This is a genomic window from Albirhodobacter sp. R86504, assembly GCF_042466415.1.
Classification (GTDB): Bacteria; Pseudomonadota; Alphaproteobacteria; order Rhodobacterales; family Rhodobacteraceae; genus Albirhodobacter.
This window is the reverse complement of the sequence record NZ_JAXHCH010000002.1, coordinates 626867-684537: the sequence shown is the minus strand read 5'-3', so window position 1 is coordinate 684537 and position 57671 is coordinate 626867. Positions and strand designations below refer to the sequence as shown.

The window sequence follows — 57671 nt, the reverse complement described above, 5'->3', positions numbered from 1 at the left end:
GCAAGATCGCCTCCAGCGTCGTGTTGTCGCGCAGCAGATCCGCGAGAGAAATCGAATCAAGCGCCGCGTAAAAAGCTTCCTGCGCATCAGCCAGCGCGCCGCGCAGACGACACCCCGCATAGAGCGGACAGGTATTGAGCTTTTCATCGAAACATTCGACGAACGGCACGCCAGATTCGAACTTGCGCAAGACTTCACCGACCTTGATGGACTCCATCGGACGCCCCAGACGCATCCCGCCCGTGCGACCACGTTGCGTATCCAAAAATCCCATCTGCGCGAGATTGTTGACCACCTGCGCGAGGTGGTTTTCTGAAACATTGCACGCCACCGCAATATCGGACTTCCGGACGAGAGAGGTGTTGTTCACACCGCAAAACATCAGGGTTCTCATCGCGAGATTACTACGGGTGGTTAAACGCATTGTGGCTCCTTAAACTCATACAGACTTGAAAACTTACGGCGTAAATCACAACACGCTGGCGCGAAGACGTCGCGAGCGGGCGTGACACTCGATGCCGCGTCCCCCTCGCGCCTTCACACGCTTGAAAACTCTTTACCGAACACGGGTAAACTCCCCCTTCACACACACCAGAACAGGGACGCGTCACAGACGTTTCGACCGCTCCTCACTCGTGCCTCAACCGAGGCAGGCCGTATCGACCTTACGCGGGTCAAACACGACCCAAACCATAAACTCCGCGATGAATGCGGCATAAAGCACCGTTTTCATTCGCAACTTGTGTTTTATATAACTGTCACATGCCTTAAACGTAGTCCGCAAAAGGATAAGGTTACGCATCGGTAAGGCGCAAAAGGATAGTGGCCGCTGCCGCCCTAGCCTTTCGGATATGGCGTCGATCAAAAGGTGCCAAATTCTTACAATTCACTTTCCATTTTTTGCATGTGTAAACGGCGCAGCTCACAGCGTCGCCGCCGCAGAGGCCCTGCGGCGGTGCGTCGCACACCGCGTATCTTTGGCGGTTTCGGGGGGCTGTTGCGACCCTCACCTCTTGACCTGATAAAAAAACTCAGGTTTATCGGGCGCCACAAGCCTTCAAGTTTAAATCTCAGTCAGGACGAAACAACATGCCCTCGACCCCCTCCAACACCTTCTTGGCAAAAGCTTCCACCTCGCGTGCTGCGCTGATCGGCGCCGCGATGATCGCGGGAACCGTCGCCCTGCCCGAAGCCGTCCTCGCGCAGGAAGTGAATGTCTATTCGCATCGCCAGCCCGAATTGGTGCAACCGCTGTTTGATGCGTTCACCGCGAAAACCGGCATCGATGTGAATGTGGCTTTCGTGGATAAGGGCATGGTCGAACGGCTGGTCGCAGAGGGCGCGCGCTCGCCTGCTGATCTCGTGATGACGGTGGATATCGCGCGTCTGGCGCAGATCGTGGACGCGGGGGTGACGCAGCCGATCACCGATCCAGTGGTCTTGGAAGCCGTGCCTGCCGAACTGCGCGCGCCCGATGGCCAGTGGATCGGCTTAACCTCGCGCGCCCGCATCGTTTACGCCTCGAAAGAGCGCGTCGCACAGGGCGACGTTACCACTTATGAAGATCTGGCCGATCCCAAGTGGAAGGGCCGCATCTGCACGCGCCCCTTCACCGACGATTACAACGTCGCGCTGACGGCCGCTTATCTCGCGCATCATGACGAGGACGCGACGAAAGCCTGGCTCGAAGGGATCAAGGCCAATCTCGCGCGCAAGCCTGACGGCAACGACCGCTCGCAGGTTAAGTCGATCTGGGCGGGCGAATGCGATATTTCGCTGGGCAACACCTATTACATGGGCCAGATGCTCGCCGATCCGGAGCAAATTGAGTGGGCGAATTCCGTCAACCTGACCTTCCCCGTGTTTGAGGGCGACGGCACGCATGTGAACGTCTCGGGCGTTGCGATGACGCAAGCCGCCCCCAACAAAGAAGAAGCGATTCAGTTGATCGAGTTCCTCGTCTCCGCCGAGGCGCAGGAAATCTACGCCGAGACCAATAACGAATTCCCCGCAACGCCAGGCGTGAAGCGCTCGGAACTCGTCGCAAGCTGGGGTGAGTTCACGGCCAACTCGTTGGAGTTAACGGACATCGCAGCGCTGCGCCCGGCAGCGTTGAAGCTGATCGAAGAAGTTGATCTCGACGGCTGATTGCCCGTCATTGTGAGTCTAAAAAGCCCCCCGCGCGAGCAGCGTCGGGGGGCTTTTGCTACGCCCGAGCGGCAGCTAGCGGGCACAGCAGGCGCGCCTTGGCAGAGGCGGCCAACCATTGATCGCAAACGCTTATTGCGCAGCGATGTGCGACGTGTTTGCGTGACCAGCCTGCGCGAAGTCGCCCACGATCCGCACGCGGCCAAGGCAGGACACGCGGTCCATGTCATCGGCGAAACGGGCATCGAGATAGGCCGCCTCGGCTTGGGTGAACGCTGCGAGCGGGGCGCATTGCGGCAAACGCGCGTGCCATGATTGAAGGCGTAGCACCTGACGCGGCGGCAGAACCTGTCCTTGCGTATAGAGGCGCTGGATCATCGCGAGTGCGGTATCTGGCATCGCGGGATCTTCAAAATTATCGATATCAATCCGCGCGCCCGGCACAAGTTCGGCGCAGGCCGCGAGCTGCGAGGGTTTGCCCGTCAGCACAACAACCTCTGCAGGTTCGATCACGTTGACGAGATCCTCAATCAGCTCCGCCCATCCGCGCGTTGCGCCGAAGATTTTATCTTTATGGCTTTCAAAACTATCGACCTGCGCGCGTGCCGCGATACCGCGCCACAGGGCGGGGAACAATTCGGACTGTGGTGTTGCCTGAATCACGAGGCGCTTGATCGGCCCGTCAAGGCGTCCTGCGGTGACGGCGGCGCGGGCAACCGCATTGGAGAAGAAGTTTTCAAACCCTGACGCCGAATACCCGAAGAGCTTTTCCGAGACGACCACTTTCGCACGTGTGGGCGCCCCATTGAGGGCAAATCCCGCCCGCGCCATCTGCGCGCGAGAGCGGCCCAAACTGCGCGACAGCGCGGCGTTCAACGGGCTCGCGAAGGGGGCGCTGGCAAGTAGGTGATGCACAATCATATTTCGTTCCTCAAACCTGTTCATACGCCCGCGTGCCTGCGCCGGATTGGACCGGCTTCTCGACCTCGGGTCTGGACGCAATGCCCTGATCACATCTTATGCGGCTGTGAGCATTTATGTCTTGTTAACCATTGTGTTCTCCGATTGATTTAAGGCACGAATGTGGCAGCCATCCGGCAAATGAAAGATAGCTAACCATCTGTATTCCCCTAGGTAAGCTTGCCAAATCCCGCAAAACAAGCCGCGTTCGCCTGTGTATTTGTGGCATCAGGGCGGCAGTTAAAAATTCCCTTACGTCAAGAAAACAAGGCCAAAGATGACCCAAACCCAGAAAATCATAATCGATACCGACCCCGGTCAAGATGATGCGGTGGCAATTTTGCTCGCCTTGGCATCCCCCGAACTTGACGTGCTGGCGGTGACGGCTGTCGCGGGGAACGTGCCTTTAGTGTTAACGCACACCAACGCCCGAAAGATCTGCGAATTGGCGGGGCGGCGTGATGTGCCTGTTTATGCGGGATGCGATCGTCCGCTGGCGCGCGATTTGGTGACGGCGGAATATATCCACGGCGTCAGCGGGCTTGACGGGATCAGCTTACCCGAGCCTCAGATGCCGCTCTCGGAAGGCGACGGCGTGGACGTGATCATCAACCATGTGATGAACGAGCCTGCCGGAACGGTATCGCTGTGTGTTTTGGGGCCACTGACAAATATCGCAACCGCCCTGCGCCGCGCGCCGCAGATCGCGGACAGGGTCAAACAAATCGTGTTGATGGGTGGGGCCTATTTCGAGGTGGGCAATGTCACGCCCGCCGCCGAATTTAACATCTACGTCGATCCGGAAGCCGCGCAGGCGGTGTTTCAATCGGGCATCCGCATCGTCGTTCTGCCGCTCGATGTGACGCATAAGGCGCTGACGACCCCCGCCCGTGTAGCGCGATTCCGCGAGATGGCGGGCGGCGCGGAAAATCGCGCGCGGTTGGGGCGCGGGCAGCCCTCGATAGGCGAGGTTGTCGCCTCGTGGATCGACTTTTTTGAACGGTTCGACGTTGAGAAATACGGCGCTGAGGGTGCACCGCTGCACGATCCTTGCGTGATCGCCTATCTTCTCGCACCGGAGCTTTTCAAAGGCCGCGAGGTCAATGTCGAGATTGAGGTCGACAGCCCCCTCACCCGCGGAATGACGGTCGCGGATTGGTGGCGTGTAACGGGCCGCGAGGCGAACGCCCTGTTCTTGCGCGACGTGGATGCGGATGCGTTCTTTGATCTTTTGGTCACGCGGATCGGTCGTCTTTAGACGGCACCTCCCTGCCCCAAGCCGCCCTCTGGCTCTCTCGGCTTGGGGCGGTTAGGGTGACGCACGGCCCCCTTGGGCCAAGCTTTGGCGCAAGGAAATTCGATGTTTGCCTTTGACACCACCTACACCTCCCTTCCCGCGACGTTTTTCACGCCGCAAGCCCCAACGCCGATAACGGCGTCCGCGACGGCGCCGCAATTCCTCGCGGTGAATCGCCCCCTCGCAGAGGCTCTGGGCCTTGATTTGGATTGGCTATCGGGGCCGGAGGGATTGGCAATCCTCGCTGGAAATCGCGTGACTGACGGATCAACGCCGATTGCCCAAGCCTACGCGGGGCATCAGTTCGGCGGCTGGGTTCCGCGTTTGGGCGATGGGCGCGCGGTTCTCTTGGGCGAGCTGGCGGGTGATTTCGGGCAAGCCTTGCCGCACCGCGTGGATGTGGCCCTCAAAGGCTCGGGGCCAACGCCATATTCGCGGCGCGGCGACGGGCGGGCTTGGATGGGCCCTGTGCTGCGCGAATATCTCGTGTCCGAGGCCATTGCCGCTCTCGGCGTCCCGACGACGCGCGCGCTCGCGGCTGTGGCGACGGGCGCAAGAGTTCAACGCGAGCGCGGATATCCGGGCGCGGTCCTAACACGGGTCGCGGCCTCGCATCTGCGGGTTGGCACGTTCCAATACGCGACCGCGGCCGCGATGGCTTCCGACGCACCGCCTGAAGAGCGGCTGCGTGATCTACAAGCGCTGTGCGATTATGCCATCGCACGACATTATCCAGACGCCGATGGCGCGCTGGGGTTGTTGGATGCGGTTGTTGCCGCGCAAGCCACCTTGATTGCGGATTGGATGGCGGTCGGATTCATCCACGGCGTGATGAATACCGACAACATGGCGATCTCCGGCGAGACGATCGATTACGGGCCATGTGCGTTCATGGATGGCTACCATCCGCAAAAGGTCTTCTCGTCGATTGATCGCATGGGGCGCTACGCTTTCGCCAACCAACCCTCAATCGCCGCCTGGAATCTGGCACAGCTCGCGACAAGCCTGCTCCCCCTGATGGAGGGCACCGAGGACGCCGCCATTGAGGCAGCGACACGCTCGGTCAACGGTTTCGTCGAGATTTTCCAGGCGCGTTGGTTGCGAAACTTCGGCCGCAAGATCGGGATCGCGCAAGCCACAACCGATGATTTACCGCTGATTGAGGGGCTTTTGTCGCGCATGGGGACGGGACAGGTTGATTTCACGCGCGTGTTTGCGGGGTTGTCCGAGGGCACAGCGGCGACCGAGTTCACCGAGGCGCACGCTTGGACAAGCTGGGCCCCCGAATGGGAGGCGCGGTTGACGCGAGAGGAGGATCCCGTCGGCATCATGCGCGCCACCAACCCCCGCCGGATCCCGCGCAATCACCGCGTCGAGGAGATGATCCAAGCCGCGGTTGAAGGCGATATGGCCCCGTTCGAACATCTGCTGGCGGCGTGCCGCGCCCCTTACGAGACACGGCCCGAATGGGAAGATCTCGCGCGCGGCCCGCTCAAAGATGAGGAGGTCCGCCAGACCTTCTGCGGAACCTGATCCTCTCCCCACACGGTGCCGCAACCGCGCGCGGGGGGAGTTGCGCTTTCCGGTTGCTCTAAATATCCCCGCCGGAGGCCCTGCCTTTTGCAGATTTCGTCTGTCTCGATCAAGAAGCGGGCTTGATCAAGACGCGGGCTTGATCAAGGCGCGGGCTGCGGATTGCCACGCATACATTGCAACGCTTGCTGCGCGGAACTGCACAAGATATGGGCGGAGTATATATTATACCGCCAAGCCGCCACGCCGCTTGCCCGTGCACTGAGATTGGATGCCTTATGGAAAACCTGCGCGGCAGCGTGTTGATGGTCTTTGCGATGGTCTGCTTCGCGACCGAGGATATGTTCGTGAAAATGCTGACGCAAGGGCTCGCCGTGGCGCAGGTACTTGTCATGCTGGGGCTGGGCGGCGGGCTTGTGTTTGCGGCGGCGGCTGTGTGGCGCGGCGACCGATTGATTTCGCGCGATCTGGCGAACCGCCCTGTGATGCTGCGCAATCTGATGGAGGTCGTCGGCACGATCGGCTTTGTCTGCGCGATTGCCTTTACCCCTCTTGCGATGGCCTCGGCGATTTTGCAGGCGACGCCGCTCGCGGTAACGCTGGGCGCGGCGGTGTTTTTGAAAGAACCTGTCGGCTGGCGGCGATGGACGGCGATTTCGGTCGGGTTCGTCGGCGTGCTGATTGTGATCCGCCCGGGCGCGGCGACGTTTGATCCGTTGTCGATCCTCGCCGTGATCGGGGTGATTGGGCTTGCCGCGCGCGATGTGGCGACGCGGGTGGTGCCAAAGGCAATTTCCTCAATGCAACTCTCGGCTTACGGCTTTTTGGCGCTGGTCCCGGCGGGCCTTATCTTGATGCCGCTGATGGGGGATCATTGGGGCCGGTTAACGCCGACCCAATGGGGATGGATACTCGGCGCAATGATATTCGGGGTGCTTGGCTATTACGCGCTGATCGCGGCGATGCGCATCGGTGAAGCCTCCGTCATCACGCCGTTCCGCTACACGCGATTGGTCATCGCCGTGGTGATATCGGCGGTGGTGTTTGACGAGCCGGCCGGCGTTTGGACATTGGTCGGTGGCGCGGTGATCGTGGCATCGGGGCTCTACACATTGCTGCGCGAGATGCGGGTAAAACGGCGCGCGCGGCGCGGTTTGCCAACGGTTTAGGGGCCGCCGCCGCCTCGCCCTCTTGCGCGGATGCGGTGAAACGCATGCCCCAACGATACCTGTCGTAAAAGATTTAGGCAGTTGCGGCGCTAACACGGGCGTTTGCGCTAACAACACCCTTTTCCGAACCGCGCCAAGCCGCTATAGCTTGCCTCGGCCCATGACTGAAATCTGCGCGTCTTCACCCCGCGCACACCCCAAGGGAAATCATATGAGCACGATCATCGACATTCACGCCCGCGAGATTCTGGATAGCCGCGGCAATCCGACCGTTGAGGTTGACGTTATCCTCGAAGACGGCACCATGGGCCGCGCGGCTGTGCCATCGGGCGCATCGACCGGCGCGCATGAGGCCGTTGAGCGCCGCGACGGCGACACGTCGCGCTACATGGGCAAAGGCGTTTTGGAAGCCGTGATGGCGGTCAATGGCGAGATTGCGGAGAACCTGCTGGGCGAGGACGCGACCGAGCAGGTCGAGATCGACCGCATGATGATGGAGCTGGACGGCACGCCGAACAAGGCCCGTCTTGGCGCGAACGCGATTTTGGGCGTGTCGCTGGCCGTGGCCAAAGCGGCCGCCGATTTCACCTCGCAGCCGCTATATCGCTACGTCGGCGGCACCAATGCGCGGATATTGCCGGTGCCGATGATGAACATCATCAACGGCGGCGAACACGCCGATAACCCGATCGATATCCAGGAATTCATGATCATGCCGGTCTCGGCGGGTAATATCCGCGAAGCCGTCCGCATGGGGTCGGAAGTGTTCCACACCCTGAAAAAAGAGCTGTCGGCCAAGGGCTTGTCCACCGGCCTTGGCGATGAGGGCGGGTTCGCGCCGAACCTCGGCTCCTCGCGCGAAGCACTCGATTTCATCCTGAAATCGATTGAAAAAGCGGGCTTCAAGCCGGGCGAAGACATCTATCTCGCGCTGGATTGCGCCGCGACGGAATATTTCAAGGGCGGCAAATACGAGATGGTGGGCGAAGGCAAATCGCTGTCCATTGAAGAAAACGTCGATTACCTCGCGGCCCTGTGCGCCGATTACCCGATCATCTCGATCGAGGACGGCTGCTCGGAAGATGACTGGGCGGGCTGGAAGCTGTTGACCGACAAGCTCGGCGATAAAATCCAACTCGTGGGCGATGATCTGTTCGTGACCAACCCGACCCGCCTTGCGCGCGGGATCAAAGAGGGCTGCGCGAACTCGCTGCTCGTGAAGGTCAACCAGATCGGCACGCTGACCGAGACGCTCGACGCGGTGCGCATGGCTGACCGCGCGCGCTACACCTCCGTGATGTCGCACCGTTCGGGCGAGACCGAGGATGCAACGATTGCCGACCTCGCAGTCGCGACCAACTGCGGCCAGATCAAAACCGGCTCGCTGGCGCGCTCTGACCGGTTGGCGAAGTATAACCAACTGATCCGCATTGAGGAAATGCTGGGCGAAACCGCAGAATACGCGGGCCGCTCGATCCTGAAATAAGATCGCTCACTATAAACCCCGCCGGAGCACATGCTCTGGCGGGGTTTTTCTATGGCTGACGCCCTGCAAGACCTACCCGTGTTGACGATAAAAAAGGGGGGCCTGTTTTGGCCCCCCTTTCCATTCTCTGACCTGTAAATTAGCCAAACATCGCGCCGTCTTCGCGCCAAACAGCGATGACCGAGGAGCGCGGCTTTCCTGCGCCGTCCGGCCACGAGCCGCCCGGATGCTGGATGCCGACGAACGCGGTTTTGCCATCCGGGGTCCATGTGAGGCCCGTGACTTCCGCGCCGTTTGGCGCCGTGAGGAAGCGCGCGATCTCGCCGGTCTCGGGGTTGCCAACCAGCATCTGGTTGTTCCCTTGGCCTGCGAATTCGCCCTCATTGCTGTCGTCACCGTCGGTCTGGATCCAAAGCATCCCATCCGACGAGAACGCCATGCCGTCGGGCGAGTTGAACATATTGCCCGCCGTGATATTTTCCGAGCCGCCATAGGCGTTGTTATACACCTCCGGGTTGCCCGCCATCACGTAGAGATCCCACGCGAACCCATCCGCGCCATGATCCTCATTCATCGGGCGCCAGCGCACGATCTGACCGTAATTGTTGGTTTCACGCGGGTTCGGGCCACCGACAGGCTGCTCATCGCCGCCCTCATTGGCTGAAACGCCCCGGTTTTTATTGTTGGTCAAGGCGCAATAGGCCTCAACCTTCAGCGGGTTGACCGCAACCCATTCAGGGCGGTCCATCGTGGTCGCGCCGACTTTCGAGCCAGCCATCCGCGCGAAGACAAGCATCTCCTCAATCGACATGCCGGTCGTCTCTGGCGTCAAAGCCAGCCATTCGCCCGTCATGTCATCATTGAATTTCGCGACATAGAGCGTGCCATCCGAGAGCAGGCCGTCGTGCGGCTGGCCTTCCGACCATGTGCCGTTGGAGACGTAGCGATAAAGGAACTCGCCGCGCTCATCATCGCCCATGTACACGACGACGCGGCCATCAGCCGTCTGCGTCATCGCAGCATTCTCATGCTTGAAACGCCCAAGCGCGGTGTGTTTCACCGGCACCGAATTCGGGTCGGCGGGGTTGATTTCGGTCACCCAGCCGTGGCGGTTTGGCTCGTTCGGCTCTTTGCTCAGATCGAAACGCGCATCATATTTTTCATACGCATAGCGTGCCTCGCCACCCAAGCCATAGCGGGTGTGGCCCTCGGTCACATCATACTCGCCGGTGGTGCCGAAGTAGCCGTTGAAGTTTTCTTCGCAGGTCAGGTATGTGCCCCAAAGCGTCTTACCCGAGCCGCAATTGTTCATCGTGCCCTTGGGCGACATGCCTTCGGGATCGAGGCTGGTTTTAACCAGATCCGAACCTGCGGCGGGGCCGTCCATGGTCATTTGCGTGTCGTGAGTGATGCGGCGGTTGAAGGGGCTGTCGACCACAACGGCCCAGCCTTCGCCCTGCTCCGCGATTTCCAGAACGGTCACGCCTTGCAGGTTTTTGAGAAGCTGAACCTCCTCCGCGGTTTGCGGAATGCCCTCAGACGCGGCAGGCAGGTTGATCTCGGGGTTTACGTATTCGGAGTTGATGGCGAGGAGAACATGATCGTCGACAACAAAGGTTTCCATGCCGTCGGTGTTCTCACCGAACACTTTATCCGACATCTCGATGGCGATGCCTGTCTCGTCCGAATAGGCGTCTTTCGCCTCGGAGAACAGCGGATCGCCCAAGCGAACGAGCGGCTTCCACTGGTAGCCCTTTGGCACATGAATGTCGAAATCGGTGGAGATGCCGATCGGCTCAAACGCGAAGGTCGCGGCTTGGGCGCGGGCCGAAGTGGCCGAGCCCATCACGCCCGCGCCAAAGACGGCCGATGCGGAGCCGAATGCGAGCGCACCGCCCAAGAAACCACGGCGCGAGATGGCGCGTTCAACAACCGCGTCGAACCCGTTTGCATCCGGGCGCGGGTCGCGCAGTTCATCGAAATCGTCCCACGACAGGTTGATCGTTTTCTTGAGATCCATCGCTATGTCCTTTGTAAGCTAACTGACCGTTTTGGCCATCTGGCAAAGAGGCGCATGACGTGCGGGGAGGTGCCCGTCGTGCGGTTGGCAAGGATTTCGCATGGCTTCGTTACAGTTCGGATTCGAAGCTGTGAAGCTTTTGTGTCGGTGTGATTTTTGTGCCGGCACTTGCGGGCGGCACATATCGCTGGGATTTTTAAATTTGATAAGGATCTGATTTTGAAACAAAAAAGGGAAGCAAAAGCCCCCCTTCTTCCGATCTCATTGAAACGGTGCAGATTTTACTTGCTCGCCTTCTCCAGTTTTTCCAGCGCCTCGACCCAAAGTGTCTCCGCGCGCGTCAGGGCATGCGTCGCCTCGGAGTGTTTGAGCTGCCATTTTTGGGCCTCTTGGGCGCGGCCAGGAAGGTAGAGCGACTGATCCGCAAGGATCTTATCAAGCTTGGCGATCATATCGGTGAGCTTGGTGACGCGCTCCTCCGATTTACGCGCCTCATTGCGCAGCGCCTGCATCTCGTCGCGCGGTGGCTTGACGGCTTTGGGCTTTTCCACCTTGGGCGCCTTGGTCTTCTCCGCCGGATCACCCGCGAGAAGCTCTTTGCGGTAGGCGTCGAGATCTTGCGTATAGGGCGAGACTGCGCCGCCTTTCACGAGCCACAACCGATCCGCGACAAGGCTTAACAGGTGCATATCGTGCGAGACCAGAATCACCGCGCCCGAATACGAGTTGAGTGCCTCGACGAGCGCCTCACGGCTCTCGATATCGAGGTGGTTCGTCGGTTCATCGAGAATCAGAATATGCGGGGCATGGGTTGTTGCCAGCATGAGCGACAAGCGCGCCTTTTGGCCGCCCGACAAGCGACCGACCTTGGTATCGGCCTGATCAACGCCCAAGCCGAAGCCTGCCAGACGCGCACGAATCCGCGGCGGCGCCTCATTGGGGTAGATCGCCTGAATATGCTGGATCGGTGTTTCGTCCAGTTGCAGCTCGTCCACCTGATGCTGCGCGAAGTATCCGACGCGCAGTTTGCTGGAGCGGGTGATCTTGCCGCCCATGGCGTCGAGCTTGCCCGCGAGGAATTTCGAGAGCGTTGACTTGCCCTCACCGTTGCGGCCCAAAAGCGCGATCCGGTCGTCTTGGTCGATCCGCAGATCGAGATTTCGCAGGATCGGCTTGCCGTCATACCCCACCGACGCGCCCTCGATGTTGATGATCGGCGGCGACAGTTCTTCCGGGTTGGGGAAGGAGAACACGTAGCCCCGCGCTTCTTCGGGCGGGGTGATCGTTTCCATCTTCTCAAGCATTTTCACGCGGGCTTGGGCCTGCGCGGCTTTGGAGGCCTTGGCTTTGAAGCGATCTACGAAGCTTTGCAAATGGGCGCGGCGGGCGTCTTGCTTCTTGGCTTCGGCCACCTGCACGGCGCGTTGTTCGGCGCGGGTGCGGGCGAATTGGTCATAGGTGCCGGTGTAGAGGGTCAACTTGCGTTGATCGAGATGCAAGATCGCGCCCACGGCGCGGTTCAGCAGGCCACGATCGTGCGAGATGATGATGACCGTGTGCGGATATTTGGCGAGATATTGCTCGAGCCAAAGCGCGCCTTCCAGATCGAGATAGTTGGTCGGTTCGTCGAGCAGCAAGACATCGGGTTGCGCAAACAGCACCCCTGCGAGCGCCACGCGCATCCGCCAACCGCCCGAATAATCCGAACAGGGCCGCAGTTGCGCCTCGGCATCAAAGCCTAGACCTTTCAAGATCGACGCCGCCCGCCCCTCCGCCGACCAAGCATCAATATCGGTCAGACGGGCGTGGATTTCACCGATGCGGATCGGATCGGTCGCGGCTTCAGCCTCTTTCATCAGGGCATCGCGTTCGACGTCGGCGGCGAGCACCGTATCGATCAGCGACGTGTTCGAGGACGGAACCTCTTGCGCAACGCCGCCGATGCGGGCGCGTGCGGCCATCTCGATGGCGCCGCCCTCATTGGCGATCTCCCCCCGGATGATCTTGAACAGCGTGGTTTTCCCCGCACCGTTCGGACCCACAAGCCCGACCTTATGGCCGGTGGGAATGGTGGCGGAGGCACTCTCAAAGAGGGGCCTACCTTCAATCGAATACGTGAGATCATGGATTTTGAGCATGGGCACTCCCTGCCCTGCCTTTGCGCGCCCGTCAACGGCTGTTGCAAAGATCGCGCGTAAAATTCAGCACAATTCCGCGCGCTCAGCCCTGCGGACGCGAGATTTGCCCGCCGCCCACAGTCGCCGCGACGCCCGTGGTGAGTGGCCCCGACGTTGGCAAGCCGCGCGCGACACGGATCGCGAGATAGGCGAAGGCCTGTGCCTCAAGCATATCCCCGTTGAGCCCCAGCTCTTCGACCGGCAAGACAGTGCAACCGGTGCGCGCTGCGAGCATCGTCATCAACGTCGCATTATGCCGCCCGCCCCCGGTGACGTAGAGCGCACTGACGGGATCGGGGAAATGCTCCATCCCGCGCGCGACCGAGGCGGCAACGCACGCGGTGAGCGTGGCGCAGGCATCCGCGTCACTCAGGCTTGCAACATCGACGAGCAAATCGTTGAAATCGTTACGATCGAGGGATTTCGGCGGGATTTTCATGAAGTAGCTTTGATCAAGGAACCGATCAACGATTGGCTCCTCCACGCTCCCATGGGCGGCGAGCGCCCCCCCCGCATCGACGTCTTTGCCCAAACGTGCTCGCATCAAATCATTGATCGGCGCATTCGCGGGCCCTGTATCAAAGGCGAGAACGGCCCCAGCCGCCTCGGGCTTTGGCAGGCGCGGATCGACCCATGTCACATTGCCGACACCGCCAAGATTGAGAAACGCGACCGGAGCGGCGAGCCCCGCCCACCGCGCGCAGGCGAAATGGAAGTAGGGCGCAAGCGGCGCGCCCTGCCCGCCCAACCGCACATCGGCCGTGCGAAAATCCCAAACGACGGTCCGCTGGAGGTATTCGGCCAGAACGCGGCCATCGCCGGATTGATGCGTGCCATGGGTGCGCGGCGCATGGGCGAGAGTTTGACCGTGGAAGCCAATCAAAACATCATCGCCAGCAAGCTCTCGGTGCGCTTTGATCATAGCGCCCAGAATTTCCGCATGCGCGGCCTCGACAACCTCGGAGGCGGCGGCGACATTGGGACCCTCCTGCCATTGCCCAAGGGCGGCGCGGATCGTGTCGCGCTCGACATCGGTATACCTGCGATAGCTGTGGGGGCCGAAGGTCTCGATGGTAATGCCATCGGATTTCAGGAAGGCCGCATCCACCCCGTCCAATGACGTGCCCGACATCGTTCCCAAGGCCCAAATCGCGCCATTCGCAGTTGCGTGCGCCCTGCGGCGGCGTGCTAGGTCTTCGGTGTGCATCTTGGCTTTCCCTTCGCAATCACGACCGATATAGACATGCCCACAAGAGAGGGACAAGCACCATGACCTACCATCCGAAATCTGACTTCATGCGCGTGATGATGGAGCGCGGCTTTTTAGCCGATTGCACCGATTATCAAGGGCTCGACGAGGCTTTGGTCAACGGGATTGTCCCAACCTATATCGGCTATGATGCCACGGCGGCATCGCTTCACGTCGGGCATCTTCTCAATATCATGATGCTCCGCTGGTTGCAAAAGACCGGCCACAAACCGATCACACTGATGGGGGGCGGTACGACGAAAGTCGGCGATCCGTCCTTCCGCGCGGATGAGCGCCCGCTTCTGACGACAGATCAGATCGCGGCGAATATCGACGGCATGGGACAAGTGTTCGCGCGTTACCTCGCCTATGGCGACGGCGCGACGGATGCTGTGATGCTCAACAATGCGGAATGGCTCGACAACCTGAACTATCTTGAGTTCCTGCGAGATATCGGGCGGCATTTCTCGGTCAACCGGATGCTCTCGTTCGAAAGCGTAAAATCGCGGCTGGACCGTGAGCAATCGCTGTCGTTCCTTGAATTCAACTATATGATTTTGCAGGCGTATGACTTCTTGGAATTGAACCGCCGCTATGGCTGCACGTTGCAGATGGGCGGATCGGATCAATGGGGCAATATCATCAACGGGATCGATCTGACGCGCCGCGTTCTCGATCACGAGATCTATGGCCTGACCTCGCCTTTACTGACGACGTCGGACGGCAAGAAAATGGGCAAATCGCAAGGCGGCGCGATCTGGCTGAACGGCGATATGCTGTCGTCCTACGAGTTCTGGCAATTCTGGCGCAATACGACCGATGCGGATGTGGGGCGGTTCCTGAAGCTTTACACCGAGCTTCCCCTTGAGGAATGCGAGCGTCTGGGCGCATTGGAAGGGTCGGAGATCAACGGCGCTAAAGTTATTCTTGCGAATGAGGTCACGGCACTTTTGCATGGCCGCGAGGCAGCGCAGGCCGCAGAGGCTACGGCGCGCGAAGTCTTTGAGAAAGGCGGCGTAGGCGATGATCTGCCGACGCTCGCGCTTTCGGCAGAGGAAATTGGCGAGGGCATCTCACTCGCGCAATTGATCGTGCGCTCGGCGCTCGCCAAGACTGGCAAGGATGCGAAGCGCCTGATTTCAGAGGGCGGAGCGCGGGTGAATGACGCGATCTCGACCGATGCCGGCCAGATGTTCACAGCCGATGATCTCGCGCAACCAGTCAAGCTGACTGCGGGCAAGAAGCGTCACGCGCTGGTCGTTATCGGCTGAGAAGGCCGCGGTCGATCTTTAAGGGCGCGGGGGAAACTCCGCGCCTTTTTTCATGCGCGCGGGTTTGGCTTAGCATTTGGTCTCGATCCGTTTGAGCACCCAGCGCGCATTATGTTCGTAGCTTTCGACCGCTTTGGGGGTCTGATAGAAATCACAGCGCCCGATGCTGCCGATGTAATACGGCTCTCCGAGACGGTCGGGCGTCACGAGATCGCCAGCGCGGTCGAGCGTCTCCTCGGCGACCTGTAGGCATTGCACCGGCCCGCAGCCGAGCCAGTTTCCGCTTCTGGCCTTATACATTACCAATAGCCCTCTGTGATGGTCCACGGTAAAGGCTCTGGCGGCGGGGGCTATGAGCGGCATCAGCAGAGCAGCGGCGAGAGACAGACGGGGTAAGCTTGGCATCGTGAGATCCTTTCCTAGTCAGGGAACAGACTGGAGGATCAAGGATATCTGAGGCCGTTCAAGCTATAGGAACTTATAGCTTGAGCCCCTTCACAAAACGCGCATCGCTGCTTGGATCAGGATTACCGCGCCTGCGCCGCCGATAAAGAGGCCGGCCGCGCGCGCGAGACGGTGCTGCGCGCGCGGGTCGCGCAGGGCGTTGCGGGCGCGATTGGCGAGGAGCACATAGGGTGACAGGGTTACGAGCAACACGATAACCGTCAGCGCGGCCATCCCCGCCCATTGCGCGGCATCCACGCGCCCCAGATCCATGACCGCGGGCAAAAGAGCGAGATAGAACACGATGGTTTTCGGATTTCCCATCGTCAAGGCAAACCCCGAACTGAGCGTTTTGAGATCACTCGCACGTGTGGCGCGCTGAACCGCGATGAGGCCCGATTGACTGGTCCAAAAACGGTAGCCGAGAAAGACGAGATAGGCGCCGCCCGCAGCTTTGATCACGACCAAAGCGCCGGCAAAGACTGACGTAAGTGCCGCCAGCCCCAAAACGGCGATGGTGAGGTAGGCAACATCGCCCAAGGTGATGCCGATTAAGAACCACAGCGCGGCGCGAAGCCCCTGCCCCAACGCCTGCCCGACCAGAGCCGCAACGCCCGGGCCCGGAATGACCGCGGCGATGGCAAGGGCACTCGCATATGTCAGATAGGGGGTCATATCATTTTTCCCGCAAGGATCGTCCAAAGCACCAATCGAGCGATCCTCTTGCGACGTGAGAAAAATCAGGGGATGACCGCCCCTTGGGGATATCATGCGACATGGTCTGGAGGGGGCTGCCCCCCTCCAATTGCGGGCGAGGCTGCGCGCCCCGCCCCCAAAGTTTACTCTACCGTGGCCGAGACGATGTAATCGGGCTCGTCAACAGCGCCATTCGCGCGTTGATCGCCTTTTTTCAGCGCATCCACGATCTCCATCCCCTCAACGACGTGCCCAACAATGGTGTATTGGCCGTCGAGGTGCGGGGCGTCCGCAAACATGATGAAGAATTGCGAATTGGCGGAATCAGGCGAAGCGGAACGGGCCATGCCCACCATACCGCGCGTGAAAGAACGATTGGAGAATTCGGCCTTCAGATCAGGGCGCTCGGAGCCGCCCATGCCCGCCATGGACGTATCACCGCCCTTTTTGCCGAATTGCACGTCGCCGGTTTGCGCCATGAAGCCCTCAATAACGCGGTGGAACACCACGTTATCATAGGCCCCTGCGGCGGCGAGCTCGGTGATCTGCGCGACGTGGCTGGGGGCCACATCGGGAAGAAGGTCGATGACGATCTTACCCGTCACGCTGCCCGCGACTTCCAATCCGAGGTTTGGTCCGTCACCGTCTGGCACGCCGGACCCTTCTGCGAAGGCCCCCGTCGCCGCCAAGGCGCTGAGCAAAGTCGCTGCGATCAGCTTACGCATCGGCGGCCACTTTCACGGAGATCATACGATCGGGATAGCGCGGCGGCTCGCCACGGACGATTTTGTCAACATGCTCCATGCCTTCGATGACTTGCCCGTAAACGGTGTATTGGCCGTTCAGGAAAGCGTTGTCGCCGAAGTTGATGAAAAACTGCGAGTTGGCGGAGTTCGGGCTGGACGAGCGTGCCGCACCGATCGAGCCGCGCGCGTGCGGAACATTGGAGAATTCAGCCGGAAGATCGTCAAGATCCGACCCACCCATACCAGCACGGGCGGGAGTGTAGTCTTTTTCCATATTCGCGAACTTCACGTCGCCTGTTTGCGCCATGAAGCCCTCAATGACGCGGTGGAAAGCGACATTGTCATATGCGCCAGCGCGCGCGAGCGTCTTCATCCGCTCAACGTGCTTCGGGGCCACATCTGGCAGCAATTCGATGACGACATTGCCGTCTTTCAATTCGATGATGACGGTATTTTCGGGATCTTTGATATCGGCCATTTGGCGCCTCCTGCGATTATTCTGTGCGAACCTATGCTTGGCGACAGGTTGAGACAAGGGGAAAGCCGGAGAGGATGCGTTCAACATACCGCGGGTTCGACGATCACGCGGTTGTTGACCGACTTATTGACGGCGGCGTGCAGACAAGGGAAAAGCGTTTAAACGCATTTACCTTTGGGGGCTCGCGATATGGCTTGGAAAACACTCGACGATATGGATCTGAACGGCAAAGTCGCTTTGGTGCGGGTCGATATCAATGTGCCGATCGAGGAGGGTCAGGTCACGGATGACACGCGCATCCAAAAGATCGTGCCCACGGTGAAAGATATCATCGCGGCGGGCGGCAAGCCGGTGTTGCTGGCGCATTTCGGGCGCCCGAAGGGCCAAGTCGTGCCCGCGCTTTCATTGGAGATGCTGGTGCCTGCGCTGTCGAACGCACTTGGCCTGCCAGTCAAATTCGCGAGCAACTGCATCGGCGGCCCAGCGAAAACGGCTGTCTCGGAACTGAAAACCGGCGAGGTTTTGTTGCTCGAGAATACCCGTTTCCATGCGGGCGAGGAAAAGAACGACCGCGAGCTGTCCGCATCAATGGCGGCGTTGGGCGAAGTTTACGTGAATGATGCCTTCTCCGCCGCACACCGCGCCCATGCGTCCACAGTCGGTATCGCGGAGATTCTCCCCTCTTGCGCAGGCCGCTTGATGGCTGCCGAGCTCAAGGCGCTGGAAGCAGCCCTTGGCGCACCCGAACGCCCTGTGACAGCCGTGGTGGGGGGCGCGAAAGTCTCGACAAAACTCGAGTTGTTGGGAAACCTTGTGACAAAGGTCGACAACCTGATCATCGGCGGCGGGATGGCAAATACCTTCCTCGTGGCACAAGGTATTGATGTCGGCAAATCTCTGGCAGAGCATGATATGGCGGAGACGGCGCGCGAGATCCTCGCGAAGGCAAAGGATTCGGGCTGTGTGATCGTCTTACCGAGCGACGTCGTCGTGGCGCGCGAATTCAAGGCCGGTGCTGCGTCAGACGTGGTCGCGGCAGATGCCTGCCCATCCGACGCGATGATTCTGGACGCCGGGCCAAAATCGGTCGAGCAAGTCTCCGCGATTTTCGAAGCGTCCAAGACGCTGATCTGGAATGGCCCGCTCGGCGCGTTTGAGATCGAGCCCTTCGACGTCGCAACCAATGCGGCGGCTGCGCGGGCGGCGGCATTGACGGTGGAGGGCAAGTTGATCTCCGTTGCGGGCGGCGGCGACACGGTCGCGGCGCTCAACAAGGCAGGCGCCGCGAAAGACTTCACCTATATCTCAACCGCGGGGGGCGCCTTCTTGGAATGGATGGAGGGCAAAGAGCTTCCCGGGGTTGCAGCACTCTCCGCATAAGGCGCGCGGGCGCTGTTTGTACCTGACTGACAGAAGAATATGAAGGGAGGCTTCGGCCTCCCTTTTTCTATATCGCCGCTTTGGCGTCCCCCCGAAGAGATTCGCGTCGGCCACGCAGAACGCGACCGCACCGCCAGCAAACTGCCGCAGGGTTAATTCGTCACTAAAATGGAGGAATTTCAATCGCCTCTTTTGACGGTTTCATGACGATAAAACCCGCAGCCAGAGCGGAATTTTGCCGCAATTCGAATGTGTTAGCGCAACCACACGTTGCGCACCTCTTTAAGCCTGCTATGGCAATAGCAACTGACATTCGCTTGAGGAGAGACCCATGCGCGCGACCAGAACTGTTCAGAAAATTCTTGCCAATTATGAGGGCGAAACGCCCGGCGTTAAGGCGAACCTGTGCCGGATGTTGATGCAGGGGAAGCTCGGCGGAACGGGCAAGATGATCATTCTGCCAGTTGATCAAGGTTTCGAGCACGGGCCTGCACGCTCTTTCGCGAAGAACCCTGCGGGATACGATCCGCATTATCATTACCAACTTGCGATCGACGCGGGCCTTAACGCTTACGCGGCCCCTTTGGGCTCTTTGGAAGCGGGTGCCGACACGTTCGCCGGTCAGATCCCGACCATCTTGAAGGTGAACTCGGCGAATTCCCTGATGTCGGACACGGCGGGAAAGAATCAGGCGATTACCGGCTCCGTCGATGATGCGTTGCGGATCGGGGCGTCAGCGATCGGTTTCACGATCTATCCTGGCTCCGACATGGCGCTCGATATGTTCGAGGAAATTGTCGAGATGCGTAAGGAAGCGGCTGCCAAGGGCGTCGCGACGGTTATCTGGTCCTACCCGCGCGGCGAGGCGATCACCAAGTCCGGCGAGACCGGGATCGACGTTGCGGCCTACGCGGCACATGTTGCGGCCTTGCTGGGCGCACATATCATCAAGATCAAGCTCTCGACAGATCACCTGATGCTGCCGGAGGCGAAGAAGGTCTATGAGGATGAGAAAATCGACATCGCCGACATGGCCGCGCGCGTGAAGCATTGCGTGGATGCCTCGTTCGCTGGCCGTCGCCTGATCGTCTTCTCGGGCGGCGCGACGAAGGGCGAGAACGCGGTCTATGACGACGCGCGCGCGATCCGCGACGGGGGTGGAAACGGCTCGATCATCGGCCGCAACTCGTTCCAACGCGAGCGCGGCGATGCGCTTGCGATGCTCTCCAAGCTCGTCGATATCTACAAAGGCAAAGCCTAACCGTGATCGCCTGAGGCGATCGCTCGCTTGCCTCTCGCCCAAAGCATGATACGTAACCCCTGCCCCAACGTGGCGGGGGTTTCTTATTTAACTCAACGAAATGTGCAAAAAATTGATTTTCGGGATTCACATCGCGAATCACTTGTGGCATGATTCGGTCAACGCCCATAAGAGGCGGAACGAGGCAGCAGAATGACCCACGGCAAGACCCCTATCGGGCCCCTCATCTTTTTCGCAGGCGCGCTGGTTTTAGCAGCGATCTTTACGCTTGCGGCGGTGCAGGGTTCGTACGGGATCTTCCGTCGGGCTCAGATTGAGGCGGAAATCACATCGCTTGAAGCGGAGCGCGCGGAGTTGCGTGCAGAGCTTGAGCGCATGGCGAACCTCACGCATCGCCTTTCGGACGACTTTTTGGATATCGACCTGCTTGACGAGCGCGCACGTGAAGTACTTGGCACGGTTCGCGCCGACGAGATCGTCATCCGTTAAGCGCCGCTTCGCCGGACGCCAGCCCCGCCGCAAATGGATGGGGAAGTTTTTCGTTCCCACTAGCCAGCCCGCATAACTCTCGATACGCTCACCCCAGCCGCATCGTCGCGTCCGTATTCGCCGGTCGCATTGCACGCATTTCGCCCCCGATGTCACACAACATCAGAGGCTTGCGCGCCATGCATCACTAGGTTGCGTCGCGGGCGTTGCAGTTTGATTCCAGATCGGCTAAAAACTGGTTTAATGTTGAACTATTCCACCGGAATGGGAGGAGCCACCATGGCGGCACGCAAAGGGGCAGAAGCGCAAGCTGGCGCAAAGCCCAATGTTTCCAAAGATGAATTGCTGACTTACTACCGAGAAATGTTGTTAATCCGACGTTTTGAGGAGAAAGCCGGCCAACTATATGGCATGGGCCTAATCGGCGGCTTTTGTCACCTCTACATCGGCCAAGAGGCCGTCGTCGTGGGCCTAGAGGCCGCGACGAAAGAGGGCGACAAGCGCATCACCTCGTACCGCGACCACGGGCATATGCTCGCATGCGGGATGGACCCCAAGGGCGTCATGGCTGAATTGACCGGACGCGAAGGCGGCTTGTCGAAAGGCAAAGGCGGCTCGATGCACATGTTCTCGAAAGAGAAGCACTTCTACGGCGGCCACGGGATCGTGGGCGCGCAGGTTCCGCTCGGCGCGGGGCTCGCTTTCGCAGACAAGTACAGCGGCAATGACAATGTCACCTTCGCGTATTTTGGGGACGGCGCCGCCAACCAAGGTCAGATCTACGAGACCTTCAACATGGCAGCACTTTGGAAGCTTCCGGTGATCTTCGTCATTGAGAACAACCAATACGCAATGGGCACCTCGCAAAAACGCTCAACGTCGACGCCAGAACTATACACCCGCGGCACGGCCTTTGGCATCCCGGGCGAAGCGGTCGATGGCATGGACGTGCTCGCGGTGAAAGCCGCATCCGAGAAAGCCGTCGCGCATTGCCGCGCAGGCGAAGGCCCATATATCCTCGAGATCAAGACTTATCGCTACCGTGGCCACTCAATGTCGGACCCTGCGAAGTACCGCACCCGTGAGGAAGTCCAGAAGATGCGCGACGAGCGCGATCCGATCGAGCAAGTTCGCGATCTTCTTTTGACCGGCAAACATGCTTCGGACGAAGATCTCAAAGCCATCGACAAAGAAATTAAAGCCATCGTTAACGAGGCCGCCGATTTCTCGAAGGAGAGCCCCGAGCCTGCGCTTGAGGAACTCTGGACCGATATCTACGCGTAAGGGAGAATAAAGAATGGCAACCGAAATTTTGATGCCCGCCCTGTCGCCGACGATGGAGGAAGGCACGCTTGCGAAATGGCTCGTAAAGGAAGGGGACACTGTCACCTCCGGCATGATCCTCGCAGAAATCGAAACCGATAAGGCGACGATGGAATTTGAGGCCGTGGACGAAGGCGTGATGGGGAAAATCCTCGTCGCGGAAGGCACGTCCGGCGTGAAGGTGAATGAGGCGATCGCTATCCTCGTTGAGGAAGGCGAAGACGCTGATGCAGTTCCTGCGCCGCAAGCTGAGGTCAAATCCGAACCTAAAGCCGAAGCTTCAGCACCTGCTGCGGCGAAGGCGCCTGTTGAAATCGTGTCGAAAGCCTCGGAAGATTGGCCCGAAGGCACACCTATGAAAACCATGACCGTTCGCGAGGCGCTTCGCGAAGCCATGGCCGAGGAAATGCGCGGCAACAACTCCGTTTATCTGATGGGGGAAGAAGTCGGGGAATATCAAGGCGCTTACAAGATCTCGCAAGGCCTGCTCGACGAGTTCGGAGAGAAGCGCGTGATCGACACGCCAATCACCGAACATGGTTTCGCAGGGATTGCTGTCGGCTCCGCGATGGCCGGACTGAACCCAATTGTCGAGTTCATGACCTTCAACTTCGCGATGCAAGCGATTGACCAGATCATCAACTCGGCGGCGAAAACGCTTTACATGTCTGGCGGTCAAATGGGCTGCCCGATTGTCTTCCGAGGGCCAAATGGTGCCGCGGCGCGCGTCGGCGCTCAACACTCGCAATGTTACGCGGCTTGGTATAGCCAAATTCCAGGGCTGAAAGTTGTTATGCCCTACTCGGCTGCTGACGCAAAAGGCCTGCTAAAACAAGCCATTCGCGACAAAAACCCCGTCATCTTCCTCGAAAACGAGATCATGTACGGTAAATCGTTTGAAGTCCCGGATCTGCCTGACTTTACGATCCCCTTCGGCAAGGCCAAAATCTGGCGTGAAGGTACCGACGTGACCATCGTTTCCTTCGGGATCGGGATGGTCCACGCTCTCGAGGCTGCCGATAAACTCGCAGCTGACGGGATTTCGGCGGAGGTCATCGATCTGCGGACGTTGCGTCCGATCGACTACGACACGGTCCTTGCCTCGGTGATGAAGACCAATCGTTGCGTCACAGTCGAAGAAGGCTGGCCTGTCGGCTCTATCGGCAACCATCTCTCGGCGACGATCATGGAGCGCGCATTTGACTATCTGGATGCGCCTGTGATCAACTGCACGGGTAAAGACGTTCCGATGCCTTACGCAGCGAACCTCGAAAAGCACGCTCTGATCACCTCCGACGAAGTTGTCGAAGCGGTCAAAAAAGTAACCTATCGGTAAGGAGAAAGATCATGGCTATTGAAATTTTGATGCCTGCTCTCTCCCCGACGATGGAAGAGGGCACATTGGCAAAGTGGCTCGTAAAGGAAGGGGATACCGTTCAGTCGGGCGACATCCTCGCCGAGATCGAGACCGACAAGGCGACGATGGAGTTCGAAGCGGTCGATGAGGGTGTGATCGGGAAAATCCTGATCGCTGCCGGCACGTCCGGAGTGAAAGTGAACGAGGCAATCGCCGTCTTGTTGGAAGATGGCGAAGATGCGTCGGCCGTGGCCACCGCCCCGAAGCCAGAAGCCAAAGCAGCAGCCCCGAAAGCTGAATCTGCTCCGGCGACAACGCCAAACGCCGCTCCAGCGGCCCCGAAGGCCGAGACTGATCGCGTCTTCGCGTCACCACTGGCACGTCGCATCGCGTCCGATAAGGGCTTGGATCTGAAAGCGATTTCGGGATCTGGCCCCCGTGGCCGGATCGTGAAAGCCGATGTCGAGTCGGCTGTAGCGAGCCCCGTTGCCAAAGCTCATGCACCTGAAGCGGCACCGACACCTGTTGCTGCTCCCGCAGTTTCCGCGTCGAACGTTGCGAAGATGTATGAAGGCCGGAGCTACGAAGAAGTTCCTCTCGACGGCATGCGCAAAACCATTGCGGCGCGCCTGACAGAAGCCAAACAAACGATTCCGCACTTCTATCTGCGGCGCGAAGTTCGCCTGGACGCGCTGATGGCCTTCCGTGGTGATCTGAACAAAAAGTTGGAATCGCGCGGCGTTAAACTGTCGGTAAACGATTTTATCATCAAAGCCTGCGCTTTGGCGTTGCAAGCCGTGCCAGACGCCAACGCCGTCTGGGCCGGAGACCGTGTGCTCAAGATGAAAGCCTCGGACGTTGCGGTCGCTGTCGCAATTGAGGGCGGGCTTTTTACCCCCGTTTTACAGGACGCGGAGGCTAAATCCTTATCGTCGCTCTCTGCACAGATGAAAGACTTGGCGGCTCGTGCCCGCAATCGGAAGCTTGCGCCGCATGAATACCAAGGCGGTAGCTTCGCGATTTCAAACCTCGGGATGATGGGTGTCGAAAACTTTGACGCCGTTATCAACCCGCCGCATGGCGCGATCCTCGCGGTGGGCGCAGGAGTGAAAAAACCAGTCGTCAACGCGGCAGGTGAAATCGAAGTGGCGACGATGATGTCAATGACACTCTCGGTCGACCACCGTGTTATCGACGGGGCATTGGGCGCTGAACTGCTTAAAGCCATTGTTGAGAACTTGGAGAACCCGATGGCAATGCTTGCCTGATCTCTTTCAAAAATTAAGAAAGGCCGGAGCTCATCGCTCCGGCCTTTTGCATTCTCTGGCTGACCAACGTGACATGCGCAGGCGTTACAGCCCGCCTTTGCACCCCGTCAGATGCTGATCCATTGAAACGGAAGGCTGATCACAGCCCGCATCTCCGACGACCTTTGCCGGAACCCCCGCAACAGTCTTGCAATGCGGCACATCCGCAAGAACGACAGATCCTGCGGCAATCCGGCTATTCGCGCCAACATGAATATTGCCCAAGACTTTGGCCCCGGCGCCAATTAGAACCCCGTCGCCAATCTTAGGATGACGATCTTCTTCTTCTTTGCCCGTCCCCCCCAAGGTGACAGAATGCAGCATCGAGACGTTATCGCCGACGACGGCCGTTTCCCCGATCACGATCGAATGAGCGTGATCAATCATGACGCCTTTTCCGATCCGAGCTGCCGGATGGATGTCTACGCCAAAGATTTCAGAGGTCCGCATCTGCACGAAATAGGCCATGTCACGACGCCCTTGCCCCCAAAGCCAGTGCGCAATCCGGTATGATTGCAACGCCTGATATCCTTTGAAAAACAGCAAGGGTTGTAAGTACCGATGGCATGCGGGGTCGCGATCAAAGACAGCAACGAGATCCGCCCGCGCAGACTGCGCCAGATCAGGCGATGAGGCATATGCCTCATCTGCCGTTTCGCGCAATATCTGCTCGCTCATTTCGCCGGACGCTAACTTCAGCGAGAAACGATAGGCTAATGAACGCTCCATAGAGCCGTGATGCAAAATGCCAGAGTGGATCAGACCGCCTAATAGCGGTTCATCGCGCACAGCATCCACAGCCTCTTCGCAAACGCGCGACCAAACCGGATCAACCGCTGCCATTTTTGCTCGCATCTCTGCCATCGGCCATCTCCTTGCTATGCGCTTACCTTATCAGATGCAGTGTGATTCAAGTAAGTCCTCCAAATGCATAGCCTAGATGACGCCAAACGAAAACCCGCGCTTAAACACGACTGCGCCATTGGATCACACCCTCAATCACTTTGCCAAGCGCTCGCAAGTATTGCGTGCCAGGGCTCTGTTACACAAATCGCGCGAGGGATTCATCTTGTGAATTTAGCGTGGTAGCTTGGATGCATGAGCAGACCCATACCCCTGACCTACAAGACCAGACACTGGCCAGCCTACGATGAAGCGCTCAAGCGCGGCGGCTCACTGACGATCCGTTGGCCGATAGGTGATTGCCTGCAGTCGCCGTAAGGCTGGCTCGACCCTGAGATGAGCTGGGATGCCATACCGATAGGCAGGCGTGGCCGCCGGCAGAGCTATAGCGACGCCGCAATACAGACTGCCTCTCGATGAAGGTGCTGTTCGGCATAGCGCTCCGGCAGACGACCGGGTTCGTCGAGAGAGGCCAGAAGACCTTGGCCGTCAACATCCCAGACCGCGGCTCCAAGGGGCCGTTGTACCTGTTGATGCCCTCTCATCGCTGCAAGCAGCGATTGCCGAGAAAAGGACAGCACTGGGATCAAGGTCGAAGGTGAAGGCGAATGACGCGCCCGCAAGCATCCCTCTCATCGCAACTTCGTTTAGATTGCGGGGCAATGGGCGGCCCTAAACGGCGCGTCTGGCACAAGATCTACTGGGGGATTGATGAGGAAACGCTGGAGGTTCAGGCTGTTGAGATTCCTGGGAGCCACATTGGTGATACGCCGATCCTACCCGACCTTCGCGACCAAATCCCGCAGCATCAGGAATTCAGTAGCGTCACGGCTGATGGCGCCTACGACACGCGCAAATGCCACGATGCGATTGCAGATCGCGGCGCCCATGCCGTCATCCCGCCCCGCAGAACGCGAAGCCGTGGAAGACGATCACAGCCGGAGCCGTGGCGCGAAACGAGGCCTTGCGCGCGGCGAAATACCTGGGGCGCTCGCTCTGGCGAGCCCTTTCGGACCATCGCTTCGCGATGTCCTGCCGGGCAGCGGATGGAGCGTATGAAGCTGCTGGACCAGCGACTCATGGCGCGGCACTTCGACCGCAGGATCGCGGAACTACAGGTCCGCATCGCCGTCCTGAACGGCTACACCGCGCTCGGCATACCCGTCACGGAAGCCCTAGGATAAGTCCGTCCAAGAGAGGGGAAACTCGGCGTTCAGCCGATTTGTGCAACAGAGACCAATAAAATACCATAATTATAGTTAGATAGCAGAAACGCCTCAAGCGAACGCCCCGCCCCAATCCTGGCACTGCTTGCAATTTCATCGCGCAATTCAACTTCCGCAGCACCGATTCTCGAGAAATGCATCCCTAAAACACTGCCCGATTCTTATCAAAAGCCCCCGCGGAGTGTTCCGCAGGGGCTCAAACTTACTTGCTACCGCTCAAACCCTCATTCACTGGGCCGCGTTTTGCTCCGCTTCGATCTTACGCCACTTTGCGACATTCGCGTTATGCTCGGCCAACGTCGTTGCAAACGCATGACCGCCCGTCCCGTCCGCGACAAAGAACAAATACTCTGTCTCGTCAGGATGCAAAGCCGCCTCGATCGCCGCGGCGCCCGGATTGGCAATCGGTCCCGGCGGCAGCCCCTCAATCACGTAGGTGTTGTACGGCGTCGCCCGCTTGAGTTCAGATGCCCGCAAACCGCGCTCCAAAATCCCTTCGCCATTGGTCACGCCGTAAATCACCGCTGGATCTGTCTGCAACCTCATCCCCTTTTTCAGGCGGTTCACAAACACCCCTGCGACCTGATGGCGCTCCTCTGCGAGTCCGGTCTCTTTCTCAACGATCGAGGCCATCACAAGGGCTTCTTCCTTGGTCGCATAGGGCAAGCCCTCGGCACGCGCTTCCCAAAGCCGGTCAAGCGTCTCTGCCTGCACGCTCTCCATCCGCGCGATCACACCCGCGCGCGACAGATCACTGCCGATCTCATAGCTTCCCGGCGCCAGACTGCCCTCCGCAGGCCGCTCGCCCGCATCGCCTTGCAAGTGCTCAAACGCGTTGAGCCCCTCAACCACCTGCCAGCTCGTAACGCCTTCCGCCACCGTGACGCGCAACCGCAAATCCGCCGCCGCAAGCGCCTCGGTCAATTCCGCTGGCATCGGATCGCTGTCCACAGAGACTTTCACGATCTCGGTCATTGCCTTCGTTGCCGGGTCAAGCTCGCGCAGAACGATGTCACTATCACGCACACCGATCCGGTAAATCACTTCCGCGCCACAGCTCGACGCCCCCGCGGTGGTCAACTGGTCAATCACCGTCTCCATCGACGTCGCAGGCTCGATCAAATACGAACCGTGCTTCAATTGCGGTGCCTTACCCGAATAATCCAAACCCGCACGGAAGATATATTCTGACGAAATCACGCCCTGCTCCGCCAATTGCGGCGCCAGTCGCGAGAAACTCGTTCCTTGCGGCACCACAAAGCACACTGCTTCAGCCAGCGGCCCCGCGCCCGTGAACTGCTTTTGCCCCCACGCGACCCCCGCTCCGATCGCCAAAAGAATGACGATCAGAACCGAAAGGAAGTTCGATACGATGTGACGCCACATCAGCCCGTCACCTTGCCCATCACAAGGCTCGCATTGGTGCCCCCGAATCCAAACGAATTGGACAGCGCGATATTGATCTCCCGCTTCACCGCAACCTTCGGCGCGAGATCAAGCTTGGTGTCAACAGCCGGATTATCGAGGTTCAAAGTTGGCGGCGCAATTTGGTCACGGATCGCGAGAATGCAGAAGATCGCTTCCACCGCGCCCGCAGCCCCCAACAAATGCCCGATGGATGACTTGGTCGACGACATCGTCGCCTTGCCCGCCGCCGCGCCCATCAAACGCTCCACCGCCGCAAGCTCAATCGTGTCTGCCATCGTCGATGTGCCGTGCGCGTTGATATAATCAATTGCCTCCGGTGCGACATTGGCGCGCGTCAGCGCCATATCCATCGACCGATACGCGCCCGATCCATCCTCCGCAGGCGCGGTGATGTGATACGCATCGCCAGACAATCCGTAACCCAAAATCTCGGCGTAAATTTTCGCGCCGCGCGCCTTCGCATGCTCATATTCTTCCAGCACCACAACACCGGCGCCTTCCCCCATCACGAACCCGTCGCGATCGGCATCATAAGGGCGGCTTGCGCTCGCAGGATCGTCACCGCGTTTCGTTGACAAAGCCTTGCACGCGTTGAAGCCCGCGATCCCAATCTCTGAAATCGGGCTCTCCGCCCCGCCGGCAAGCATCACATCCGCATCGCCCCACTGGATCAACCGCGCCGCATCGCCAATCGCATGCGCGCCGGTCGAACAGGCAGTCACAACCGCATGGTTAGGTCCCTTAAAGCCAAAGCGGATCGAAACCTGACCGGAAATCAAGTTGATCAACGCCGATGGAATAAAGAAGGGGGAGACGCGCTTGGCGCCCTTTTCCTTGATCAAAACAGCCGTATCCGCAATCGCCGACAAGCCACCGATACCGGAGCCGATCATCACACCCGTGCGGTAGCGATCTTCCTCCGTCTGCGGCTCCCAGCCGGAATCCTTGACTGCCTGAACCGCCGCAGCCATCCCGTAGAGAATGAAATCATCTACCTTGCGTTGCTCTTTTGGCTCCATCCAATCATCTGCGTTGAACGTGCCATCCGTGCCATCCCCGATCGGGATCTCGCACGCATATTTGGTCACGACATTTGACGCATCAAACCGTTTGATATCGCCCGCCCCCGATTGCCCCGCAATCAACCGCGACCAAGTTTCCTCGACCCCGCACGCCAAAGGCGTAACCATTCCCAGTCCCGTGACTACGACGCGCCGCATCGGACACCTCTTCCTTTATTTGCTCGATCCAGTTGATACACGCGCAAGCCCCGCTCTGCAACGCTGCGAAACCCCATGTAAACTGAACCGGTTTCCCGACAAGGACACAGGCCGAAACCGCCCCCGCCCCCTCTATCAATTCGGACGTCATCCGCCCGTTAATCACTCTTTAAAATAGAGGGGCGCCGCACCGCGTCACCCCGTCCGTTTATTTGGATAAACCCGCGCCGAAAACAAGAGGGCAAACCACCTGCCAGCTCGAAAGCCCCATCCCGAAACGCAAAAGGCGCCCGCTAAGGGCGCCTTTTGGTTCCTCGAAAGGAAAAAACGATTAGGCCGCTTCGGTGATGAACTTCACCGCGTCGCCGAACGTTTGGATCGTTTCAGCAGCGTCATCCGGAATCTCGATCCCGAACTCTTCCTCGAAAGCCATCACCAATTCTACGGTGTCCAGGCTGTCTGCGCCGAGGTCGTCGATGAACGACGCGGTCTCGGTGACCTTATCTTCTTCAACGCCAAGATGCTCGACGACGATCTTCTTCACGCGATCTGCGATGTCGCTCATGGTAATTCCTCAATCTCGTGGGCAATTGCCCCATAAAACCCTGCTCCGAAGAGCGGCTCTTGAGCACTTCACCCGAAAGCAAAGCACGCGGCCAAGCGGGTTGCCCCCCAAGCCGTCACGCCGCTAATAGCACAGTCCCGTCTCAAGACAAGCCGTTTTCCGCACCGCGCGCGCCGCCCCGCCTAACACATCAACGCGCACCCGCCTAGCCCCCCGCCACAAAGCCGCCCCGCCCCTTACGCGAAACAAAATACGCGCCGCCCCCACAGAGCCGCGCCCAACCCCCTCCGCGCTACACGCGCGATCCCCGCAGATCAGAGCAACCACCCCATGAAAAAGCCGCAGGCCCATCGGGCGCCGCGGCTCAAAAGTCCTGCAAAGATTAGGCGGCGTTACACCATCGCCATGCCGCCATTCACATGCAACGTCGCGCCTGTGACATAGCCTGCCTCCGGCGACGCCAGATAGAGGACCGCCGCCGCGATCTCCTCCGGCGTGCCCATCCGCCCCGCCGGAATTTGCGTAAGGATTTTACCCTTTTGCTCGTCATTGAGCTTGTCCGTCATCGCCGTCGCAATGAAACCGGGCGCCACACAATTCACCGTGATCCCGCGCGACGCGACCTCATAGGCCAGCGATTTCGACATGCCCACAAGCCCCGCCTTCGCCGCCGCATAATTGCCCTGCCCCGGATTGCCCGTCGTCCCGACGATCGAGGTGATATTGATAATCCGCCCCCAACGCGCCTTCATCATTCCGCGCAAAACGCCCCGCATCAATCGCATCGACGACGTCAGGTTCACATCAATCACCGAGGCCCATTCCTCATCCGACATCCGCATAAACAGATTGTCGCGCGTGATCCCCGCGTTATTCACCAAAATATCAAGCGACCCCATCGCCGCAATCGCCGCCTTCGGCAATGCCTCAACCGACTCCGGCTCCGACAGATTCGCCGTCACCACATGCGCCCGCTCGCCCAATTCCGACGCAAAAGCCTGCAGCGGCGCCTCGCGCGTGCCCGACAAAACAACCGTCGCCCCCGCCGCATGCAGCGCCTTGGCAATCTCGCCGCCAATCCCACCCGAAGCGCCCGTCACAAGCGCATTTTTACCCGTCAAATCAAACATAACGTCCCCCATCAGGCCCCAAAATCCGTTTCTCCCTCTTTATCAACCAGCGCACCGATGCACCAGCCCACCGCGCATCCCGCGTCGGGAGAGAAAAAGGCGCCTCCGGCGGGGTTATTTTTAGCCTCTTGGGACTCAAGGGGGCGGCGGCGGCATCATGCTCAACCCCGCACAATTAACACTCGCTTCGCCGTGTAGATTAACGGCTGACGTAGCTTGCAGCGCTTTTCCGAACCCAAGCGTGAACACCGTTTGCCTTGAGCAGCGCCTCGACGACATCCTCGGGAGTGTCATTGCAAGGCCCCAACGTCACGCCGATGATGGCCTCTCTCTCAAAGGGTAGCCGTACATACGGTGAAATCACCGTCTTATGCTCTCGAAACTCAACGTTTCGAAGCGCGTTAAGCGAAGAATAGTGAAGTATGCGCCATTCTTTTTCTTCGCAAAAAGCTGGACTTTTTATCGAAAAAAGGAGCGCAGCGGCAAGCCTGCGCCGTTGTGACAGATCGCTCGAAAATTCCGCCTCAAGAAACTGTGTTACATTATTGTCTATCTGACAGTCTGCGGCATCATCAAAGAAAGCTAGCCGTAACCATTGGTCTGCACGCGCTACCTGAGGGGAATGGGCCGCCCCGTATGCAATTTGAATAAGCGCCGGTGAGGCTAGAAAATCTGCACGTGCATACCGACGCTGCAGCATTTCGCGATTAAAGGTCACGGAGAAGCCAGTCGCGTCGTCGGAATAAGCACGCCACTGGCTCAGCAGATCGCTTTCCTCCGAAAAACAAATTCCCAATGCATAATTTTCGTTGAGTGCCGCCTGCGCATTTCCTCTAATCGCACCAACTCTCTCCGCCGTCATGTCGTGCTCATCTGTTAGCCCGTCCAGCCAATTATCCAACATCCAGCGCCCTTCTGCACGATCATTAGAAGACGTAAGCGAGGTGAGCCAAAATTCTTTCCGCTGAATCAACGACAGAAAAACATTCGCTGAACAATAATGCGATATCTGATCAAGCAATCCCAACACCCCTAAAAACTGCTTCAACTTGCCTAAATTAAACGCAAGACACGCTGGACAGACAACACAATAAAAAAGGCGGGCCAAAGCCCGCCTTCCCGTTCCGCAAAGCCGCGCAATCAGCCCTTGAGCTTGGCGATATCTTCCGGCGATCCGATGTTGACTTGCAATGTCTCTTTGGCGATGCGCTTGATCATCCCCGACAGCGCCTTGCCCGCGCCGATTTCCCAGAACTCGGTCGCGCCCTGCGCCACCATCCATTCCACGGATTCGCGCCAACGCACCGATCCGGTCACCTGCTCAACGAGCAACTGACGGATCACCTCGGGGTCGGCGACAGCTTCGGCGCGCACGTTTGCCACGACAGGCACCTTGGGCGCGGAAATCACCGTCTCCGCCAAAGCCGAAGCCATCGCATCCGCCGCAGGCTGCATCAACGCGCAATGGAATGGCGCGGACACTGGCAACAACAACGCCCGCTTCGCCCCGCGCGCTTTGGCGATCTCCGCCGCGCGCTCCACCGCCGCCTTATGGCCCGAAATCACGACCTGCGCCGGATCATTGTCATTCGCCGCCTGACAGATCTCGCCCTGCGACGCTTCTTCAGCCACCTCGCGCACCGCCGCCAGATCAAGACCCAGCACCGCCGCCATCGCCCCCACGCCAACCGGCACCGCCGATTGCATCGCCTCACCGCGCAAGCGCAACAAACGTGCCGTATCCGCCACGCTCAGCGCCCCCGCCGCACAAAGCGCCGAATATTCCCCCAGCGAATGCCCCGCCACGAACGCCGCATCGGACAGGCCAAACCCCTCCGCCTCAAGCGCCCGCATCGCGGCCAAAGACGTCGCCATCAACGCCGGCTGCGCATTGGCCGTCAGGGTCAGCGTCTCGATATCGCCTTCCCAAATCAGCGCCGACAGCTTTTCGCCCAAAGCCGTATCGACCTCCTCAAACACGGCCCGCGCTGCGGGATAGGCCTCCGCCAAGGATTTACCCATTCCAATGGCCTGCGCACCCTGTCCGGGGAATACGAATACTCGCGTCATCTGGCTCTTCACTCCCTAACTCATGTGTGACATCCCCTTTATCGCCCTCAATCCCGCGCGACAAGTCACACCTCCCCAAAGCCTGCTTCCCGCCAAACAGGAACGGTAAGGCCGCCTAACTGCGCGCAAGCCTGTAGCATTCGCCCCGAAACTGGCTAAACTCGCCTTAACTCTCGCAATTTGACGTTTCCAGATCACAAGGTTTCCCCATGATCACCGCCCCCCAACCGACATTCACCAATACGCGCACACGTTTCGGCCTTGTGGCGCGCGTTCTGCACTGGCTCACAGCCCTGTTGATTTTGACTGCAATCGGCCTCGCGCTCTACACGGAACTCTTGCCGCGCGGGACGGAAGAAGGTCGCGCGCAGTTGATGCAAATCTTCTCTTGGCACAAAACTCTGGGCGTCACGGCCTTCTTCACCGCGCTTATCCGGATCGTGTGGGCGATCTCCCAACCCCATCCCGTTGAAATCCACCCCGAACGCCACTTAGAAAACTTCACCGCGAAACTCATGCATTGGATGCTCTACGGCGCGATGCTGATCATGCCGCTGTCGGGATGGATCTACCATTCAACCACCTCGGGCTTTGCGCCGATCCTGTGGCCCTTCCCGCAAGCGCTGCCATTTGTGCCGCAATCCGAATCCGTAGGACATATCGCAGAGGGCATTCACAAACTTTCGGCCAAGGTTCTCTATGTGGCGATTGGCCTGCATGTTTTGGGCGCGCTGAAACACGTATTCATGGATAAAGACGGCACCTTGGGCCGGATGACTTCCGGTGCGCCTGCCGGCCCCGCGATCCTGCCCCCTGAGAACACCGAACGCCACATCCTCGCGCCGGTCCTCGCGCTTGTGATCTGGCTCGGCGTGTTTGGTTTCGTCACCTTCGGCCCCGACCCGCGTGACGGCCGCATGCCGCCAGAGCAATCGACTGAGCAATCGACTGAGCAATCGACCGAGCCATCAACCGAGCAATCGCAAGCACCATCCGAGGACGCATCCGAAGCGCCGCAAGCCCCTGCAACGCCGGAAATCATGGATAAGGAAAACTCACTGGCCACGGGCGAACCCGCTCAGGACACAGCCGTAGAGGCCCCCGCCACCTCGTCCGCTGCGACGCCGACCGAAGCAGCGCCAACCGATGCCACCACCGATGCGCCGACCGACACACCGGCCGAAGACGCGGCACCGGCGGACACTAACGCATCCGCCCAAACCGAGGCCGCACAAGACCCCGCGCCGACTGGCAACTGGATGATGGAAACCGGCACCCTCTCCCTCGAGATCACGCAGATGGGCTCCTCCGTCACCGGCAGCTTCGCGAGCTTCGCCCCCGTCATCACCTACGACGAGGCAACCCGCACCGGCGATGTCATCGTGACAGTCGATATCGGCTCGCTCACGCTGGGCTCCGTCACCAAAGAAGCGCTGGAGTCGGATTTCTTCAATGAAAGCGCCTTCCCGCAAGCCATCTTCCAAGCGGCGATTACACCCGTTGAAGGCACGGACACGGCTCAGCATGTGGCGGTGGGCACGCTCACCGTGAAGGGCACTGAACAGCCCCTCACCTTGCCATTCACCCTCACGATTGAGGGCGATAAGGCCGTGATGTCAGGCAGCACCAGCCTGAACCGGCGCGACTACAATGTCGGCGAAAGCTACGAGCATGAGGCGACCGTGGCGCATAACGTCGATCTCTCGATCGATCTGCAAGCAACGCGGAAATAACATCCCGCATCCCCGCCCCGCTGCCCCTTTCCCCCGTCGGCTTTTGCCGGCGGGGGTTTCCATTTCCCGCGATCACCCCTGTCCCCGCCCCAACAAAACATCGCGCCGTCCAGACGTAGCGCTTGCATCCCGCCGCACATCCCTTATAAGGCCCCATCTTTCCGCATTTACGCAACCGGCGAAGCCTCTCGTGGTGGGCCGCGGGAAGATTGGCCCCACCTATGAAGCCGCCCGAGACAGTACAGGAGCCTACATGCCCCTTTATGAGCATGTCCTTATTGCGCGTCAGGATCTTTCCAACGCACAAGCCGAAGGCCTTATCGAACATTTCTCCACAGTTCTCGCAGACAACGGCGGCAAAGTCGTTGAGCACGAGTACTGGGGCGTGAAAACCATGGCCTACAAGATCAACAAAAACCGCAAAGGCCACTACGCCTTCCTCAAAACGAACGCCCCTTCGGCAGCCGTTTTGGAAATGGAACGCCTGTGCCGCCTGCATGACGACGTGATGCGCGTTCTGACCATCAAAGTTGATGGCCATGAAGAAGGCCCGTCCGTTCAAATGCAGAAGCGCGAAGAGCGCTCCGAGCGTGGTGATCGTGGCGAACGCCGCGAACGTCGTTGATCTTCGAGAGGAACTAAACCATGGCGAACAAACCATTCTTCCGTCGTCGTAAGGTCTGCCCGTTCTCCGGTGAGAACGCGCCTGCCATCGACTACAAAGATACCCGTCTTCTGCAGCGCTACATCTCCGAGCGCGGCAAAATCGTTCCGGCCCGCATCACTGCGGTTTCGGCAAAGAAACAGCGTGAGCTGGCCCGTGCAATCAAGCGCGCCCGCTTCCTCGCCCTGCTGCCCTACGCAGTGAAGTAAGGAGCCAAGCACATGCAAGTTATCCTTCTCGAACGTGTGGCCAAGCTCGGTCAAATGGGCGACGTCGTTTCCGTGAAAGACGGTTACGGCCGTAACTTCTTGCTGCCGCAAGGCAAGGCGCTTCGCGCGTCTGCTGCGAACATCAAGTCGTTCGAAGAGCGCAAAGCGCAACTCGAAGCTCGCAACCTCGAAACCAAATCCGAAGCCGAAGCACTGGCCGCCAAACTTGACGGCCAGCAATTCGTCGTGATTCGCTCGGCATCCGATGCCGGCGCGCTTTACGGTTCGGTCACTCCGCGCGACTGCGCTGAGGCGGCTGAAGCAGCTGGTTTCACAGTTGACCGTAAGCAGATCATCATCCTCAAGCCGATCAAAGATCTCGGCCTGCATGATCTGTCCGTCGTTCTGCACCCGGAAGTCACGGCAACGATCACCATGAACGTTGCACGCTCGGCTGAAGAAGCAGAGCTTCAAGCTTCGGGCAAGTCGATCCAAGACCTCGCAGCAGAAGCGGAAGCGGAAGCAGAATTCGAAATCGCAGAACTCTTCGACGAGATGGGCGCTGCGAACGAAGACGGCGAAGATATGTAATCCTCTCAGGATTGCGAAAATTGAAACCGCGCCTCACGAGGCGCGGTTTTTTTATGCGCATAATCCCGCCCACCCGCAAAACTGTGACGGGCACGCGGGTAGCAACGCGCGGCTGCCTCGCTTAGCTAATGCGAAACAGGAGGCCCTCTATGCTCGGAAAACCCATCCAAACCGCCCGCTCCAAACCGCTTGCGGCGGCCCTTGCCGCGATAATTGCCCTCACCGCCCTGCCCGTCGCCGCACAGATCCTGCGCGAGACGCAAGAGAACGCCGCCGAGCTGATCCAGACGCGCTACCTTTGCGAACGCGGCGCGATTGTGGAGGCCAGCTATATCACCGCCGCCTCCGGCGAGAGCTTCGCCGTTTTGCACGTTGAGGGCCGCCAGATTCCGATGACATCCGCGCCCGCGGCCTCTGGCGCGCGCTACCTCGCCACCGAGATGACCGGTGAGACGACAGGCGAGGGCTTCGCAGCGGGGCATGAGTGGTGGATCAAAGGAGATCACGCGCGGTTCAGCTGGATCGATCCTGATCCCTCGGAACAGGTTACGCTTCTGACCGATTGCACCGCGCAATAGCCATTCGTCTGTGCTGATCATAACAATTGCGCCATCACGCACCATTCTTCGCGCGCTACCGCACAGATTGTGTTTAAATCCTTCGAGTTGCGCTAAAATCTTAAGCTAGGCACATTGTGTCATCACCTTATTTAGGGAGTTACCCGTGATGAAATCCATTCTGCTTGCCGCTGGCCTCGCGACAGCGACCTTCACCGGCACCGCCGCCTTCGCCGCCCCCGAAGCTTATGTCCTCGACCCGAGCCACAGCCAGATCGTCTTCAGCTATAACCACCTCGGTTTCTCGACGACGACCGGCATGTTCTCTGGCTTCGAAGGCACGATCTCCTTCGATCAGGAAGATCCCGCCGCCTCCTCCGTCGAGGTCACCTTCCCTGTGAGCTCCATGATGACAGGCTGGGAAAAGCGCGATGCGCATTTCCAATCGGAAGACTTCTTCAACACGGCCCAGAATGCGGACGTCAGCTTCAAATCCACCAGCATCGAAGTGACCGGCGAGAAAACAGCCGATATCACGGGCGATCTGACAATGAACGGCACCACTAAGCCCGTAACCCTCAAAGCGGAAATGACGCAAATGGGTGACCATCCCATGCAGAAGAAGCCTTGGGTTGGGTTCAACGCGACGACCACGGTGATCCGGTCGGATTACGGGCTCGGCCAGTTCGCGCCTTTCGTATCCGATGAGGTCGAGATCATGATCTCCATCGAGGCGTCGAAAGCCGAATAAGGCCTAGAAAACGACGTCTTCACGCGCCGCAGCCCAGCGCTGCGGCGCGTTTTTTAATGCCGCCAACGCAACCAAGCCAACGCGCCATGAAAAAGGCCGCCCCAAGCAAGGGCGGCCTTTCCAATTTTCGCTCTCAAACGCGCTTACGCTTCGTCGAGGGCTTCAACTGCTTTTTGCAGATCTTCTTTCGAGACTTCTTTCTCGGTCACTTTCGCGCCTTCAGCGATGAAGTCGATGACCTTGTCTTCGAAGATCGGCGCACGCAGCTGCTGCTGCATTTGCGCGTTCTTCTGAACGAACTCGAAGAAGGCACGCTCTTGGCCCGGATACTGACGCGCTTGCATCATAACGGCTTGCGTCATCTCTTGATCGGTCACTTCGATCGACTGCTTGCGGCCGATTTCAGCGAGCAAGAGGCCCAGACGCACGCGACGCTCTGCGAGCTTCTTATGCTCGTCGGTTGCCTCGACAGTGCCGTGGTTGTGATCATGCACTTCCGGGTTTTCTTCGTGCCAAAGTTGGTGCGCGATTTGGCTTGCCTCTGCGTCCACCAAGGATGGCGGCAGATCGAAGGACACCAGACCGTCCAGCGCGTCCAACAGGCCACGCTTCATGACAGCGCGCGATGCGCCTTTGTATTCTTCTTCCAGACGATCCGCGATTTGCTTTTTCAGCGCTGCGAGATCTTCCGAACCAAATTTCTTTGCCAGCTCGTCGTCCAGCTCAGCCGCTTTCGGGGCTTTCACTGCTTTAACCGTGCATTTGAACAGGGCTTCTTTGCCTGCCAGATGCTCGGCGCCGTATTCGGCAGGGAAGGTCACGGTCACGTCAACCGCTTCATCCGCTTTCTTGCCGATCAGTTGATCTTCAAAGCCCGGGATGAACGAGTTGGAACCGAGCACGAGCGGGTAATCTTCGCCCTTGCCGCCTTCAAATGCTTCGCCATCAACGAAACCTTCGAAATCGATGATCACTTGATCGCCGCTTTCCGAAGCGCCGTCTTTATCGTCGAAGCTTTGTGCGTTTTTCGCGAGGTTTTCCAACGCTTCAACAACAGCAGCATCTTCCGCTTTCACAACGAGACGCTCAAGCGCGACGTTCGAGAAATCAACTTCCGGAATTTCTGGCAGCGCTTCGTACTCGACGGTCACGATAACATCGTCACCCTCTTTCCACGTTTCGCCGTCTTTCATCTCGATCTTCGGCTGCATCGCAGGGCGATCGCCGGAGGTTTCGAAATGCTTCGCCATAGCGCCGTCGATGGCTTCTTGCATCGCATCGCCCATCACGCGCTGACCGAACTGCTTGCGCAGCATCGGCAACGGAACCTTGCCCTTGCGGAAGCCCTTAACTTCGATCTCCGGCTGGGCTTCGAGAAGCTTCGCGACGACTTGCTCGTCAAGCTGGGCGGCAGTAAGCGTGACGGTATAGCCGCGCTTGAGGCCTTCGTTGAGGGTCTCGGTGACCTGCATGGGGGTTCCTCTATGCTATTGGGGCCGCAAAAAGCGGCACGTCCTAAATCAGCCGTTCTTCTAGTGATCACGGCACTTGCTGGCAAGGCGAAAACAAGGGGCGCACGCGCCATTTCGCGCCTCACGTCGGGAAAACAGCGCATTCGCGCGCAAACATGACGCCGCGACAGCGCCCACCTCTTGCCGGATGGGGTGGCGGCTGCTTTTCTTGGCGCAGACAGCATCGACCTCACAGATCCCCCTCCCTTCACGTTAAGGACGCCCCCATGACGGATAAGAACACGGCCGCCGATGCCACCTCCCCCCACCCCTATATTCTGCGCGGGCAAGATATCGCCGCCACCCAAGGCACCGATAAGACCCATTTCCTCAATCCGGCCGCCAAGCGCCGCAATATCTCGCTCGGCGATGCGACGGGGCTCACGGGTCTGGGCCTCCATCTCATGGAAATCCAACCGGGCTTCGTCTCGACCGAGCACCATAAACATCATCATGAGGATGAGGCGGTCTATATTCTTGAGGGCCAGGCCACGGCACGGATTGGAGACGAGAGTTTCTCCGTGCGGGCGGGTGATTTTATTGGCTACCCGAAGGGCGGTTTGGCACATTCGTTAAAAAACACTGGCGACGGCCCACTCAAATGCCTCGTTATAGGCGAGCGCTTGGCGCATGACGTTGGTGACTACCCCGACAAGTCCAAACGGATTTATCGCAATGCGGGCCTGCCTTGGTCGATTGTGCCGCTGGAGCACATCGAACATCTGGGCGACGAGATTGGCAAGAAATAGCCGCCACCACCGCCGCAACACCTGCGCGATCCCGACTTGAATTTTTTTCATTTTTAGGCGGAACCAATTCGCCCGTGGGACGTTGACTTGGTGAAACGCCGATGAGGACGCTTAAATCCTCACCTCGGCATGAAACAAGGATAACCGCGATGAAAAAATTGCTTCTCGTTCTTCCCGCAATGGCCTTGATGGCGGCATGCGACACACCGACCCAATCCGCCTTTGCGGGGGCTGGCGCGGGTGCGGCTGCGGGCGCGCTCGTGTCGTCGAAGGATGACCGTCTCGCAGGCGCCGCGATCGGTTCTACAATCGGGGCCATCGCAGGCGATTACGCAGGTCGCCAAAAAGAGGCGAATACCTGCACCTACCGCAACTCCGCAGGCCAAACCTATCAAGCGGCCTGCCCGTAACGACCCGCCTGTCGCGGTGGGTGCGCAGGTGAGGAGTCCCCTGCACATCCACCCAAGGCAAACTGCCTCTCTCCCTACGTTCCCTCACACCACACTAAACCGCGCACCCTTCACTCGGGGAGCGCGGCTTTTTTTTGGGGCCTGACAGGGGATTAGGCCGCTAGACGCCGCGTTTATTTCCCCACAAAAACACATGAAGTTGCGGCAAAACCCGCGCGCTGAACCACCGGTCTTTTGTCACCTTCTCGACCAGCCACAGCAAACGATCCGACAGCGCCCCCAAGTCAACCGGGACCTCTGGATCAACCTGCGGGTTGCCCGGCTGCAGGTAGAGCGGAAGGTCGGGGTATTGCGCCGCAACCAGTTGCGCCCAAACGTAATCCAGATCATCGAAGATCACGATCTTCAGCACAATCTTCGCCTGCATCATGCCCGCTTGCGCCGTCGCGGCCATGATGCAGGTTTCGAACTTCGCCCAATCCACCGTCTCGCCGCTGCTTGGCGGCTTCGGGCTCAGGACCAGCGTCGCAAGCTCTGCAAACCATGGCTGCGCGATGGAGCCTTGGGTCTCGCAGGCAAATCGGTATCCCTTCGCTTTGCCCGCCCCGATCAGTGGGCCGAAGTTCTGGATTGCGGGATTGCCGCCCGACAATGACACCGTCAGCGGCACGCCCCCTGACAGGTGCTCCACCTCCTGCCAGATCTGCTGCGAAGAGAGAGGCAGCCATTGCGCGCGGTGGGCCGAGTCGACGGCGTGCAAGCTATCGCACCACGAACACCGGTAATCACACCCCCCCGCCCGCACAAAGACGGTTGGCTCGCCAATCAAAGCGCCCTCGCCTTGTATCGTCGGCCCGAAAATCTCCGCGATGCGCAAAACCGGCTCCGACGCGTCGCGCAGGCTTACCGCACCCGCTGTCTGCGCCGTCATGGCCGATACTCCGCCCAAGTCTTCGGCGTTTCGCTGATTTTCACGGCAACCGTCTCGGGCCAACGCTCGGCGCACCACTCAAACAGATGCTTCGCGATCTGCTCGGCCGTCACACAGTGATCGCCCAAAACACTGTTGAGATGGCGGTGATCAAGCTGCTCATCAATATAGGCTTTGAGCACGCCGAGATCATGGTAATCGCGCACGAACCCATCCGCGTTGAGTGACGGCGCCGCCAATTCCACGACCACGACATAGTTATGCCCGTGCATCCGGTGGCATTGATGATCGCAGGGCAAGTGCAACAGCTGATGCGAGGCGGAGAAGTGGAATTCCTTGCTAATTTTGAACATCAGCGCCCCCCGATATCCGTTGCCGCCTTGCGTGCAACCGCCTCGCGCCAGAACCCATCATCCGCATATTGGGTCGGGTCGTCGATCCCCGCGATGTCAAATGCCTCGCGCCGCTCGACGCAGGTGCCGCAGCGCCCGCAATGCGCCGCCCCGCCTTTGTAACACGACCAAGTTTGATCAAAGCGCGTGCCATAGCGCGCGCCCACGGTGACGATATCGGCCTTTGAGCCATGGACGAAGGGCACGAACAAACGCACATCCGCATACCCGTCCAAGGCCGCGCGCTGCATCGCGTTGAACCGGTCGGTAAAATCGGGACGGCAATCGGGATAGATGAAGTGATCCCCCCCGTGCACCGCCGCCGCGACCGCATCATCCCCCGCCGCCGCCGCCACGCCAAAGGCGATCGTCAGCATAATGGCATTGCGATTTGGCACCACGGTCACGCGCATGGTTTCCTCCTCGTAATGGCCGTCGGGCACATCAATATCGGAGGTAAGCGCCGAGCCCGTCAACGCCGCGCCAATCGCCCGCATATCGATGACCTGATGAGGAACCGCCAGCCGCGCGGCACAGAGCGCGGCAAAGTCCAGCTCTTTACGGTGACGCTGGCCATAGTCGAACGAGATGAGACGGGTCAGTGTATGTTCGCGCGCGATCATATGTGCGAGCGAAACGGAATCTAATCCGCCGGAGCAGATAACTGTCGTTTTCATGATAATCCCTTGTTTTGATAACCGGGTAAGGCTGCGACCGGTGCGCGCCGTCTAACGGATCATCGCGCGTTTGCCAAGGGCGCGCGCGGATATCTAAATGCAAGGGATAAACAAAAAAGGCAGCGGTCACGCCAGGGGACGCGCCGCTGCCAAGGTAAGCACCGTGACCGAGGGAGAGATGGCCAAAAGGCTTGGCCGGTCTGGGGGGGCCGCCAATACAATAACCGATGTGGGGTCGGCTGGCAGGTATCGGGCGGCGTCGGTCGTCTGGTCACGATGCTTGTCGTCAGGGAGAGATATGAGATGTCACATCCTCAGCGTCGCAATCCTCCTGCCAATGCTTCTGCGGTTCAGGCGGCGCATTCAACGCGCGGAAAGTGTGGTGTGAGCCTTCCCGTGCAGTCAAAATGCACCGCGTTGAACCTGCGAAGCCCTTCAATTGGCTCGAAAATTGCTCCGTGATGGCTGGCGTGTGACGGTATGATCCTCCCTGTTCAGGCGCGCCAAACTGTCGCCCGCTTGAAGCGGCGCAGAATACGTGCGCGGTTCGATAAGTGTTTTGGAATTGAGTTCGGACAGCACCGCGATAGAGCGCATCGCATCCCCCCGAACGCGGGGCCGCGCACTCATACGCACCAAGTTCAAACCCGCCTGCGGCGCGGATCGACCCGCATGATCGCCAGCTTGCATTTGAGGTTTGGCGGGCTGATTGCCGATCTCGGTCAGAGTGCCATTGGCGAAGATCAACTCCTCCTCGGCCATCGCAAGTTGGTAAAACACCACCCCCCTGCCATCCTCGATCAGATCAATGCCTTCCACGCCAACCAACTGCCCCGCCGCCGCAAGACCTTCGCGGCGGCCGGTGACGAGCTCGGTTATGTTCGAGCGGATCAGGCAACGGTGCCCCTGCGCCACATATAAATCGGTCGCGGGCAAATCACCGCCCAGCGCACCCGCGAGGATGCGCACCGGACGCAGCCCCCGCGATTGCGCGATGTCGCGCGGCGTGTAGCAACGGCTTGTGATCTGGTCGACCTGTTGAAACCCGTGATCGACTGTCAGGATATGATCGGCTGGCGAGAGATCCTCAACCGCGACCTGCCCGCGCCGCGTCAATATCATCGTGCCCGCAACAAAGCCCGTCGCAGGGCCGCGCGCCAGATCTTCGATATCGTGCGGCGTGACCGTGAACGAGAGCACCGTATGCGCAAGAGCATAACTTTGCAGATCATCGGTGATGGCGTTGATCTTCCCGCACAACCGCGGATCTGCGCCGTTCAAACCGCCGGAAAGCGCGTTTGCTACCTCGTCAACCATCATCGCGAGATCACACTCAACGCCCTCAGAATCGTGCAGGCGAAGATAGGCCCCGTCGTCGCCCTCAAACGCCGTGACATAGAGCGGCACACGCAACGCGATCGCGATGCTCTCCCTTTCGGTCACATCGACGCGAAGATCCGCCCGCGCGCCCGTCACAGCGTGGCGCGAGAGGGCGGGCATACCCGTCATAGGCCCCGTCGCGGCCACCGCGAGAGGTACCGGTGCGCCGAGATCGGCAAGTTTCACAACTTGCGGATCGCCAAACCCGACGAGTCCGGCGCGTAACTTGAAGATTTCATTGATATGCGGACGGTCAGGCATCGCACCCTCGCTCAATAACTTTCGGATATACAAAAGTACTAGTGAACGAACATCGTTATCCAGAGTTAACCCGATACAGCCTTCGTGTCTACACCTCTGGGTTGTAAATCTTGCGATATGAGCCATTCGGAGATACGACGACACAGGCCCCGACTGAGGTCTTTTCTCGATTGGCCAAAAAAATAGTTATTTAAAACGCATATTTATAATGCCCAATACAATAAGGACATCAAGCATAATCGCCGCGTATTTGGTGAGAAAAATTATTCAAGAAACACAACGTTTCTAAATAGGAAACAGATCAAAATTTAAGCGAAGCCTCTGAGCCAACCTTCGCCAAGCGCGGCAGCACAGCGTGATCTCGCCTCCGCGATCTCATCCCCACGCCTCGGGAATGATACATACTTTCGGTCAGATCACGCCCCTAAACGCACCCCGTGACCGCGGAAAAAATCCCCGCAGATCGCCGTCAGAGGCTGAGTTTTTTGAACACCGCTTCGGGAATATTTCGGATGATTGCCATGATCACGCGCCAGATTTTGCGGGTATAGATGATGTTGTGCCCGCGCTGAACAGCCCTGAGAATAGCGTGAGCGACCTCGGACGGCTCGGCCGTCAATTTCTCCGGCAGATCCAGCCCCGCCGTCATCTGGGTGGCCACAAATCCCGGTTTGACCGTCACCACGTGAACCCCCGTCTTCGCCAGCCGGTTCCGCAGACCCGACAAAAACGCCGTGAACCCCGCCTTCGCGGAACCGTAGACATAATTGCTCGCGCGGCCCCGATCCCCTGCGACGGAGGACACGCCAACCAAAGTGCCGTGACCGGCCTTCTCCATCCTGTTGGCGCAGGCGCCCAGAATATGCGCCGGACCCTCAAAATTGGACCGCATGACCGCGCCAGCGGCGATGAAGTCCGTCTCGCTTTGCTCTTGCTCGCCCATAAAGCCGATCACGCTGATCACCACCTCCGGCGCCGCGGGCAGAGCGTCGAGAAACGCTTCATGGTCGGAGGTCGCGAGGACATCGAACTCATGCGCCGTGCAGGCGACATTGTATCGCAAGATGATGTCATCCACCGCCCCTTGCAAACTCGCCGCGTTCCGCGCGGCCAATTGGATCGGATGGCCCAGCGCCGCGAAAGCATGCGCACAGGCAAGCCCGATATCGGAGCGCCCGCCCAAGATAAGAACGGGGTCTGTGTTGAATGTCTTGGTCACAGTGAAAGTCTTTCTGAAAGGTTGGACGTAAAGCCGCGCCCGGGATCAAGCGCCTCCCTGCGATCCCGAAAGGCGGCGGCGCGCGGGTCGAGTGCGTGAAGCTCATCGGCCAAGAGGCGAGCGTCCTTCGCGAGATAAATGCGACCGCCAGAGGCTTTGACAATCGCGTGCAACCGGTCAAGCAAGGCGAAGGCTGTCTGTGTCGCCGGAAAATCAAGCGCCAGTGTGTAGCCTTCCATCGGGAAGGAAAACGCGCTCTGCGCAGGCCCCATCCGCTTGAGCACGGCTAGGAACGAGCCCTGCCCCGCAGCAGACACTGTCTCCAGCAAGGCGCGCATCGCGTCGGCCGAATTGGCCAAGGGGATCACGCATTGGAATTGCACAAACCCTTTGCGCCCGTAAATCCGGTTCCATCCTAGAATTGCGTCGAGCGGATAGAAATAACTATCCCAGTCAACGAAACTCACCCCCGCAGACCGCTTTGCCTTCCACCAATACAGCCGGTTGAACGCTGAAACCGTCAGCTTGTTGAGGGTAAAGATCGGCAGATCAAACGGGATCGCTTTTCGCGCCCGTGCCGGCGTATGCAGCGGACGGGCGCGCCGCCGGTTGCCGACCTCGGAAAGTTGGGCATGCTCCCCCAACATCACCAGAGATCGCCCGAGGTGCTCGCCCCGCGCGAGACAATCGATCCATGCCACCGAATAGGTCGCGCCCTGATTGGCCTCAAACAGCGCCATCGCCTCGTCGAGCGAGTCCGCAGGGAGTAGCGTCTGCTTGATCCAAGCGGTCTCGATCGGGCGCAAGCGGATCGCGGCGCGCAAAATCACGCCCGTGAGCCCCATCCCCCCCACCGTCAGATCAAAAAGATCGGCATTCTCATCGCGCGACAGACGCAGGACCGCGCCCGACGTCAGCATCAGGTCGAGCCAGTCGATCGTGCAGCGCATCGATCCATCAATATGGTGGTTTTTTCCATGCACATCGGCCGCAATCATGCCGCCGAGCGTCACGTATTTCGTCCCCGGCGTCACGAGCGGGAAAAACCCGCGCGGAACGAATGCGCTCAAAATATCCTCCAGCAGGGTGCCCGCCTCCGCCACGAGGACGCCCGTTGCCATGTCGAACGAGATCATCCGGTTCATCCGGCGCATATCCAGCGTGCCCGTCGCGCCCAAAGCCGCATCGCCGTAGCTGCGCCCGTTTCCGCGCGCGATTTGCGGCCCCTCTTTGACCGCGTCGCGCACCGCCTGTTCCGAGGGCCCTCGCGTGACCTTGCACTCGATGCGGGGATAGCGTCCCCAGCCTGACAGCTTCATACCGAGGCCTCCGTGCGGTTGAAGACGAAGCGCCGGTCGAGGTGGTATTTAACGACATAGCCGATCCCGAGGCCGAGAATGGCGCCCCCTTCGCGCGCGGCCTCCGTCCCCCAAACCAACCAAGCGCCGGTCTCGAACCCCCAGAAGATGAGGGTGGTGACGATCCCCATCGCGGTGTAGAGGCCGAATTTCTGGCTATGCGCCTTCACGCCCTTCTCCAGATCCGCGAAGATCCACCGTTTATCCAAGATATATTTGACAACAAGCCCGACCGCAGTGCCAAAGAACACGGCCAGCGCAAAACCGGCCGCCCCTGACCAGATCGCCAATATCAATCGCTGCGTCCCCAGATTAACCAGCGTCGCGAGAACGGCAAATGCCGCGAAGCGCAGAACCAATGTCGCCGGATGCAAGGCAGGACCGCTCAAAAGAACTTACCGATCAGCGCGATGCAAAATATAAGGGCAAAGCACGATAAACTCACTTTATCCTTCGCCGCAAAAACCACCGGATCATCATGCATTCGACCACGATGCGTCATCATTGCCATCCGGCTAAGCCAATAGATCATCACGATGCAGATCCCCCACAAAACCGAGGGCGATTTGTACAGCTGTGTCACGGCGGGCGAGTTCAGATACAGCGCCATCACCAAAACGGAGGTGTAACCGGCGGAAATCGACATCATCGCCACCATCATCAAATCACCCGCCTCATATCCCCGGCCATGGGCTTTGGCCTTCCCCGCCTTAATGCCATCGACCAACTCCGCCTGACGTTTTACCGCCGCAAGGGAGAGGAAGAAGAACACCGAAAACGCCAAAAGCCAGACCGTCAGATGCAGACCAGACGCCGCCGCACCCGCCAGAATCCGCACCGTATAAAGGCACGCCAGCGCGATGATATCGACCAAAAGGCGGCGTTTGAGGTAGAGGGAATAGGCCGTCGTCAGCACGTAATAGCCAATCATCACCAAGAAGAACTGCCAGCCGAGCAAGGCCGCCGTCAAGCAGCCCGCCGCCAGCAGACCGCCCGCCATCGTCCCGCCGAACCGGATCGGAATCGTCCCCGCGGCGAACGGACGCTTGCATTTGCGCGGATGCGCGCGATCCCCCGCGAGATCGAGAAGGTCGTTTGTCACATAGACTGAGGAGGCGATGAGGCTGAAGGAGATGAATGCGAGAAGGGATGTGAAGAAAGACCCGAACGTGACCTGATGGGCCGCAAGAATGGGCAAGAAAACAAGAATGTTTTTTAGCCACTGATGCGGCCGGATTGCCTTCATATAGGGGCGCAGGCTTGGCTTGAGCGTATCGAGATGTTCGATCTCGCCCGAGCATCGCACCGCCGCGCGCGTCGCGCCCGATGCATTCACCGTGATCGCTTTCGCCGCATGCTTCCAGATCGCGACATCCGCCGCATGGTCCCCCATGTAGATAAAGCCGCCCTCCCCGTAGAGAGATACGAGCCGGTCAGCCTTCGCCGCGCCTTTAAGATTTGTTTCGGCCTGCGTCCCGATGACGTCATCGAAGAGGCCGAGTTCAGCCCCCACACCGTCAGCGAGCGATTGATGGGTTGCCGTCACGAGCGCCGTCTTGCCGCCCGCCGCGCGCCAATCCTTCACGCGTTGCACAACTTCCGCGTCATAGGGCAGAGTCGCAAAATCGATATCCGATTTCGCCGCGAGATAAGACTTAAGCGCGGCCTTCCCCGCCCCGAGCGCCTTGATCGCACCAAAGGGTGTCATCCAATCCCGCGCGAAAGCCGACCAAAAGCTCTCATGCAGCATATCCGACCGCAATAGCGTCCCGTCGAGATCAACAACCAGCACCGTGCCTTTGGCGATCCGGGAATTCTCTAAGCAGATGACTGCGCACGACCGTGCAATTTTAAGAAGGTGACGCAACTGAAAGAGGTGCCAAGCTAAAAGACGTTTACCGCTATCCCTCAACCGATCACCGCAGAAAGCGTCATACACCTTCTATCGCCCAAGGTTTATGGGTGGATAATAAATCAATTCTCGAAAGAGAGTTTGGATAGAAGCAGACATTTTCCAGACGAAAAATTAGTTTGTCGTGGGATATGCCACATCAGATCGCCCGCTATATCTTTGAAACATCAAAACTTAAGGTCATGCCAGCTTAGGCGAACAGCTATTCAGACATGAACCCATTTAGGTAAATCCGATGACAAACCAAACCGCAGATTTCAGCAGCGTCGCGCGCGCTCGATTTGAGAAGCGCTCCCCCTTGCAGGTCTATCTCATTGCCCTTGGCCTTGTGACATGTGTTTGGTTCGTAAGCGTGAGCGTCATAAACCTGCTGCGGGCCTATTCGTTTTGGTTCGATGAGCTGTTTAGCGTCTCGCGCGCACAGTTGCCGCTTGGCGACTTGCTGCCGCTGATCGCGAAGGATGTTCACCCTCCCCTTTACCAAGGTTTACTGTGGATCTGGGCCCAGATCTTCGGTAGCGGCGAGCTCGCGATGCGGGGCCTGTCCTTTGTCGCCGTCGTAGCGGGAAGCCTTGCGGTGCTGCGCCTCCGCGAAAACCTCGGCCTCGCGTTTGTCGCGATTTTTATGACGCTTCTCTATTCTAACTGGCTGACCGTGTTTTACGCCGAAGAAGCCCGCAGCTACGGGCTCCTTCTCGGATTATCGTTGGTGTCACTGGTGGCGCTGATACGCTGGAACGTACCGCTTTTGCTCGGCGTCGCGGCGCTCATCGGCCTCACACATTTCTTTGGCACGATGCTCGGCACGCTCCTATGCGCAGCGGTGCTTTTGCGCGGCGCACATGACAAGGCCACAAGAGGCGCTCAAATTGCGGCGCGTTTGGGCGCGCTTATTGTCATGACCTTGATTGCGCTGTGGCCAGCAATCCAGATGCTGGTAGGAATGGCGGGCGACGTCTCGGGCGGCAATTTCTGGATTAAATCAGGCCCGTTCCAGCCCATCGCACATGCCGTTTACGCGAGTTTCCCCGCCAGTGAATATTTCGGTGACCATATCGGGGCCGCGCTAAATGTCTCGCCCATGATCGGAACTGGGCTCATGGCGCTCATCGTCATTACGCTCGTCATCATCGGCGCGGTCACCGTTTGGCGCAGCCGCCCTGTTTGGGCCCGCGCCTACGGCTACGTATTTGCCATCGCGGTTCTCTTTACGCTTGGCATCTTCGCACTCAACCTTCACACGCCGATGTCGACCTCGCGCAATTTCATCACCCTCGTGCCTTACGTTTGCTTTTTGCTGGCCGCTCCGTTTGCTTTGGCGGTCCAATCACGTGGGTCGATGATGCGCCGCGCGGCCCCGATTGGCCTTACATGCGCGGTCGTTCTCTCCATCCTCGCCGCCCAAGCCGAACTTGCGGGCAAAACCGCGCCGCTAGAGGCTTGGAAGGAAACGGCGCGCGACGTCACAACACGCGCCGCCCTCACCCCCTTCACGGGAGGTCTTTTCTTCCTCTCGAAGGGCGCGCAGACCGACGAGGACCAACTGGTAAAAATCTATGGCGTCTATCTTCCCGAGACGATGGCCCCGCGCCCGATGCAAGCGAGCGAATTGATCGGAAGCCTGAGTAAGACGCAAACGCCAAAGCCAGCCGCTCTTATGTTTGGGCACACGCCCTGCGAAACCATCGATCAACTCGCGGCTGAGTTTACCGCAGCAGGGATGACCTTCACCCTAACGCGCCCGCAGCAATCCGTTGCCTGTAACGGCGCGTTTTTCTTCGAGGCGGGCGCAGAGTGACAACATAGCTCTCGCAGTTTGACGGGCTCGCGCGCGGCAGATTACGCGCGCGCGCTCAATCGATCGCGACGGGGACGTCCCCCGTCCCACCCCACCCCTGACAAAACTCGGAGGGGCCATAGAACCGGCTTTCGACATCAAGCACGACCGTGCTCCCCTGCGGCGACATGGACCCGGTCGCCGGATCGCTGGCCGTCACATAGACATAGGTCCGGCCCCAATCGCAGTCACCGTATGAAAACTCTTTGAAATACTGCGGCGGAGACACGCTCTGAACGGGAGCGAACCCATGCCCACGCAAAACACTTTCACCGCGCCGCGCGGTCATCCCAACCACATTGGGAATAATCGCATGACCGGGCGCCACCCCCTTTGACCGCCGCAACGAAATGATCATTTCCTGTGGCGATCTGAACACATGCCCCGGGGGCGGGCTTTGGGTGGCAATCCGCCCTCGCGCATAGACACTGTAAGCATCGGCCCCCAAATGCACCAGTTGCTGGCTTGCGCTGAGGATATCCTCGGCCTCAGCAACCGTTACGCCGCGCAGATCCGGCATGAAGAACGAGAACACCTTCGGCTCTTTCTCCCCCACCTCATCCCCAACCGCGCGCGCTGCGCAAAGCGCCAAAACGGCGAAAGCGGTTAAGATCATCTGAGGGCGTGTGCGCTTGAACATGCTGTCTCTCCGACCACGGGCTCGTTCAGCCTACCCTTCTCCCCCTTTAAAACAAGGGGAGATAGGTGTGTACGGGCAGACGGGCGTGATTGGCCGAGCGACTACGGCGAAGCGAGAATAATAAGGAAAGACTATTGGAGAGACCGTTGAAACGGGGAGAGCAGTCATCAAACCGGCGAGATTGCATCTCTACAAGCCGTTTGATTTCAAAGTGGTGCGGGTGAAGGGACTCGAACCCCCACGCCATAGGCGCCAGAACCTAAATTCAAAGTATATCGTTAAATTTTAAAGCGTTATCGGAAATAATTCCCAAGACATATAAAGAACAAAAGGTGAAAGCGGGAACGCACCTTAATCAGGCAATTCGATGACAATTGCCCTATCAGTCTCCCCACTCATGCGCTGCCCGCGCGGTGCAGGAGCGCTGCCTTCGGAGCGCAGGGAACAGGCCGATGTTCGCGTTAAATTCTAATTTTAGCCGGTCTTTCGTTCTCGTTCGCAAGCAGCCAGTTGCGGCGAAACTGTTACGCGTAACAGATACTAAGCGCGATGCCATGAGCTTAGAGACTAATCTGCTGCCTCGATTAATTCTGGTCCATCATCGAGCAACCCAAACCGTCGCACCGGCCATACCTTCAACGCGCTCCCTGCCCCAAGATTGAAATCCTCTGAACCTCCGCGCCATGCCTCGCGTTCTTCCGGTGCCAAGATCACCGGCATCCGATCGTGGATGCCCGCCATCGCATCCGCCGCCGCTCGCGTCATGATCGTGCAGGTGCGGATATCCTTCCACTCGGTCCACAGACCGGCAAAATACAGGTTGGCCTCATTTCCGGCCGAGCTAAAGAAATTCGGCCGGCGCGCGTTTTTGGGGCCAGACCACTCATAGAACCCACCAGCGGGAATGATGCAGCGACCGTAGCGCCAAGCCCCGCGAAACGAGGGCTTGTCTTTCGCCTCTTCAATCCGGGCATTAAACGTCGCCGCCTTCCATTCTTTGGGATCATCCCCCTTGAACCAGGTCGGGATCAGCCCCCACCGCGCCCATTGAAACTCATCGGGCGCGGTGAAGATCATCACATCGTTTGTCGGCTTTACGTTGAAGCGCCGCGGGATCGGATTGATCTTGATCTGCGACATATCCACTTCGGAATTGCGCAGGTTCGGGTCGATGAAACGTCCGCACATAAGGCTGCCCCCAAAAGAACTTCATTGGACATAATATCGCCGCGTTCTCGCTTCTCGATAATCGGTTCTAGACGATTGCCTGAATCGTCACAGATGACGTGACGCGCGAAATACTGGATCAATGCCATGCACTCCACCTGCCTCCTCCAGCTTAGGTGGCTAGGCTTGAAAAGCTCTAAGGCTCTCGTGCAAATCCACTAATTAACCTTAACGGCAATCTTGCAGTTTAGTGTTATGGCTTCAACCCGATCAGATCACATAAACCATCGCTATTTAAATAATTCAACACCAGTGACGTAGCTTGGGTCTCCTCACTCACTGGGCGCCTTGCACGTGATAGAGATCGCAGATTGAACCGCGCCGGGTTTGCCGGAGGCCCCTACTCCGGAGTAGGACGGAGCATTATGAGCAAGACAACGAACAAGTTTCCCTCGGAAGTGCGTGCTCGCATCGCGGGCGCGGGCGTCCAGCTCGGATCCAGTGCGCGCCACTCGGCATTACGACAGCGCATTAAGGAAGCGCTGGACCGGATACCATGGCCCATGCCAGATCGAGGCGAAGATGCGCTGCCTAAAAGCCTTCGGCGAGCGCATCACCGCAACACACGCCGACAGCCAGACCGCTGAAACCCAGATCCGCATCGCCCTCATTTACCGCCTCACCGCCCTCGGCACAGCAGAGATTATTCGCGTGGTATGACAAAGAGGCGTCGAGCCTCTAACGTATGTTGCGGGACAACGCCGGCCGAACACATCTTGAGAAAATCTTGGCGATTATCCTCGACTTCTATCGAATGCGCTCTTATCCTCCGGCTATCATTTGAAAGATTTGCTTTATGAAATACCGTGCCGAGATAGATGGCCTTCGTGCTATCGCTGTACTACCAGTAATTTTGTTCCATGCCGGCGTCACAAGTATCAGTGGCGGCTTCATCGGAGTAGATGTTTTTTTTGTCATTTCTGGCTTTCTAATTACGACAATTCTAGCTCAGGAGTTGGAGGCAGGTACTTACTCCATCCTCACCTTCTATGAACGGCGAGCGCGTCGGATCCTGCCAGCTTTATTTACAGTGATGATTGCGTGTATGCCATTTGCGTGGCTCTGGATGTTTCCCCAGCAGCTTCGTGACTTCGGTCAGAGCATAGTTGCAACCGTAATGTTTGGGTCCAACATCCTATTCTGGAAAGAGGCAGGGTATTTTAGTGTAGGTGTCGAGCTCAAGCCTCTACTACACACTTGGTCACTGGCGATTGAAGAGCAATACTATATTCTATTCCCAATTATACTTGCACTCTGTTGGAAGTTTGGAAGGCGAGCTCTGTTCGCCGTTATATTGTCTATTGCAGTAGTCAGCCTACTTTTGGCGCAGATCCTCGCCGCAACCAATCCCGACTTCGCCTTTTACATGTTACCCACCCGCGCATGGGAGTTGATGTGCGGCGGGTTGGGAGCCTTTTGGCTACTATGGCGAAAACCGGCACCTTCCCAGGTCCTCGCACTGATTGGAGCACTTTGCATCATTGTACCCATTGCAGTTTTTAAAGAAACGACACTGCATCCCTCACTATGGACCATGATCCCAGTAACGGGTACTACCCTCTTACTCGTTTTCGCAAGGGACGGCACATACGTCGCTCGCGCACTCAGCGTTCGCCCCTTAGTTGGAATTGGCTTAATTAGCTACAGTGCATATCTCTGGCACCAGCCTTTGTTCGCTTTCGCCCGACTTTCCCGGATGACCGAGCCGAGCCTCACTATGATGCTATGCTTAGCTGCCCTTAGCTTGTTTTTAGCCGCGTTAACGTGGAAGTATGTTGAAGAACCTTTCCGACGCATAAATGGCGCTGCTGCGCGAATGCTACCCGGTCGCAAGGAACTTCTTGGCTGCTCAGCGGCCGCTATAGTGGCTAGTGCAGCGGTCGGAGCAACACTGCACTTGGCCGATGGTGCCCCCTGGCGCATGTCTCAAACCGTACTTCATTATCTCAACACAGATTCGATGAAGAACCCTTTACAAAGACTGTGTCACCAAACAGTCGATAGCTCGGATAAGCTAGTTATCCCCCCCACATCTGAGTGCACATCGGTTCTGGGAATCGCTGGTCCGCGCGCCATTTTAATCGGGGATAGTCACGCGGACGCGTTCGCTCATCCAGTGCGAGTTGGACTGGAAGAAAAAGGATGGCAGATGACTCAATTGACAGTTAGCGGCTGCGAACCTCTTCCGGGCGTGCGAAAGGGGCCCAAAAACTGTGCAGAAATTAATTCCGCCATTTTGGACTATTTAGAACTTGAGAAGTTCGACCTTATAATTGTTGGCATGCGCTCACAGGTTCTTTGGGGAACACCATTTGATAATGGCGAGGGCGGCCATGAGCCGAGCAACCCAAGTATTGAACAAACAGTCTTCGACGCAGAAACATTAGGCCTTCCGGAAACGTCGAACCAGCCTGAACTCGCAACCGCAGCGATTCAGAGGGGCATGGTTGACCTGCTAAAATTGGGAGCGCATGTTATTGTTGTTCACGCGATACCGGAAGCAGGATGGAATGTACCGGTGATAGCTGCTCAGCGCGTATTCTTCCTTGGAGAACAGACGCCGGAGATTACGACAGCTCGTAGTGCTTACGAAGAACGCGCTGCTCAGAGCAATGCTGCACTTGACGCAGTAATTCACCCCAAGATACACCATGTCAGACCTGCCGATTTATTGTGCGACGATCTGCGCTGCGTGAACGTTCGGAACGAAATAATTTATTACTATGACGACGATCACCTTTCATTAGATGGAGGCGAATTGATTGGAGAAGCAGTCCTCGAACACTTAGCCGCAGTGGAGAGGGAAATTGGCGTAATGGTAAGAAACCAATAAAATTGGTTTCTTACCCGAAAATGACCACGAAGTTGGTTATTTTGTAAGAAAATCAGACGTATATGATATTTACCTAAGGCAACCCAAGTCCAAGTCAGGAATGCTAATTAACGCAGCACAAGAGAGATCGACGTAGATCTCATCGAACACCAGTCCCACCCACTCGTTCATCCCTCCGGCCCACAAGAACTTGGAGGCCGAGCAGGAAATTTTCTAGGCGATCCAAGCGAGGACTCGACAATCGTGACTTTTGGAAAGAAGATCAAAAACGTCCACTAGGTACACTACCACCGAACAAATTTTTATACTCTCAAGGCGAACAACTTGGCCCTAATCATAAGCAATTCAAAAGTCATTTTTTATGCACATGTTCCCAAAACGGCCGGGACCAGCTTAGAGCATTATCTTAGCGCACGTTTCTCAAACGTCGGTTTTGACGGGCGCCGGGATGGGAAAAAAAAAACGCCCAACTCAACGCGGGATCATTCCTGCGGCAAACCACCTGACAGCAGCTGACTTGGATGAAGTTTTGCCGAAGCAGCTAGATCTGGTCTTTGCGACAGTCCGGGATCCGATGTCACGTTTGAAGAGCGAATACCGTTATCAGTTCGGAGCTTCGCGAATCGGACGGCTAGGGTTTTCCAGCTGGCTCCATCTTGTCACCTCGTGCATGAAAATTGATCGTCGGATGTATGATAACCATATCCGGCCACAAACTGAGCTCGTGCCAGAATGTGCAGAGTTCTTTCGCCTCGAAGAAGGACTGGACCCAATCGTTGATCTCCTTGATAAGGTCTTGGGAGAAAGCGCTCCCGACATTACGATCGAACACCTTCTTAAGCGAGAGCCACGCCCGATCCACGTCACACGTTCCGATGCGGCTTTAATCGCCTCAATATTTGCGGCGGACTATCAACGGTTCGGTTACAAGACACCGGATGAGGATGGATTGCCAAACGATCCTTATGCGGGATTGCGCGCGCTCTTAGCGAAACTTGTCGCGCCGCTGATTGTATTCAAACATCGACTTGATTGGCTGCGTTAAACTGGGGCCAGCCCATCTCCGGATGGATCGAAGATAGCCTGTTCGCTGGGGCGTTGATGGCAGAAGATGGTTCAACCTCCCCGCCCCACTCCCTCAATCTTCGCCACCGCCAAATCAGCCAGCACCGTCTCCACGGGCCCGAGCCGCTTGATCGCGTCCGGCACGCTGGCCTTCGCGTAGTTGACCGCCTCCGCCACCATCGCTTCCTGATTGACGCCAGCCGTCCGCCCATAGCGCGCGATCGCGAGCATGGCGCCCGTGGTCAGCGCCGAGTGCAACGCGTCCCGGGCATTGGCATCGAGCTCCGCGCCGGTGCGCGCTTTGATCTGCGCGGCGATGAACGCGAGCAGCGCGGTGACGATCCCGCTGATGATTTCGGCGAGGTGCGGGGCGATCAGCCCCATGATGATATCGAGCATGGTTTATCCTTTCATAATGCCAAAGGCGGAGAAGATCGCGGCCCACCACGGGCGCGCGGATGTGACGGATGAGGTGACGATCGGCGCGGGCTCCGCGCTCACGGGCGGCATCTCGACCATGACCTTGGTCGCGGGCGCAGCAGCGTTAGCCTTGAGCGCCGAGTGCAATGCTGCGCGGGTCAGCGTCCCTGCGATCCCGTCGACCGTGAGGCCCGCTGATGCCTGGAACGCCTTGACCTCGATCGGCCCATACCCGAGCAGTACAAGCGCCGAACGGACATAGAGCTCGAGCCGATCGGCCAGCCCGTTGTGACCGCCGTTCACGATCTCCGACACGCGAACGCAATCGCCCGTCTCGCAGGCCGCCATAAGCTTGGGACGCGTCACGAAATACCAGATCACCGAGATCCCGAGCCATTCGGAGCGCTCGAGCGCATCGGGTATCGCCTCAAAGTCCGGCGCGTCGGGGAACAGGCCACGCACCCATTGCGTCAGCGCGCGGTAATTGTAGCGGCCCGTGCATTGGATGAGATCGCGGCCGAGGAACCGGAAGCCATCGCCGGGCTGCGTGTTGCCCAAATCCGCCCGCCCCTCGTACCGCTTTTGTGCGGCCGTCGGCCCCCAGCCCTCGCGCACATATTTGAATCGCCCGCTTTCGTGCAGCACCTGCGCCAGCACTTGCGCGAAGATGTGCAGCGGCATCAGCGCCGCGCCAAATTGCAGCATGATCGCGAGGAAGCCCTCAATGCGCGCGGCATAGGAATTTGAACCGGTGATCCGGTGAATGGTTGAAGCGTCCATGATGTCCCCATGAAAAAACCCGCGCGAGGCGGGTGACTGTCATCTGAATTTTGGTGTTGTTCAGTCTCGACGCGCGTCGAGCTTGATGAGCAGATGCTCGATAGATCGCCCGATCCCGACCGCATCGCGCGAGTTGCGCGCCACATCCGAGATCAGCCCGTGCAGCGCGTTGATCTGCGCGACCGAGGCCTCCACTGCGGCGGCGTTGCGATTAATCGCGGCCGTGTTCTC

The 57671-nt window shown here is 58.7% G+C and carries 53 protein-coding genes and 2 pseudogenes (2 of these 55 running past the window's edge); 25 read left to right on the top strand and 30 right to left on the bottom strand.

Annotated elements, in window-relative coordinates; all coding sequences use genetic code 11:
* Positions 1-424 carry the 5' portion of an RrF2 family transcriptional regulator gene (locus SJY32_RS05400; RefSeq protein ID WP_376872548.1) on the bottom strand. 47 nt of this gene lie to the left of the window's left edge, so the window shows 424 of its 471 coding nt (coding positions 1-424); its start codon is at positions 422-424; its stop codon lies beyond the left edge, outside the window.
* 737 nt (positions 425-1161) lie between these two features.
* On the opposite strand from SJY32_RS05400, the gene SJY32_RS05395 reads away from it, so the two are divergent.
* A complete protein-coding gene (locus tag SJY32_RS05395; protein ID WP_376877582.1) occupies positions 1162-2148 on the top strand; it encodes an extracellular solute-binding protein in 987 nt (328 codons plus the stop codon).
* Between the two features lie 132 nt (positions 2149-2280).
* On the opposite strand, the gene SJY32_RS05390 is transcribed toward SJY32_RS05395, so the two are convergent.
* Positions 2281-3069 (bottom strand): hypothetical protein, encoded by a 789-nt coding sequence (locus SJY32_RS05390; protein ID WP_376872545.1) that lies wholly within the window; start codon positions 3067-3069, stop codon positions 2281-2283.
* Between the two features lie 316 nt (positions 3070-3385).
* On the opposite strand from SJY32_RS05390, the gene SJY32_RS05385 reads away from it, so the two are divergent.
* The 4 genes from SJY32_RS05385 to eno all read left to right on the top strand — a co-directional run bounded on the left by SJY32_RS05385 (position 3386) and on the right by eno (position 8593).
* Entirely contained in the window at positions 3386-4366 is a 981-nt protein-coding gene (locus tag SJY32_RS05385; RefSeq protein ID WP_376872542.1) for a nucleoside hydrolase, read from the top strand.
* Positions 4367-4468: 102 nt separating this feature from the next.
* On the top strand, positions 4469-5938 hold the full coding sequence (locus tag SJY32_RS05380) for a YdiU family protein (RefSeq protein ID WP_376872540.1): 1470 nt from the start codon (positions 4469-4471) through the stop codon (positions 5936-5938).
* Positions 5939-6216: 278 nt separating this feature from the next.
* A complete protein-coding gene (locus SJY32_RS05375; protein WP_376872537.1) occupies positions 6217-7107 on the top strand; it encodes a DMT family transporter in 891 nt (296 codons plus the stop codon).
* Positions 7108-7318: 211 nt separating this feature from the next.
* Positions 7319-8593 (top strand): phosphopyruvate hydratase, encoded by a 1275-nt coding sequence (gene eno, locus SJY32_RS05370; protein WP_376872534.1) that lies wholly within the window; start codon positions 7319-7321, stop codon positions 8591-8593.
* Positions 8594-8732: 139 nt separating this feature from the next.
* Here the strand turns inward: eno and SJY32_RS05365 are convergent, their stop codons facing one another.
* From SJY32_RS05365 to SJY32_RS05355, 3 genes are all read right to left on the bottom strand, one after another.
* Positions 8733-10613 carry a PhoX family protein gene (locus tag SJY32_RS05365; protein WP_376872531.1) on the bottom strand — a complete coding sequence of 627 codons (1881 nt, stop codon included), beginning with the start codon at positions 10611-10613 and terminating at the stop codon, positions 8733-8735.
* A gap of 281 nt (positions 10614-10894) precedes the next feature.
* On the bottom strand, positions 10895-12751 hold the full coding sequence (locus SJY32_RS05360; RefSeq protein ID WP_376872528.1) for an ABC-F family ATP-binding cassette domain-containing protein: 1857 nt from the start codon (positions 12749-12751) through the stop codon (positions 10895-10897).
* An 82-nt stretch (positions 12752-12833) separates the two neighbouring features.
* Positions 12834-13997, bottom strand: a complete 1164-nt coding sequence (locus SJY32_RS05355; protein WP_376872525.1) for an anhydro-N-acetylmuramic acid kinase — start codon at positions 13995-13997, stop codon at positions 12834-12836.
* 62 nt (positions 13998-14059) lie between these two features.
* On the opposite strand from SJY32_RS05355, the gene tyrS reads away from it, so the two are divergent.
* A complete protein-coding gene (gene tyrS / locus SJY32_RS05350; protein ID WP_376872522.1) occupies positions 14060-15310 on the top strand; it encodes a tyrosine--tRNA ligase in 1251 nt (416 codons plus the stop codon).
* Positions 15311-15379: 69 nt separating this feature from the next.
* Here the strand turns inward: tyrS and SJY32_RS05345 are convergent, their stop codons facing one another.
* The 4 genes from SJY32_RS05345 to SJY32_RS05330 all read right to left on the bottom strand — a co-directional run bounded on the left by SJY32_RS05345 (position 15380) and on the right by SJY32_RS05330 (position 17674).
* Positions 15380-15715: a hypothetical protein gene (locus tag SJY32_RS05345; protein WP_376872519.1), complete on the bottom strand. Its 336-nt coding sequence runs from the start codon at positions 15713-15715 to the stop codon at positions 15380-15382.
* Between the two features lie 90 nt (positions 15716-15805).
* Entirely contained in the window at positions 15806-16429 is a 624-nt protein-coding gene (locus SJY32_RS05340) for a LysE family translocator (RefSeq protein WP_376872516.1), read from the bottom strand.
* A 164-nt stretch (positions 16430-16593) separates the two neighbouring features.
* A complete protein-coding gene (locus SJY32_RS05335) occupies positions 16594-17175 on the bottom strand; it encodes a peptidylprolyl isomerase (protein WP_376872513.1) in 582 nt (193 codons plus the stop codon).
* On the bottom strand, positions 17168-17674 hold the full coding sequence (locus SJY32_RS05330) for a peptidylprolyl isomerase (RefSeq protein ID WP_376872510.1): 507 nt from the start codon (positions 17672-17674) through the stop codon (positions 17168-17170). Before SJY32_RS05330 ends, SJY32_RS05335 begins: the two co-directional genes overlap by 8 nt.
* A 189-nt stretch (positions 17675-17863) precedes the next feature.
* Here SJY32_RS05330 and SJY32_RS05325 point away from each other — a divergent pair, with 189 nt between their 5' ends.
* The 6 genes from SJY32_RS05325 to SJY32_RS05300 all read left to right on the top strand — a co-directional run bounded on the left by SJY32_RS05325 (position 17864) and on the right by SJY32_RS05300 (position 24752).
* Positions 17864-19054 (top strand): phosphoglycerate kinase, encoded by a 1191-nt coding sequence (locus tag SJY32_RS05325; protein WP_376872507.1) that lies wholly within the window; start codon positions 17864-17866, stop codon positions 19052-19054.
* A gap of 331 nt (positions 19055-19385) precedes the next feature.
* On the top strand, positions 19386-20315 hold the full coding sequence (locus SJY32_RS05320; RefSeq protein ID WP_376872504.1) for a class I fructose-bisphosphate aldolase: 930 nt from the start codon (positions 19386-19388) through the stop codon (positions 20313-20315).
* Between the two features lie 192 nt (positions 20316-20507).
* Positions 20508-20804 carry a septum formation initiator family protein gene (locus SJY32_RS05315; RefSeq protein ID WP_376872501.1) on the top strand — a complete coding sequence of 99 codons (297 nt, stop codon included), beginning with the start codon at positions 20508-20510 and terminating at the stop codon, positions 20802-20804.
* A gap of 279 nt (positions 20805-21083) precedes the next feature.
* A complete protein-coding gene (gene pdhA, locus SJY32_RS05310) occupies positions 21084-22088 on the top strand; it encodes a pyruvate dehydrogenase (acetyl-transferring) E1 component subunit alpha (RefSeq protein WP_376872498.1) in 1005 nt (334 codons plus the stop codon).
* Positions 22089-22101: 13 nt separating this feature from the next.
* A complete protein-coding gene (locus SJY32_RS05305) occupies positions 22102-23463 on the top strand; it encodes a pyruvate dehydrogenase complex E1 component subunit beta (RefSeq protein ID WP_376872495.1) in 1362 nt (453 codons plus the stop codon).
* An 11-nt stretch (positions 23464-23474) separates the two neighbouring features.
* Positions 23475-24752, top strand: a complete 1278-nt coding sequence (locus SJY32_RS05300) for a pyruvate dehydrogenase complex dihydrolipoamide acetyltransferase (RefSeq protein ID WP_376872492.1) — start codon at positions 23475-23477, stop codon at positions 24750-24752.
* Between the two features lie 84 nt (positions 24753-24836).
* Here the strand turns inward: SJY32_RS05300 and cysE are convergent, their stop codons facing one another.
* Positions 24837-25655, bottom strand: coding sequence for a serine O-acetyltransferase (gene cysE, locus SJY32_RS05295; protein ID WP_376872489.1), 819 nt, complete (start codon positions 25653-25655; stop codon positions 24837-24839).
* Positions 25656-25889: 234 nt separating this feature from the next.
* Here cysE and SJY32_RS05290 point away from each other — a divergent pair.
* A pseudogene (locus SJY32_RS05290) lies at positions 25890-26878 on the top strand (transposase).
* 270 nt (positions 26879-27148) lie between these two features.
* Here SJY32_RS05290 and mltG read toward each other — a convergent pair.
* From mltG to fabD, 6 genes are all read right to left on the bottom strand, one after another.
* Positions 27149-28306 carry an endolytic transglycosylase MltG gene (gene mltG, locus SJY32_RS05285; RefSeq protein WP_376872486.1) on the bottom strand — a complete coding sequence of 386 codons (1158 nt, stop codon included), beginning with the start codon at positions 28304-28306 and terminating at the stop codon, positions 27149-27151.
* Positions 28306-29568, bottom strand: a complete 1263-nt coding sequence (gene fabF / locus SJY32_RS05280) for a beta-ketoacyl-ACP synthase II (protein ID WP_376872483.1) — start codon at positions 29566-29568, stop codon at positions 28306-28308. The genes mltG and fabF overlap by 1 nt, the downstream gene beginning before the upstream one ends.
* Positions 29569-29899: 331 nt before the next feature.
* The gene (locus tag SJY32_RS05275) at positions 29900-30133 is read right to left on the bottom strand and encodes an acyl carrier protein (RefSeq protein WP_013067402.1); all 234 of its coding nucleotides are present in this window, start codon (positions 30131-30133) and stop codon (positions 29900-29902) included.
* Positions 30134-30525: 392 nt separating this feature from the next.
* Positions 30526-31263 (bottom strand): 3-oxoacyl-ACP reductase FabG, encoded by a 738-nt coding sequence (gene fabG / locus SJY32_RS05270; protein ID WP_376872478.1) that lies wholly within the window; start codon positions 31261-31263, stop codon positions 30526-30528.
* A 199-nt stretch (positions 31264-31462) separates the two neighbouring features.
* Positions 31463-32371: a DUF2971 domain-containing protein gene (locus tag SJY32_RS05265; RefSeq protein ID WP_376872475.1), complete on the bottom strand. Its 909-nt coding sequence runs from the start codon at positions 32369-32371 to the stop codon at positions 31463-31465.
* A gap of 32 nt (positions 32372-32403) precedes the next feature.
* Positions 32404-33333 carry an ACP S-malonyltransferase gene (fabD, locus tag SJY32_RS05260; protein ID WP_376872472.1) on the bottom strand — a complete coding sequence of 310 codons (930 nt, stop codon included), beginning with the start codon at positions 33331-33333 and terminating at the stop codon, positions 32404-32406.
* A 209-nt stretch (positions 33334-33542) separates the two neighbouring features.
* Here fabD and SJY32_RS05255 point away from each other — a divergent pair, with 209 nt between their 5' ends.
* The 6 genes from SJY32_RS05255 (at position 33543) to SJY32_RS05230 (ending at position 37838) form a co-directional block, all read left to right on the top strand.
* Positions 33543-35066 (top strand): cytochrome b/b6 domain-containing protein, encoded by a 1524-nt coding sequence (locus tag SJY32_RS05255; RefSeq protein ID WP_376872470.1) that lies wholly within the window; start codon positions 33543-33545, stop codon positions 35064-35066.
* A gap of 253 nt (positions 35067-35319) precedes the next feature.
* On the top strand, positions 35320-35691 hold the full coding sequence (gene rpsF / locus SJY32_RS05250; protein WP_376872468.1) for a 30S ribosomal protein S6: 372 nt from the start codon (positions 35320-35322) through the stop codon (positions 35689-35691).
* A gap of 20 nt (positions 35692-35711) precedes the next feature.
* Positions 35712-35939: a 30S ribosomal protein S18 gene (gene rpsR / locus SJY32_RS05245; protein ID WP_374801082.1), complete on the top strand. Its 228-nt coding sequence runs from the start codon at positions 35712-35714 to the stop codon at positions 35937-35939.
* Positions 35940-35951: 12 nt separating this feature from the next.
* Positions 35952-36530 carry a 50S ribosomal protein L9 gene (gene rplI, locus SJY32_RS05240; RefSeq protein ID WP_376872464.1) on the top strand — a complete coding sequence of 193 codons (579 nt, stop codon included), beginning with the start codon at positions 35952-35954 and terminating at the stop codon, positions 36528-36530.
* 149 nt (positions 36531-36679) lie between these two features.
* Entirely contained in the window at positions 36680-37108 is a 429-nt protein-coding gene (locus tag SJY32_RS05235) for an MliC family protein (protein WP_376872461.1), read from the top strand.
* 148 nt (positions 37109-37256) lie between these two features.
* Complete coding sequence (locus SJY32_RS05230) at positions 37257-37838, top strand: YceI family protein (RefSeq protein ID WP_376872459.1); 582 nt, start codon at positions 37257-37259, stop codon at positions 37836-37838.
* Between the two features lie 143 nt (positions 37839-37981).
* On the opposite strand, the gene tig is transcribed toward SJY32_RS05230, so the two are convergent.
* Positions 37982-39310 (bottom strand): trigger factor, encoded by a 1329-nt coding sequence (gene tig, locus SJY32_RS05225; protein ID WP_376872457.1) that lies wholly within the window; start codon positions 39308-39310, stop codon positions 37982-37984.
* A 266-nt stretch (positions 39311-39576) separates the two neighbouring features.
* On the opposite strand from tig, the gene SJY32_RS05220 reads away from it, so the two are divergent.
* Both SJY32_RS05220 and SJY32_RS05215 read left to right on the top strand, forming a co-directional pair.
* Positions 39577-40098, top strand: a complete 522-nt coding sequence (locus tag SJY32_RS05220; RefSeq protein WP_376872455.1) for a cupin domain-containing protein — start codon at positions 39577-39579, stop codon at positions 40096-40098.
* A gap of 149 nt (positions 40099-40247) precedes the next feature.
* On the top strand, positions 40248-40508 hold the full coding sequence (locus SJY32_RS05215) for a glycine zipper 2TM domain-containing protein (RefSeq protein ID WP_376872452.1): 261 nt from the start codon (positions 40248-40250) through the stop codon (positions 40506-40508).
* Positions 40509-40668: 160 nt separating this feature from the next.
* Here the strand turns inward: SJY32_RS05215 and queE are convergent, their stop codons facing one another.
* The 8 genes from queE to SJY32_RS05175 all read right to left on the bottom strand — a co-directional run bounded on the left by queE (position 40669) and on the right by SJY32_RS05175 (position 48533).
* Positions 40669-41439, bottom strand: a complete 771-nt coding sequence (gene queE, locus SJY32_RS05210) for a 7-carboxy-7-deazaguanine synthase QueE (RefSeq protein ID WP_376872450.1) — start codon at positions 41437-41439, stop codon at positions 40669-40671.
* On the bottom strand, positions 41436-41792 hold the full coding sequence (locus SJY32_RS05205) for a 6-pyruvoyl tetrahydropterin synthase family protein (protein ID WP_376872447.1): 357 nt from the start codon (positions 41790-41792) through the stop codon (positions 41436-41438). The genes queE and SJY32_RS05205 overlap by 4 nt, the downstream gene beginning before the upstream one ends.
* The gene (gene queC, locus SJY32_RS05200; RefSeq protein WP_376872445.1) at positions 41792-42508 is read right to left on the bottom strand and encodes a 7-cyano-7-deazaguanine synthase QueC; all 717 of its coding nucleotides are present in this window, start codon (positions 42506-42508) and stop codon (positions 41792-41794) included. The genes SJY32_RS05205 and queC overlap by 1 nt, the downstream gene beginning before the upstream one ends.
* A gap of 435 nt (positions 42509-42943) precedes the next feature.
* On the bottom strand, positions 42944-44149 hold the full coding sequence (locus SJY32_RS05195; RefSeq protein WP_376872443.1) for a Hint domain-containing protein: 1206 nt from the start codon (positions 44147-44149) through the stop codon (positions 42944-42946).
* Positions 44150-44618: 469 nt separating this feature from the next.
* Positions 44619-45368, bottom strand: coding sequence for an SDR family oxidoreductase (locus tag SJY32_RS05190; protein WP_376872440.1), 750 nt, complete (start codon positions 45366-45368; stop codon positions 44619-44621).
* Positions 45365-46687: an FAD-dependent oxidoreductase gene (locus SJY32_RS05185; RefSeq protein ID WP_376872437.1), complete on the bottom strand. Its 1323-nt coding sequence runs from the start codon at positions 46685-46687 to the stop codon at positions 45365-45367. Before SJY32_RS05185 ends, SJY32_RS05190 begins: the two co-directional genes overlap by 4 nt.
* Positions 46684-47115 carry a GtrA family protein gene (locus tag SJY32_RS05180; protein ID WP_376872435.1) on the bottom strand — a complete coding sequence of 144 codons (432 nt, stop codon included), beginning with the start codon at positions 47113-47115 and terminating at the stop codon, positions 46684-46686. Before SJY32_RS05180 ends, SJY32_RS05185 begins: the two co-directional genes overlap by 4 nt.
* The gene (locus tag SJY32_RS05175; protein ID WP_376877579.1) at positions 47112-48533 is read right to left on the bottom strand and encodes a UbiA family prenyltransferase; all 1422 of its coding nucleotides are present in this window, start codon (positions 48531-48533) and stop codon (positions 47112-47114) included. Before SJY32_RS05175 ends, SJY32_RS05180 begins: the two co-directional genes overlap by 4 nt.
* Before the next feature lie 340 nt (positions 48534-48873).
* Here SJY32_RS05175 and SJY32_RS05170 point away from each other — a divergent pair, with 340 nt between their 5' ends.
* The gene (locus tag SJY32_RS05170) at positions 48874-50436 is read left to right on the top strand and encodes a hypothetical protein (RefSeq protein ID WP_376872432.1); all 1563 of its coding nucleotides are present in this window, start codon (positions 48874-48876) and stop codon (positions 50434-50436) included.
* A 55-nt stretch (positions 50437-50491) separates the two neighbouring features.
* Here the strand turns inward: SJY32_RS05170 and SJY32_RS05165 are convergent, their stop codons facing one another.
* Both SJY32_RS05165 and SJY32_RS05160 read right to left on the bottom strand, forming a co-directional pair.
* Complete coding sequence (locus SJY32_RS05165; protein ID WP_376872429.1) at positions 50492-51115, bottom strand: hypothetical protein; 624 nt, start codon at positions 51113-51115, stop codon at positions 50492-50494.
* A gap of 567 nt (positions 51116-51682) precedes the next feature.
* The gene (locus SJY32_RS05160) at positions 51683-52303 is read right to left on the bottom strand and encodes an SOS response-associated peptidase (protein WP_376872426.1); all 621 of its coding nucleotides are present in this window, start codon (positions 52301-52303) and stop codon (positions 51683-51685) included.
* 480 nt (positions 52304-52783) lie between these two features.
* Here SJY32_RS05160 and SJY32_RS05155 point away from each other — a divergent pair.
* From SJY32_RS05155 to SJY32_RS05145, 3 genes and pseudogenes are all read left to right on the top strand, one after another.
* Positions 52784-53002, top strand: a pseudogene (locus tag SJY32_RS05155) (IS5/IS1182 family transposase); the annotation flags it as partial.
* A gap of 136 nt (positions 53003-53138) precedes the next feature.
* Positions 53139-55175: an acyltransferase family protein gene (locus tag SJY32_RS05150; protein ID WP_376872423.1), complete on the top strand. Its 2037-nt coding sequence runs from the start codon at positions 53139-53141 to the stop codon at positions 55173-55175.
* A 448-nt stretch (positions 55176-55623) separates the two neighbouring features.
* Positions 55624-56220, top strand: coding sequence for a hypothetical protein (locus SJY32_RS05145; protein ID WP_376872420.1), 597 nt, complete (start codon positions 55624-55626; stop codon positions 56218-56220).
* Between the two features lie 71 nt (positions 56221-56291).
* On the opposite strand, the gene SJY32_RS05140 is transcribed toward SJY32_RS05145, so the two are convergent.
* The 3 genes in view from SJY32_RS05140 to SJY32_RS05130 are tightly spaced (at most 60 nt apart) and all read right to left on the bottom strand, a layout consistent with a single transcriptional unit that may run on beyond the window.
* Entirely contained in the window at positions 56292-56639 is a 348-nt protein-coding gene (locus SJY32_RS05140) for a hypothetical protein (protein ID WP_376872417.1), read from the bottom strand.
* Between the two features lie 3 nt (positions 56640-56642).
* A complete protein-coding gene (locus SJY32_RS05135) occupies positions 56643-57440 on the bottom strand; it encodes a peptidoglycan-binding protein (RefSeq protein WP_376872414.1) in 798 nt (265 codons plus the stop codon).
* A gap of 60 nt (positions 57441-57500) precedes the next feature.
* Positions 57501-57671, bottom strand: partial view of a hypothetical protein gene (locus SJY32_RS05130; protein ID WP_376872411.1) — the 3' portion only. The gene runs 162 nt beyond the window's last position; only the last 171 of its 333 coding nucleotides appear in the window; its start codon lies beyond the right edge, outside the window — the gene reads right to left on this strand; its stop codon occupies positions 57501-57503.

Coding starts and splice junctions, on each gene's coding strand:
- SJY32_RS05395 (WP_376877582.1), top strand. CDS start 1,162: ATGATCGCGGGAACCGTCGCCCTGCCCGAAGCCGTCCTCGCGCAGGAA.
- SJY32_RS05390 (WP_376872545.1), bottom strand. CDS start 3,069: ATGATTGTGCATCACCTACTTGCCAGCGCCCCCTTCGCGAGCCCGTTG.
- SJY32_RS05385 (WP_376872542.1), top strand. CDS start 3,386: ATGACCCAAACCCAGAAAATCATAATCGATACCGACCCCGGTCAAGAT.
- SJY32_RS05380 (WP_376872540.1), top strand. CDS start 4,469: ATGTTTGCCTTTGACACCACCTACACCTCCCTTCCCGCGACGTTTTTC.
- SJY32_RS05375 (WP_376872537.1), top strand. CDS start 6,217: ATGGAAAACCTGCGCGGCAGCGTGTTGATGGTCTTTGCGATGGTCTGC.
- eno (WP_376872534.1), top strand. CDS start 7,319: ATGAGCACGATCATCGACATTCACGCCCGCGAGATTCTGGATAGCCGC.
- SJY32_RS05365 (WP_376872531.1), bottom strand. CDS start 10,613: ATGGATCTCAAGAAAACGATCAACCTGTCGTGGGACGATTTCGATGAA.
- SJY32_RS05360 (WP_376872528.1), bottom strand. CDS start 12,751: ATGCTCAAAATCCATGATCTCACGTATTCGATTGAAGGTAGGCCCCTC.
- SJY32_RS05355 (WP_376872525.1), bottom strand. CDS start 13,997: ATGCACACCGAAGACCTAGCACGCCGCCGCAGGGCGCACGCAACTGCG.
- tyrS (WP_376872522.1), top strand. CDS start 14,060: ATGACCTACCATCCGAAATCTGACTTCATGCGCGTGATGATGGAGCGC.
- SJY32_RS05345 (WP_376872519.1), bottom strand. CDS start 15,715: ATGCCAAGCTTACCCCGTCTGTCTCTCGCCGCTGCTCTGCTGATGCCG.
- SJY32_RS05340 (WP_376872516.1), bottom strand. CDS start 16,429: ATGACCCCCTATCTGACATATGCGAGTGCCCTTGCCATCGCCGCGGTC.
- SJY32_RS05335 (WP_376872513.1), bottom strand. CDS start 17,175: ATGCGTAAGCTGATCGCAGCGACTTTGCTCAGCGCCTTGGCGGCGACG.
- SJY32_RS05330 (WP_376872510.1), bottom strand. CDS start 17,674: ATGGCCGATATCAAAGATCCCGAAAATACCGTCATCATCGAATTGAAA.
- SJY32_RS05325 (WP_376872507.1), top strand. CDS start 17,864: ATGGCTTGGAAAACACTCGACGATATGGATCTGAACGGCAAAGTCGCT.
- SJY32_RS05320 (WP_376872504.1), top strand. CDS start 19,386: ATGCGCGCGACCAGAACTGTTCAGAAAATTCTTGCCAATTATGAGGGC.
- SJY32_RS05315 (WP_376872501.1), top strand. CDS start 20,508: ATGACCCACGGCAAGACCCCTATCGGGCCCCTCATCTTTTTCGCAGGC.
- pdhA (WP_376872498.1), top strand. CDS start 21,084: ATGGCGGCACGCAAAGGGGCAGAAGCGCAAGCTGGCGCAAAGCCCAAT.
- SJY32_RS05305 (WP_376872495.1), top strand. CDS start 22,102: ATGGCAACCGAAATTTTGATGCCCGCCCTGTCGCCGACGATGGAGGAA.
- SJY32_RS05300 (WP_376872492.1), top strand. CDS start 23,475: ATGGCTATTGAAATTTTGATGCCTGCTCTCTCCCCGACGATGGAAGAG.
- cysE (WP_376872489.1), bottom strand. CDS start 25,655: ATGGCAGAGATGCGAGCAAAAATGGCAGCGGTTGATCCGGTTTGGTCG.
- mltG (WP_376872486.1), bottom strand. CDS start 28,306: ATGTGGCGTCACATCGTATCGAACTTCCTTTCGGTTCTGATCGTCATT.
- fabF (WP_376872483.1), bottom strand. CDS start 29,568: ATGCGGCGCGTCGTAGTCACGGGACTGGGAATGGTTACGCCTTTGGCG.
- SJY32_RS05275 (WP_013067402.1), bottom strand. CDS start 30,133: ATGAGCGACATCGCAGATCGCGTGAAGAAGATCGTCGTCGAGCATCTT.
- fabG (WP_376872478.1), bottom strand. CDS start 31,263: ATGTTTGATTTGACGGGTAAAAATGCGCTTGTGACGGGCGCTTCGGGT.
- fabD (WP_376872472.1), bottom strand. CDS start 33,333: ATGACGCGAGTATTCGTATTCCCCGGACAGGGTGCGCAGGCCATTGGA.
- SJY32_RS05255 (WP_376872470.1), top strand. CDS start 33,543: ATGATCACCGCCCCCCAACCGACATTCACCAATACGCGCACACGTTTC.
- rpsF (WP_376872468.1), top strand. CDS start 35,320: ATGCCCCTTTATGAGCATGTCCTTATTGCGCGTCAGGATCTTTCCAAC.
- rpsR (WP_374801082.1), top strand. CDS start 35,712: ATGGCGAACAAACCATTCTTCCGTCGTCGTAAGGTCTGCCCGTTCTCC.
- rplI (WP_376872464.1), top strand. CDS start 35,952: ATGCAAGTTATCCTTCTCGAACGTGTGGCCAAGCTCGGTCAAATGGGC.
- SJY32_RS05235 (WP_376872461.1), top strand. CDS start 36,680: ATGCTCGGAAAACCCATCCAAACCGCCCGCTCCAAACCGCTTGCGGCG.
- SJY32_RS05230 (WP_376872459.1), top strand. CDS start 37,257: ATGAAATCCATTCTGCTTGCCGCTGGCCTCGCGACAGCGACCTTCACC.
- tig (WP_376872457.1), bottom strand. CDS start 39,310: ATGCAGGTCACCGAGACCCTCAACGAAGGCCTCAAGCGCGGCTATACC.
- SJY32_RS05220 (WP_376872455.1), top strand. CDS start 39,577: ATGACGGATAAGAACACGGCCGCCGATGCCACCTCCCCCCACCCCTAT.
- SJY32_RS05215 (WP_376872452.1), top strand. CDS start 40,248: ATGAAAAAATTGCTTCTCGTTCTTCCCGCAATGGCCTTGATGGCGGCA.
- queE (WP_376872450.1), bottom strand. CDS start 41,439: ATGACGGCGCAGACAGCGGGTGCGGTAAGCCTGCGCGACGCGTCGGAG.
- SJY32_RS05205 (WP_376872447.1), bottom strand. CDS start 41,792: ATGTTCAAAATTAGCAAGGAATTCCACTTCTCCGCCTCGCATCAGCTG.
- queC (WP_376872445.1), bottom strand. CDS start 42,508: ATGAAAACGACAGTTATCTGCTCCGGCGGATTAGATTCCGTTTCGCTC.
- SJY32_RS05195 (WP_376872443.1), bottom strand. CDS start 44,149: ATGCCTGACCGTCCGCATATCAATGAAATCTTCAAGTTACGCGCCGGA.
- SJY32_RS05185 (WP_376872437.1), bottom strand. CDS start 46,687: ATGAAGCTGTCAGGCTGGGGACGCTATCCCCGCATCGAGTGCAAGGTC.
- SJY32_RS05170 (WP_376872432.1), top strand. CDS start 48,874: ATGACAAACCAAACCGCAGATTTCAGCAGCGTCGCGCGCGCTCGATTT.
- SJY32_RS05165 (WP_376872429.1), bottom strand. CDS start 51,115: ATGTTCAAGCGCACACGCCCTCAGATGATCTTAACCGCTTTCGCCGTT.
- SJY32_RS05160 (WP_376872426.1), bottom strand. CDS start 52,303: ATGTGCGGACGTTTCATCGACCCGAACCTGCGCAATTCCGAAGTGGAT.
- SJY32_RS05150 (WP_376872423.1), top strand. CDS start 53,139: ATGAAATACCGTGCCGAGATAGATGGCCTTCGTGCTATCGCTGTACTA.
- SJY32_RS05145 (WP_376872420.1), top strand. CDS start 55,624: ATGGGAAAAAAAAAACGCCCAACTCAACGCGGGATCATTCCTGCGGCA.
- SJY32_RS05140 (WP_376872417.1), bottom strand. CDS start 56,639: ATGCTCGATATCATCATGGGGCTGATCGCCCCGCACCTCGCCGAAATC.
- SJY32_RS05135 (WP_376872414.1), bottom strand. CDS start 57,440: ATGGACGCTTCAACCATTCACCGGATCACCGGTTCAAATTCCTATGCC.